This is a genomic window from Vibrio wakamikoensis, from assembly GCF_050337275.1.
In the GTDB taxonomy this organism is placed as follows: Bacteria; Pseudomonadota; Gammaproteobacteria; order Enterobacterales; family Vibrionaceae; genus Vibrio; species Vibrio chaetopteri.
Map to the genome: position 1 here is coordinate 1 of NZ_JAKJST010000022.1, position 57671 is coordinate 57671.

Below are 57671 nucleotides of genomic sequence, written 5' to 3' on the forward strand. Positions count from 1 at the left end.
CCCTTTGTTGCCACAAGATTACTTCAACTACGCTTTATGAAATATGTTGAGCCAAAAGGTGATGTGATGAGTTGTGAAGTGGTGTTAGGTCATAAAGCGTGGAAGCTATTATGGTTCAAAACCGTAGGGAAGCCACTGCCAACCCAAGTACCAGATACCCATTGGGCTTATGAAAGCCTTGCTAGGTTGGGAGGGTGGAAAGACACCAAGCGAACAGGGCGAGCATCAGTCCAAGTGTTATGGGAGGATGGTTCAAATTACAAACCATCCTTGAAGGCTATGAACTAGCGATGTCTCTTGAACGAGCAGACTTGTGATCAAGAGACAGGGCTTAAAGCCTTCCTTTTTTGTCTGGATCTTTTGGGAGTAGATGACAAGATTCGTATAACGTTGACACCTTTCCTTTTGATAGAGACAAAAAAAGAACGGCTATTTCGAGCCGTTCTTTTTGGTATTCCAGAAATGCTTTAAGTGATTCGCTTACACGAAGTCCTTACGCATTGGTGTAAAGTTATCAATCAGTACACCTTCTTTAACGCAGGTGCAGCCGTGCATGATGTTAGGCACTTTATAAACGGTATCGCCAGCAGTCACACGTTTGGTTTCGTCGCCAACAGTGAAGTCGAACTCGCCAGATACCACATAAGTGATCTGCTCGTGTGGGTGGTTGTGCATTGGCGCGACAGTACCCGTCTCGAAATGCACTTCGACTGTCATCATGTTCTCGCAATGAGCGAGCACTTTGCGTCGTAAACCGCCGCCTTGATCTTCTAGTTTGATGTTTTTGTTGTAAACAAACATGCTGTTTCCTTAAAGTGTTACCGCACTCGGCGTGACTAACGCGAGCTTCTGGTTATGGTCATTGAGTAAGAGTTGAGAAGAGGTACGCGCCCTAAACGCATCGCCCATCATAATGGCGTCGTAGATGGCTTCGTGCTCTTCCAAACAAAAACGTCCTCCGGTAGAGGATTCGTCGATAAATGTCTTGAATAGTGATTCAAGGATATTGGCAAACGGTATGTAAAAAGGGTTACCAGTCGCCAGAAAAATCGTTTTATGAAACTGATGGTCGTTGATCGTCCATGCCGCGTAGTCGTGACATGCCGCAGCTTGCTTCATGTTTTGAAAGCTAATCGATAGCGCTTTTCGATGTTCTATCGATGCAGAGCGTGCAGCAATAGAACACGCTTCTGGTTCAATGGCTTTTCTCAGCCCTAGAAACTGTGTTAAAAAACGCTGTACGTTGTCCGCATCTTTGATCCAATCAAGAAGCTGAGGATCGAGAAAGTGCCACTGTTGGCGCACTTCGACGCTTGTACCTACTTTGGGCTTGGAGGAAATCAACCCTTTTGCTTCTAACAATTTATTGCATTCGCGTAGCGAAGTGCGGCTGATGCCAAACTTGCTTTTAAGGTCGTGCTCGCATGGTAGCTTTTCACCTTGTTTCAGCTCTCCGGTTAAAATCTTTGTCGCAATTTCCTTTGCTACTTGTACATATACTCGGTGACTCGATGCTGAAACAGAATCAGTGTTTTCAGCTGGCTTGTTTGAGAGCATGATCATTCCTTTGTCTATATTTGTTCTCGTAGGGTTGTTTTGAGACCGCACAAACTTCCAATCTGCAGACCGTAACAGCGGTGTGTTATGACGATTGATGTCTCCGTTGTGGTGATCAATATTCCCTAAATGCTTGATGTATAGCCTTCAAATACAATTAGTAATACAATATCATTTATTTGAGGTGAGATGTAGATTGAAGTGTCACAAAATACGAAGTTCGCAGAAATAAGTCAGATCTGGAGATGAGTAGTGATTTAGTTGTGATTCAGTCAATTACAGTAGTTAGAATGTTTATAACGTACTGGACTTAATGAATTATCATCAATAAATGCGGAAGGTCACATTTACTCAATGTCTATTAGTGGTAAGATATCTACTAAAATAATACATATTCAATTTAACATCGGTAGCATTATGTCAGGTAAGTTCAATGCAATAACGGGCTCCAAGCGCAGTATCCATGTGCAGGTAGCGAGAGACATAGCCAGAGGTATCCTTTCTGGTGATTTGGCTGAGGGTTCAATCATCCCGGGTGAAATGGCTTTGTGTGAGCAGTTCGGTATCAGCCGTACCGCACTTCGTGAAGCGGTTAAGCTGTTAACATCAAAAGGGCTACTGGAGTCACGACCAAAAATTGGTACTCGTGTAGTTGACCGTGCGTATTGGAACTTCCTTGATCCGCAATTGATCGAGTGGATGGATGGTATTAGTGACGTTGAGCAGTTTTGTGGCCAATTTCTTGGATTGCGACGCGCCATTGAGCCAGAGGCTTGTGCGCTAGCAGCAAGGTTTGCATCTGCTGAGCAACGAATTGAGCTTTCTGCAACTTTCCAAGAGATGGTTGAGGTCTCAGAAGCAGAGCCTTTCGATCAAATGAAATGGTTGGATGTCGATACGCGTTTCCATTCGCTTATTTTTAACGCGACAGGCAATGACTTCTTTTTGCCGTTTGGCAACATTCTAACCACTATGTTTGTGAACTTTCTTCAGTTTTCTTCCGATGGCGGCTCGACATGTATTAATGAACACCGCCGCATTTACGAAGCGATCATGGCTGGCGACTCAGACAAAGCAAGAGACGCGTCTGCAAACCACCTTCGTGAGGAAAATCACCGCCTTCCAGTGGCGAGTTAGAATCTGAGTTAATCAGTTAAAAAGGCAGCATTTACGCTGCCTTTTTTATTTCTGCTAGTCCCAATTGTAAATAATTGCTATTGTAATACAAAATGGAAGTCTGGAGATAAACATGACTGACGCTCTTGTACCCAATATTACTCACTTTCTTAATAACGTAGATCCGTTCAATAAAATGCCTGAGCCCTTGGTGCGCCAGGTTGCATCCACCGTTAAAATCACTTATGTAGGGAAAGGTGAGATCCTTGATCCTTATTTAAATAGTGCTTCGACCCAACCTGTTGAGACGAGAGAATTAGAGAAACAAGACAAGTATTTGTACGTGATTCGCTCGGGTGCCATGGAGCAAAGAGAGGCTGACGGTGTATTGCGTGCAAGATTGGGTGCAGAGGATGTGTTTGGCTTTACCTTTCTAGACAGCAGTGTCTCGGAGCAAAAGGGTTACAAAGCCATTGCTTTGGAGAACACCTTACTATATTTGATCCCCCACAAGGCACTGACGTCAATTTTTAAGGACTCTCCAGAGTTCGCAGAACATTTCGCTGCCCAAGCTCAAACAAGGCTGAAGTCTGCGCTGGATGTCGTGTGGTCGAATAAAGAAAAAGGTCTGTTTATTCGCACGGTCTCTGAAGTCGCAAGTAAAGCTATCGCTATTGTAGATGCGAAAATGTCTATCCAAGAGGTGGCGAAGGAGATGCGTTATAAAAAGCGTACTTCCACAGCAGTAGTTTGTGACGACGGGCAGTTAATTGGCATAATCACCGATAGAGACATGACCAAACGTGTTATTGCGGACGGGTATGACCTCACTGCGCCAATTAAATCAGTCATGACAGCCAACCCTATGACCGTCAGTCCCCATGACTTAGTCTTACATGCCGCATCACTGATGATGCAACACAATATCCGTAGCCTACCGGTTGTAGAAGACGGCAAAGTCGTTGGACTGCTTACCACTTCTCACCTGGTTCAAAACCATCGCATGCAAGCTATTTTCCTAATTGAGAAGATAAAGTATGCAGAGTCAGTTGAAGACTTGGAAGCGCTCAATACCGAGCGTCAGGCGATATTCGAAGCACTCATTGAAGGACAAGTGCCGCCAGATATTACCGGCCGAGTGATGGCGATGATGATGGATGCTTACAATCGACGTCTGATCCAATTGGCGATTTCTCACTTCGGGGAGCCGCCTTGCAAGTTCTCGTGGATTGTAGCGGGGTCACATGCCCGAAATGAAGTCCACATGTTGTCTGATCAAGACAGTGCATTGGTGCTCAGTGACGACGCGACAGAAAACGATAAAGTTTATTTCCGTCAACTTTCCCAATACGTGGTTAAAGGGCTAGACGCATGTGGCTACCCTCTATGTCCTGGCAATTACATGGCAGCGACGCCTAAATGGTGTCAGCCACAATCCGTGTGGAGAGAATACTATCGTAAATGGGTATCTAACCCTGAGTATGAGCGACTTTTGAATATCAGTGTGTTTTTAGAAATTCGCTCCGTCTATGGTGAAGCGAGTTACGCCGATGAACTGCGAGATGAACTGCACAGCCAGATAAAATCAAACCGTGAATTTCTGGGGATTTTGACGCGAGATGCCATTAATACCCAGCCCCCTCTTGGAGTATTTAAAAACCTCGTGCTGGAAAAAACAGGCGAGAATAAGAAAACCCTCAATATTAAGAAGTATGCGATCAACTTGATCATAGATTTAGCGCGAATCTACGGCTTGGCGGTGGAGTGTGACTCTTCTAATACCAAAGAGCGTTTCACGCGAGCTAATGAGCAAGGGATCTTAAGTGATGATGCGTACAAGAATATCCTCAATACCTACCAATATGTGCTTATGTTTAGGCAACATCATCAGTTAGAAGCGTTAAAACAGGGCGGGCAACCAGATAGCCATATTAACCCAGATACATTCGGCAGTTTCGAGCGTGGCAATCTAAAAGATGCGTTTTTGATCATTTCTGGTCTTCAAGATGCCGCGAAACTTCGCTTTGCAGGAAGGATGTAACTTGTGTTGAAAGCCGTTTGGAAATTGATGAATCGTGTTCATGCGTATCATCAATTTGAAAAAAAGCGTACACAGTATTCTTCAAAGGTTTCCTTACCAAAAGAGTTGAGTGGACTATCGAGTGCTCAGCTCCCTGATATCGAGTCTGCTGGGAGTCAATTGAACTATTTGGTCGTGGATTTCGAGACGACAGGATTGGATGCCAGCACGGACAGCATCTTAAGCGTGGGCTGGGTTGAGGTGAATGGGTTTAGCATTGATCTAGCATCCGCACAGCACTTGTATATTGACACGACAGCGAGTGTGAATGCCGACGGCGCGGTGGTGAATCACATTGTTCCAGAAATGCTCAAAGATGGCGTCCCCCTTGATGAGGCGATGCAGCGCTTATTTGAAGCCGCGCGGAACAGAATATTGATCGCCCATGGTGCTGTCATTGAGGCATCCTTTGTTGAAGAGTACTTAAGTCACCGATTTGGCTTGAAGGACGTGCCCGTACTGTGGATTGATACTTTGGCAATTGAAAAGTCGATGGCCAAGGCTGTTAACGCTGATAGCTCTATTGATGTGCGCCTTGCAGAAACGCGGGAAAGGTATTGCCTGCCGGAATACAATGGTCACGAGGCACTCATCGATGCCATCGCCACCGCTGAGCTGTTTTTAGCTCAGCAGACGCGTTTGTTCGACAAAAGCTACCCTTGCATCGGTAAGCTCTATCGAATGAGCAGATAACAGCTTGTGGTTGAGTCACCCTGTGATGGGTTCTAGCAACTCTTCGATGCATCCTCGGCTGATATCTTCATTGATGTAAGCCATGCCAAGAATGTTTAAGAAATCCATGCGGTCGGCATCGCGAAGGTCAATCTCAGGCACTGAGAGATTGTTTTCTTGGTAGATCTTGGCGATGTGAGCCATAAAGGCTTCACCGTCACGCATCATTAATAGACTCATTGCACCTACGTCAGGTTTTACTCGATTTTGCTGATCTGCATTGAGTTTAATCTGCAATACGATAGGTTCTTCGCTCTCTCCAAATCTCACACCACGTTCGCGCACTGTTTGCTGCGCCCAGTAGTAGGCGAGTTCTTTGCTTTGGGTAAGAAATACCGGCTCGGTAACGTCTTGGAAGTTGTTTCCTATGGTTGCCATAGTCGCTTTAGCGACGTCATTGAGTGCTAGGTCTCCCGAGCGTTTTAAGCCTTGCGCTTGGATAGAGGCGACGAGTGCTGAAGAGGTGCCGTGGTACCAGGTGTTGCTGGTGGTGAAACCGGTTTTTGTTAGTAGGGTTTGGGTGTCTTTTAGGTGTTTTGGGGTCATGGGCGGCCTCTTTGGGTTTGGAGAGCTGGGTGGGGTGGTGAGAGTTTAGAGCTGAAGGTTAAAAGCTAAAAGCTAAAAGCTAAAAGCTAAAAGCTAAGAGCTAAGGGCGAAGAGCACCCCCTCTAGCTCCCCCTTATTAAGGGGGAGAATTACTGGCTCGCTCCTATCGTCGCATCGCGGATTAAATGTATATAAGGCGATGCGTTAGCGAGCCAGTGGTTCCTCCCCTTAATAAGGGGAGGCTAGGAGGGGTAAGCTCTTAGTCAAACTGATTAGAAGTATTCAACTCACCAGCCGCTTTTAGCGCGTTCTCACCCGCAAAGTACTCTTTATGGTCATCACCGATGTCTGAACCAGACATGTTTTGGTGTTTAACACATGCGATACCTTGACGGATTTCTTGGCGTTGAACGTTCTTAACGTAGCCAAGCATGCCTGCTTCACCGAAGTACTCCTTCGCTAGGTTATCTGTTGATAGCGCAGCGGTGTGGTACGTTGGTAGTGTGATTAGGTGATGGAAGATACCAGCTTCACGTGCAGCATCTGCTTGGAACGTGCGGATTTTGTCGTCAGCACTTTTCGATAGTTCCGTTTCGTCATATTCAGCGCTCATTAGGTTTGCGCGGTCGTATGCTGATACATCTTCACCTGCTTCAACCATTGCATCATAAGCTTGTTGACGGAAGTTAAGCGTCCAGTTGAACGAAGGCGAGTTGTTGTAAACCAGCTTCGCATTCGGGTGAACTGCACGTACGCCATCCATCATCTCTTTGATTTGACCGATGTGTGGCTTTTCAGTTTCAATCCAAAGTAGGTCAGCACCTGCGTTGATAGCTTCGATACAGTCAAATACACAGCGGTCTTCACCCGTACCTGAGCGGAATTGATATAGGCCAGAAGGAAGACGCTTCGGACGTACTAGCTTGCCATCACGGTTAAAGCAAACGTCGCCTTGCTTCATGTCAGCAACATCGATCTCTTCAACGTCTAAGTAAGAGTTGTAGATATCGCCTTGGTCGCCTGGCTCTTTCACTACCGCAATTTCTTTGGTTAGGCCAGCACCTTGTGAGTCAGTACGTGCAACGATGATACCGTTGTCGATGCCAAGCTCTAGGAAGGCATAACGCAGCGCGCGCAGTTTGGCATGGAAGTCTGAGTGAGGTACGGTTACTTTACCGTCTTGGTGACCACACTGCTTCTCATCGGCTACTTGGTTTTCAATCTGCAGACAACAAGCACCCGCTTCAATCATTTTCTTAGCCAGTAGGTAAGTGGCTTCTGCGTTACCAAAGCCTGCATCGATATCAGCAACGATTGGCACAACGTGGGTTTGATGGTTGTCGATTTTGTCTTGGATTTGGTCTTGAAGTGCTACGTCGCCGGCTTCACGTGCTGCGTCTAGCTCACGGAATAGACCGCCTAGCTCACGTGCATCTGCTTGACGAAGGAAAGTGTATAGCTCTTCGATAAGTGCAGGGACAGACGTCTTCTCGTGCATTGACTGGTCTGGAAGTGGACCAAAATCAGAGCGAAGTGCGGCAACCATCCAACCTGATAGGTAGAGGTAGCGTTTGTCAGTCTTACCACCAAAGTGCTTCTTAATAGAAATCATTTTTTGTTGGCCAATGAAACCGTGCCAGCAACCTAAAGATTGTGTGTACTGAGATTTGTCTGCGTCGTACGCTTCCATGTCTGCACGCATAATATCCGCCGTGTATTGCGCGATATCTAGGCCAGTTTTGAATTTGTTTTGAGCACGCATGCGAGCAGCAGATTCAGCATCGATTGCATCCCATGGCGTACCTGCAGCGCGTTTTGCAACTTCGATCATTTCGATATCTTGATTAATTTGCGACATAACTATTCCTTAGTTTCACGTTGGATATAGGGTGGCCAGTGGCCTGTAGTATTAACTTGTTGTTATGGACAAATCGTAGCCGCTTGTGTGATAATTTTGTTAATTTATAGTTGTTATACTCGGTATTTTTGTTATGAATATTGCTCGTATTGACCTTAATTTGCTTGTGTATTTAGATATGCTGCTGCGAGAGCGTAATGTGACCCGCGCTGCGAACCAGTTGGGTATCACTCAGCCAGCGATGAGTAATGGATTGCGCCGCCTGCGTGATTTGTTTGAAGATCCGCTTTTAGTGCGAACTAGTGAAGGGATGATCCCAACCGAGCGCGCTCAGAAGCTCCAGCCACAGATTCGAAATATTCTTGCCAATGTAGAAAAGACGATGCAAACCACGACCGAGTTTCATGCTGAGGATAGCGAGCGCGTGTTTCGTATCATGGCGAGTGACTATGCCGAGTCGACTATTATTCAACCGTTATTGGAAAAGCTCAGCGAAATTGCACCTAAGATACGTTTGGACATCATGACCCCAAGTGATGTGAGTTATCAGGATGTAGAGCAAGGTACCGTCGATATCGTTATCAATCGCTTTGATGATATTCCTCAGTCCTTCCACCAAATGAGCTTGTGGCACGATGGCTTTTCTTGTCTATTCAGCCGCGACAATCCCATTGCCGATAACTTTGATTTGTTCTCTTATCTAAAGGCGCAGCACATTTGGGTGAGTAAAACCGGGATGGGTACCGGGCACGGCGTCAACCCTAGTCAGGCGCAGAAACTGGGCTGGATTGATGAGGCGTTAATGAAGATCGGTAAAACGCGCAATATCACGGTCTTTACCCGCCACTACCTATCCGCCATCCTTTTTGCGCAGCAGAAGAATCTGATTTTGACAATTCCAAGTAAGGCGGCGCAGTCACAGCGCAACAACCCTAAGCTGCTTATCAAACCTGCGCCATTTGCGATAGAGCCGTTTGAGGTCAAGATGGCATGGAGTCCACTCTTGCAAAGTAATCCCGATCACCAATGGATGCGCCGCCTAATAAAAAGCGTCGCTAATGAGTTAGAAAGTGGCGTAACGGAGTAAGGCTGTACGTCAATAATAGGGGTATTTTTTCTATGAATGTTAACTATAAGTAGCATAAATTAGTCAAATTCTCCTCAGTTACGTAGATTTTTAAGCAGTGGTCATCGACTAATTCGAGAGAAATTTTATGAGCAATCGTATTCAACAGGGAAGCTTGAACATTGATAGCACCCTCTACAATTTGGTTAATGAGCAAATCATTCCCGGCACTGGTATTGAGGCCAGCGCATTTTGGCAAGCGTTCGAGTCAATTTTATCTGACCTAGCACCTAAAAATCGCGCGCTGCTGGTAAAGCGTGACGACCTACAACATCAAATCGATGTTTGGCATCAAGAGCGTGTGGGTCAGGCAATTGATCCAACCGAGTACAAAACCTTCTTACAGCAGATTGGTTACCTAGTCCCTGAAGTTGATGATTTTGAAATCTCCACAGAAAACGTAGAGCCAGAAATAGCGACTCAAGCAGGACCACAGCTGGTGGTACCTATTATGAATGCCCGCTTTGCACTTAACGCAGCGAATGCGCGTTGGGGCAGTTTATATGACGCGCTTTACGGCACAGATGTGATAGGTGAAGAGGACGGTGCGGAGCGTGGTGGCAGCTTTAATCCAGTACGTGGTGAAAAAGTCGTTGCGTATGCTCGCGAGTTTCTCGATTCTGCAGCGCCTTTAAACGGTGTATCACATCGTGAAGTCACCCAGTACAGCATCAGCAATGTCAGTGTAGGTAACACGCTAACTGCCACTCTTACCAATGGTGAGGAAGTGACCCTGATGGATAGCACTCAGTTTATCGGCTATCAGGGAGAAGCCAGTTCGCCATCTTGTATTCTTCTTAAACACAATAATCTTCATATTGAAATTCAAATCGACCCGAATACACCGATTGGCCGTGTCGATGCTGCGGGTATCAAAGATGTGGTTGTTGAAGCGGCGCTTACCACCATTATGGATTGTGAAGACTCGGTTGCAGCGGTAGACGGCGAGGACAAAGCGCTGGCCTATCGTAACTGGTTAGGTCTGATGAAAGGCGATCTGCAAGAGAGCCTAGAAAAGAATGGCAAAACGATTGTCAGAAGCTTAAATCCGGATCGTCAATACACCAGCGTGACCGGCGGCGAGATCCATCTCAAAGGTCGCAGTATGCTGTTTATTCGCAACGTCGGCCACTTAATGACAAACCCAGCGATTCTTGATCGCGCCGGCCGTGAAGTACCAGAAGGTATCATGGATGCCATGATCACCTCGCTAATAGCTATCCACGATATTAAAGGGAACAGCCAGTACCAAAACTCGACATCAGGTAGCATCAACATCGTTAAGCCAAAGATGCATGGCCCTGAAGAAGTGGCATTTACCAACGAGCTCTTTACTCGAGTCGAAGATGCGTTGGGTCTGGAACGAAACACCATCAAAGTCGGCATTATGGATGAGGAGCGCCGCACCTCGGTTAACCTAAAAGCGTGTATTCACGCTGCGAAAGAGCGTGTCGTGTTCATTAACACTGGCTTCTTAGACAGAACGGGTGATGAAATTCATACCAGCATGGAAGCAGGTGCATTTGCTCCGAAAGCTCAGCTGAAAACCATGACCTGGATTGGCGCCTACGAAGATCAAAACGTGGATCTAGGATTGGCGTGTGGTCTGCAAGGTAAGGCGCAAATCGGTAAAGGTATGTGGCCCGAACCAGATAACATGGCAAAAATGATGGATGCTAAGATTGGTCATCCACAGTCAGGCGCCAACACAGCATGGGTACCGTCACCGACCGCAGCAACTTTACATGCGCTTCACTACCACCAAGTGAGCGTGCCAAGCCGTCAAAAAGAGCTTCGTGAGCGTGTGAGTGCGAGTGTGGATGATATCTTGACGATTCCACTATTAGGCTCACAAAAGGTGACAGAAGAACAAATTCAAAGCGAGTTGGACAATAACGCGCAAGGCATTCTTGGCTATGTAGTACGCTGGATTGACCAAGGTGTTGGCTGTTCCAAAGTACCAGATATCAATGATGTTGGTCTAATGGAAGATCGTGCCACACTACGCATCTCAAGCCAGCATATTGCTAACTGGTTACGACATGGTATTTGCACTGAATCTCAAGTGATGAAAACCATGCAGCGTATGGCACAAGTCGTTGACCAACAAAATGCTGACGACCCAAATTACAACAATATGGCCCCCAACTTTGACAGCAGCATTGCGTTCTCTGCCGCTTGTCAATTGGTGTTCGAAGGCTGCGCACAGCCCAATGGCTATACTGAGCCCGTATTGCATGCAATGCGACTCAAATTAAAATCACAACAAAGATAAAACACTGTAATTACCAAGCCCAAGGTAACACCGCGCTCTCGAGCGCGGTTTTTTTGTTTTTTGAGTTGCGGCTGATGAAACGGGTGCCTGAGGATAATATTAGCGGAGTACTAGCGAGTATTTGCCCCACTATCAGAGAGAATCAAGCAGAGCTTAACGTTATGTCGCGATTTTCTTAGAAAGTCTACCTTCTCACTTAATTGAAGGCTCCATACAGCAATAGTAAGGATGTATGGCTAAAAGCTTGAGTTATTCGCCAGCTTTATCCATATAAACAACTTCATAAGTTGTCGATGATCTAAATACTCGAACGTTAAACCCTACCTCTTCTAGAAAGTCATAGTTATGCCCTGCAATGGCAGGCCAAACTGCAAGTGCAGATAATCGCGTGTTACCCGTATTGATCAATCGGTGGGCGACAAAACCTGGGATATGATGCACGCTGCCCGGGAATACTTTCTCAATGGACACTTCTCCTTGTTCCGTTTGCATGAGTAATAAACCCTCACCCTGCGAGCCGAAATAGAACTCTGCTTGCTCTTTACGTTGGTGGATATGGCCTCTCGTCATGTGGAGTTCATCACCTATAGAACCGGGCTCAATATGCGAAACACCAAAGTTTAGTTCTCCTTCTGCATGCTGAGCAGGTAGCATTTCCACTTGGTAGATGACTTGGTCCTGTGCACTTGCGGCACGTTGGGTTTCGTTAGCAAATACACCTTCAAGTGCGCCAAGCGTGGTTTCTTTGCAGACGACGTTTTCTGCATCAATATGACCAGTTAAGTAGTTGATACTAGGAGGAATAGATAAATGCATGTTAATCCTTATTGGCGATTCTGAGCAATTCAGAAAAGGCTAGAAATAGATGATAAAAAGTGCTTGCTGGAGAGTGTTCGTTTAATGGCTGACCCACACTATCTACTTGATCAACCCATAACCCAGGTAAAGCTGGATTCAAGTAATAAACGAAAATGTGTTCCACCGCGTGACTGATCGCGGCTCGGCGGGTGTCACTAGGGGCACGTTCCCAAAGCGCTATACAGGCTTTCAAGTACTCGGTTTGACACCAAAGGCGCGACGTTGAACGTAGTGGCGTTCCGTTGGCGTATATCTCATCTCTAACAAGACCATTGTCATTATGCCCATGTTGTTGTGCAAAGCGGTACAAAACATCAATCGTCTTATTTACCTTAACTCCTGTGAGCTTTTGGTAGTGGCTGAGTAACCAGATCCACTCGTAGTGATGGCCTGGATCGATATGCGTGCCTATGTCCGAATCAAGAGAGAAATCGGCCTGAAAGAACTCGGCTAAATGGTCACTTTGCATAAAATGAGTTTGGAACAACTGATAGATTTGTGTTGCTCGCTCCAGCCAAATCGGATTGTCGGTATGTTCATAGCTGACCATTAACGCTTCGAACAAATGCATGTGAGGGTTTTGTCCTTTGTTGACAGCGTTGCCTTCAATCAGAAAAAAACCACCTTGTTCTATGTCCCAAAGATGCGTTGAGATGTGTTGGTAAATGGCTTCCATTGAGTGTAGAGAATGTTCATCAGCCGCTAGTTTGTAATGCCAAGCAAACCCAAGAAGCGCGAAGGCTTGCTCGTATAAGTTAAGCGCCTCACTTCTACTGTCATTGCTTTCGTATAGCGAAAAACGATAACCGGATGATGGTGAGCCAAAATTTGCAAATCCTTGTTTAATGGCAGCCAAAACTTGATTGTGACCGTCGATTAGGTTGAGCTTAGTGGCGTGAGCGAAGACGTAAACCTGACGTGGTTGCACGCGAAATCTAAGTAAATCGTCACTAAACTCTCGCCCGTCGGAAAGTAAGCCTTCGGCAAAAATACCATTTTTCTCGGATTGTGCTTTTTGCCATCGAGGTAGTGCATGTTGCGTGAGCCAGTGTTGGCAACGAGCGATTTGAAAGGTTAGGGAGTCCATGGTTTGCTCCAAAGAATAGGGCACTCAACGAGTGCCCTAGGTATTGAAAAGTTAGAAGAGACCGACGGCGACACCGATGAAGGAGATAACCACTAGCGAAAGCATCGCTTTAACTGGGCTAAGACCTTTCTTCGCCATCGCAAACCAAGTGCCCAACACGACTACCAATGGCAGCAGTTTAGGGAAGATTCCGTCGAGCATCATTTGTACGTTGATGTCGACACCGTCTTTGGTTGCGAACTCAAGTCCTGTGCCTAGGTTGACGTAACTAGCCGCGACACCGCCCATGACAAAGACACCTAATAACGATAACGCCTCACGAATCTTGGTTGAGCGGTGGCTAACAAGCATCTCAACGGAGCCCGCACCCATCTTGTAGCCTTTCATAAATAATTGGTAAGAGCCGATGATAGCGATGGCGTTGAATGCCACGATGTAGAAGATTGGGCCTAACATGCTACCGCCAGCGGCTAGTGCCATACCAATACTGAGTAAGATAGGTACTAACATACCCGGAATCATGGAGTCGCCAATACCGGCAACTGGTCCCATCAAACCGACTTTGAGTGTATTGATGGTCTCGCCGTCAATAGGTTCGCCGTTGGCTTTCTTCTCTTCCATACCCACAGCCATGCCATTGATGATAGCGCCCAATTGTGGTTCGGTGTTGTAGAAGGAGGCATGGCGTTTCATCGCTTCTTTTCGGTCTTCTTGATTCGGATAGAGCTTTTTCAAAGCAGGCATCATACCGAGACAGAAGCCAAACGACTCCAAGCGTTCAAAACTCATCGATGATAGGTTGTACATCATCCATGCACGCCAGCATTTCGTGAGATCTTTTTTGTCGAGTGCGACTTTGGGTGCGATCTCAGTACCAATTTTGTTGTGTTGTGCGGTCATTAGAATTCATCCTCGTCATCATCAGTCTGTTGAACTGGCGCAGCGTTCGCTGTTTGTGGTTCTGGCTTGTAGTTGTAATGAAGTAGAGCGAATAGTGCGCCAATCATTACCAAACCCACCATGTTGAGGTTTAGGAATACGATGCCAACGAAACCGACCAAGAAATAAATCAGCATCGTAGACTCTTTGATAATCTGCTTTAACAGAATCGCGATACCAACAGCAGGTAAGATGCCGCCAAGTACCGTCATGGTGTTAAGCACCATATCAGGTAGGCTTGCCATAAACCCTTCGATGTATTGGTTGCCGAAGTAAACGGCAATAAAGGTCGGAATAAAACGCATTAAGAAGTTAGTGACTTGCGGGTAGATAGCGGAGTTCCTGTACACGCCCTGCTCATCACCGGCTTCTATGGCTAAATCCGCTTTATGGTTCCAGTAGGAGTTAATGACCATCATAAAGTTGAAGATTATGGTGCCTGCGATACCGATGGTTGCAGCAATAGCAACGGCTACTTCCACGCCCTGTCCAGACATGATGCCCAGTGCGACAGCGGGGTAGGCGACGAAGTTAAGGTCAGCTGGCATGGAGCCGCCTGGTGTTACCATCGCGATGTAAACGGCTTGTACCGCTACACCAACCATGATGCCAGTTTGAATATCACCTAAGATGATACCCACCAACATACCGGACACGAGTGGTCGAGTGATAGTGTACCAACCACCGGTTAGTCCAAGTAACCAGGGGGTGGAGAGGGCACCGAGATAGCAGAGTATCCCGATAAAGACTGCTTCTATAAACATAATGTCATCCTTTAGCTCACGTATTGAACTCTCCACTTTTGCTGCGAAAAGTCGCGTCAAAAGTGGAGGTTGTTTTGTTGTTATTTCAGTTTTTGCAGTGCATCTTGCCAGGTGTAGGAACTGGCATCAGGAACCAATCTGAAGTCGATGTGGTGACCGTCTTCTGACAGGTAGTTAAATGCAGAGATTTCTTCTTGGTTGACGCATTGGTTGCCGCCAATTGTCGTTGTGCCTTCTCGAGCGCTCATTGGGCCAACGTTGATTTTGTTATTGAGATTTTCAAGGCTTATACCTGCTTCACGAATGCGGCGCAGCGTGACCGGAGATTTCGCGATGACGAAATACTTCTTGTCGCTGGCGATCACCTTCGGTAACTTGCTGACGGCGGTCGCGGTATCAAATAGCCAAACTTTAACGTCGGTTACGGCGCCTTTCATGACTTGTGATAGCAATGGATCAGCGGCTACAGCATCGTCAATGGCCACGATGCCATCACAAGGAAGCTCTTTCGCCCAACGAGTCATTAACTGTCCATGGATAACGCGGTCGTCAATACGCACAAATGAAATTGCCATAGTGTTTCTCCTTAAAAATCATCTTCTTGTGCCAGCTCTACTGGCTTGGCAACGACAACCGTTTTTAGCGCTTCTTGCTGCAAGGTCGTTGCAACGTATGAAGCGTCGGTCTCTTCAACAAAGTCTGCTGTCATTAAAAGTGTCGGGAAATTCACCCCAGTTACGACTTCAACCTTTGGATTAAAATCTGGGTTGAATGCGTAAGTGCAAGCAACGTTGTAAGGCGTGCCGCATTCCAAATCGCATAGCACAACAATGCCGTCGACATTGGGCGCTATTGCAGTGATTTCACGGTGGAAATCTCGTTTAAATTGCTCGATGCCTCCCTCTTCGGTGAGACAGATCGCAGTCGTGTTACTAAGCTCGCCAAATACCATGTTGGCACTGCAGATAAGTGCAGTGGCTAATGGGCCATGACTGGCTACGATAAAATGGAGCATGATTAACCTCTTACGAACGCTTTAATAGTGGCAATTTCTGTTCCTTCGCTTTCGCCATAGGGTTGGATGACATAAGCGTCTACGTGAGCTGGGATAACGAAGGTTTCGGCATAATGAACAACAAATGGCTCAAATTTATTGTCTGGACTCAAGATAATGGCCTCTTTACCTTCTACTAAGTTCAGAACATTGACGGTTCCCTCAGTTTTATGAAGAACGGGTTTGCTGAACCAGTGGCGTCGGGTCTCGATGAACTCGCGCTCATGCAGGCCCGTTTTCTCTTCTTTCCAGCCTTCACCTTCTGCGACTGGTGTAATGGCGTTGACTAAATGCTCCTGACACCATTCTGTGTTGCGTTCCCACTGAATGACTTCTTTACCGTGATCCAAATGCACTGGTCGTGGCAGGCCATCAAGCCCTAGACGATCCCAATCCCACAGTTTGAAAGTGAAGATATATGGGGTTGCACTGATTTCAAGCACCATAGAGTCGGAGCCTGAGCAGTGAATAGTGCCCGCGGGGATTAAGAAATGGTCGTGCTTTTTCGCTGGGAATTGATTGATAAAGCGCTCATCGTCGAAAGACTTTTCGCCGCGCTGCGCTGCATATAAATCATCCATCATTTCATCTGGATTGATGCCAGATTTAGTGCCAAGATACACACTGGCTTTTTCTCCAGCGTCTAACATGTAATAGCTCTCGTCTTGGGTATAGTGCATCCCAAATTCGTTCTGAATGTACTCTGTTAGAGGGTGTACTTGCAGGCTTAGATGCTGACCTTGCATGGTATCGAGGAAGTCGAATCGAATTGGGAACTCGGCGCCAAAACGTGCATGGACACTGTCGCCTAAGAGCGCGCGCGGTTGTGTTAATACCAAGTCTTGCGATGGAATCTCGACAATAACGTCACCGTATTTAAGCAGTAGGCTATTTTCTTCAGGAACGCAGTCAAAACACCATGCATAGTTTGGCTTGTCTTGGTCGAGGTCACAGACTTCTTTCATCCATTGACCACCCCAGACCCCAGGGTCAAAGAAAGGCACCAGTCTAAATGGTTGAGTTGTCGCTTGTTGCAAGCCTGCGCTGAACGCTGTACCAGAGACCATTTTAGGGTCAAAAGCGGTGTTGGTGTCTAAGAGAAAATCAACATCAGACAGCAGCTTAGTTTTATATCGGTCGAAGACACGCCATTCAATAAAGAATGAACGCTTGTATTTACGTAGGACGTCTTCGTTGTAGTTTTCTGCTCCCCAGTTGCCAAGCTCGCCACGGCGGAAGCGTTGCTGAATTTCCCAACGGGCTAAATCGGCGTAAACAAAGGTATCACCATCGGCGACTAGTCTGGCACCGTGACCAATAACAACGATCAAACCGGAATTAGCATTACTAACAGTTTGTTTCAAGCCTTGTAGCTTCTCGCTGTCAAAGAACTCGTCCAGCTTGTGCGGTGCGATGACGCCAAATACTCGGTCATCGGTAATGTTGCGTTCTAGCATGGCGAAGATGTGTTCTTCGGAGTATTTCGCATCGTCCATTGACACCACAAGAGCGGGGGAGAGCGGCGCGACAAGCTGGTCGAGGAGTTCATTGTGATTGACACCATGATAGGTGTCGATCACCAAAATATGTTTATCTTGGCCCTGAATGCGTTGTTCAATTGTGTCAACGATACTGTCCCAACCGCGAACGGCAGCGTGGTCAAAGCCCTTCACTTCTACATTTGGAAACTTGTCATAATTGGATTGACCAGATAGGTACTTCATACATCACCTTGAGTTAATCATTTGACTACAGTCTAATCACTCAGTTAATCAACTAACAAACTGGTTAACGCGGTTAACCACTCATTTAGCAGTTGTTAATCAATAATCGGCGAGGCAATTTTGTAGTTAATCACATAATCATGACGATAAATGACAGTTGATTAGGTTAATCGATTAACCTTGTTTTAATCAGAAAAGAAAGTCGCTATAACTGGTGCTAATTTCATTTACTGGAGTTCAACATGGCCAAAGCAACTATTGCGGACGTGGCTAAGCATTGCGGTGTTTCCACCGCGACCGTGTCCATGGTATTGACTAACAAAGGACGAATCTCGGCGACCACTCGTGAGCGGGTTTTAGAGGCGGTTAAGGAGCTTGGTTATGTTTACAATCAAGCTGCGGCTAACTTGCGACATAAGCGCAGTAATCTAGTCGGGCTCGTCACACCTGATATTACCAACCCTTTTTTCTCTGAAATGATCGCAGGTCTTAGCCATTATCTTGAAGAGCAGGATTCTCTATTGTTTCTCGCCAATGCTGAAGAGAGTGTTGAGCGTCAAAGCAAATTCATCGATTCGTTACTGAGTCAGAACGCTGGTGGTGTAGTGATGTGCCCAGCGATGGAGACTAATTTGGACTTTTTGGAGACAGTACAAAGTCGAGGGTTTCCGATCGTGTTGGCTGTTCGACCTATTGGAGAAGATCAATTTGATTTCGTCGGCACCAATAACTTTATGGGCTTGCAATTGGCAACCGAGCACCTTATCAAAAAAGGTCATAAGCATATTGCGTTCGTTGGTGGACTGGAGATCTCTAAGACGCGTTCCCATCGTCTAGGGGGGTATATGTCAAAGTTGATGGAACATGGGATTCCGTTCAATGAACGATATATTCGAAGCTGCTCAGCAAGTCGTTCTGAGGGCGCTAAAGTAACAAGGGAATTACTGGATCAGTACCCTGAAATTACCGCTATTATTGGCTACCAAGATATCGTTGCTTTTGGCGTAATGCGAGCCATTAAAGATCTCGGTAAAACCGTGGGCAAAGATATCGCGGTTGTGGGCTTTGATGACGTAGCGGAATCCGCGGATACCAACCCAGCTCTGACTTCCATCTCTGTTTCAGCTCGAGAAATTGGTCGAGCGGCGGGAGAGATCATTCTGTCTCGTATGGAGGGCGACAAACAGCCATATAAAAGCGTGGTTTTCCCACCCAAATTGGTGGTGAGAAATTCATGTGGTTGATTCTGAATTCGCTGCATCTAGTTCGCATGGGTATTTTGCTCACAGTGTACCCGCGTACTCACTTATGACACTTACTATCTAGTAACCTAGAATCGTTGAGCTGCGATACAATTCACCAGATAGAAAAAAACGCCAAGATAATCGGTCTTGGCGTCAAAGATAGTAATCGTAAACTCGGGAGGGCTGAGTCTCCCACGCTCTACAATCTCAAATATCCCTTTAGCTACTTTCCTGTAGCGATGTTGTGATCATATATTCATCGTCTCGATGGAAACACTAGCCTAAAGTGGTAAACACATCGTCAACGGTGCAATCTGATATTCCATTTTTATTGGCCTTGTGAAGCCATTTTCGCGAGTACACATTTCAATGTGCCGTAGTCGTATTGCTGTTCAAAGTGCTCGAATAGTGGCTTGATGGCCTGCTGTGTTAGTGAATCAAATGCTATAGCTTGCTGTGTAATTGCTTGGATCTCTTCGTCGCTCAAAGCGATCACGCTGTTTAACTCACAGGCGTTCAGCTCTATGGCTTGAGCTAAATGAGACATGATCGTCGTTGCTTTTAGCCCGCGTTCATTCGCTATGTCTTCAACGGTAAAGCCTTTGTTAAGAAGCCCAAGAGACTCAAGTTCGGTATCTGATAGCTGCTTTTCGGCTTCGGATTTAGGCTCAATAGCAGCGATAAAGGCATCGCCGTATTTCTCTATTTTAACTTCACCAAAACCTGGGATAGTCGAAAGTTCATCGAGGGTTTGCGGGCGCACGCTGGCGAGAGATTCCAACGTTGCATCATGACAAATCATGTAAGCCGGTACCGATTGCTGTTTGGCAAGTTCTGCACGAACTTCGCGAAGCTTTTCAAACTGCGGCATGTCGGCTGCGGACAAAGTGCCAGAGCTTTTCTTCTTCGCGCTTTTCGCCGCTTTTTTCGAGACTCGCAGTTTGCGAAGTTCGATGGGCTGCTCGCCTTTGAGGTAAGGACGGCACAACTCGGTAAGCTGTAAACTGCCGTGTTCACCGTGCACCTCGAGAAGGTTCATGGCGAGCAGTTGACGAAATACCCCTTGCCACTCTTTAGCGGAAAGGTCGTTGCCAATACCAAATGTAGACAGGGTATCGTGTTGGTTTTGGGTAATTCGACTGTCTGCTTTACCCAAGAGAATGTTGACTAAGTAGCTCACACCAAACCGCTGGCCGGTTCGATATACAGTGGAAAGAGCCTTTTGCGTCGCTTGTAAGCCATCCCAGGTTTCGGGTGGTGTTAGGCAGTTATCACAGTTACCGCAAGGCTTTGATAGCGTTTCGCCAAAATAGGCGAGTAGAGATTGGCGGCGGCAAGTGGCCAAATCACAATAGCCGAGTAGTCGATTCAGCTTTTGAATGGATACGCGCTTATATTGCTCCGCACCTTCGGAGTTTTGCACCATTTGCCTTTGTAGAACCATGTCTTGCATGCCAAAACTCATCCAAGCATTGGCAGGCATGCCATCACGCCCAGCACGGCCTGTTTCCTGGTAATAGGCCTCAATACTTTTTGGCAGGCTTAAGTGCGCTACAAACCGAACATCGGGCTTATCAATCCCCATTCCAAATGCGATGGTGGCGACGACGATGATGCCGTCTTCGCTCAAAAAGCGGCGCTGATGATTGGCGCGTTGCTCACTCGATAGTCCCGCATGGTAAGGCAAAGCAGTTTTACCCATGTCACACAGCCACTGCGCCGTCTCTTCTACTTTTTTACGCGATAGGCAATAGACAATACCGGCATCATCTTGATGATGGGTGTCGATAAAGCGCCACAACTCTTGTTTGGCATTGCCAAGGTCGGAGACGTAGTAAGTGATATTAGGGCGATCAAAGCTGTGAACATAAACATCGGCTTGCTCGAGCGCTAACTGTGCGATGATCTCCTCGCGTGTTTTTAGATCGGCGGTTGCGGTGAGCGCAATTCTTGGCACGGTAGGAAAACGCTGTTTGAGCACGCTGAGCTGTTGATACTCTGGGCGAAAGTCATGACCCCACTGGCTTACACAGTGCGCTTCATCAATAGCAAATAGTGACAGGCTTGATTGTTCCAACAAACGAAGCGTCTTCTCCATTAACAGTCGCTCAGGTGCGACATACAGGATCTGGATGTCACCGGTGAGTACTTGCTGTTCTACGACTTGCTGATCGTACGGGCTCAATGTTGAGTTGAGATAAGCAGCACGAACGCCAACTTGGTGGAGAGCGTCGACTTGATCTTGCATTAGTGCGATAAGTGGAGACACCACAACGCCAACGCCCTGCCTCAGAATAGCCGGTATTTGATAACAAATAGATTTACCGCCGCCAGTTGGCATTAGTGTCATCACATCATTTCCCGACATCAACGAGTCGATAATGTCCGCTTGTTGATGACGAAAATTATCGTAACCAAAAAGAGATTTCAGCAGTTCATTGGGCGTGAATGGGGTCGCGGTCGGAGTGTTCGGCATCATAGAAGCTTTGGATTTATCGCAGAGTGGGAAGACAGCGTGAGAGTGTGTCAGGAGCAGAGTGGGTTTTCAAGCATTCATCGAGATAATGCGCGGTCATACTCAATGTGGTCGTGGAACTATGTCGTGAGAGTTGTACGACTTGAGGTCAGTCTTGTTGTTACAAGGCTTTTTCAAGATGCAGTGAGTAATTGGGAGTGGGGAAGTAGCGAGAGAAAGTCGGGCTTAGCTTGGCATATAAGCCCGACCTATACGGAGCTTTGGAATACTGTGCGTTTCCATCGCTTTTGCTGCCTTTTGCTAAAAGTGCAAAGAGGTAACAATTTGTTAGACACAAGGCAGAAGAAAAGTTCCGCTACCTTGCATCTGAAGGCTTATAAAAGCTTATAGACCTTTGATGTTCTCAACTTCAAGCTCGTTGAAGTAGCGAACTGTCTTCACTTTTAGCTCTTGTTGAGCAGCATCGTCAGCAACGATGATTGCTTTAGAGTGCATTTGTAGCGCAGTCACTGTCCACATGTGGTTTACAGAGCCTTCTACAGCCATTTGTAGAGCTTGAGCTTTGTTGTGACCCATAGTTAGGATCATCACTTCTTCTGCGTCTAGCAATGTTGCAACACCAATAGTTAGTGCGTATTTAGGCACTTGGTTGATGTCGTTGTCGAAGAAACGAGAGTTTGCGATGCGCGTGTCTTCTGTCAGTGTCTTGATACGAGTACGAGAGTTTAGAGATGAACCTGGTTCGTTGAACGCGATGTGACCATCGATGCCTACGCCACCCATGAACAGGTTGATCTTGCCGTATGAACGGATTTTTTCTTCGTATGCCGCACAGTGTGCGTCGATATCGTCTGCTAGACCGTCAAGAAGGTTGATGTTTTCTTCTTGGATATCAACGTGGTTGAAGAAGTTGTTGTACATGAAAGAGCGGTATGACTCTGGGTGCTCTGGGTCAATACCTACGTACTCATCCATGTTGAACGTCACAACGTGTTTAAAGCTTACTTCGCCCGCTTTGTGCAGAGCGATAAGTGCTTTGTACGTTGAAAGAGGCGTTCCACCAGTCGGTAGACCCAAAACAAACGGCTTTTCTGCTGTCGGTTTGAAAGCGTTGATACGCTCAACGATGTGGCGAGCAGCCCATTTACCTACTTGTTCTGCGTTCTGTAATGGAATAAGTCTCATGTTGATCCCCTAATAAAAGAATTTAATGTGTTCTGAAACATTAATTCGCATTATAAAAAAAGTTTTTCGACACGGCTATTACTTTTCTGTGAATTTTCGTTTTTTTCTTGATCGGGATCGCCTTTTGCCATTGGTGTTGAGTGTTTGTTAACAGATAGTGCTTTTTTAACAAGAAAAATTTTCAACAGAAAATAAAGGACAAGTTTGGGGTGTTTAGAGAGGGGAACTTGGCGGAAACACCTGAAGAGCTTAGAGAGTTGGGCAGGGAGTGCCTGCCCAATCCACTGGCTAGATCGCTTGACCGTTAGCGGTAACAGCAACGTCGACGTTGCCACGCAGTGCGTTCGAGTATGGGCAAACTTGGTGCGCGACACGAACCAGTTCTAGCGCTGCGGCATCATCCATATCTAAAGTCACATCCAGAGCGACATCAAGAACAAACCCACCATGCTCATTGGCCTTTAGTGCGACCGTTGCTTTGGTCGGTGCTTGTTTTACTGCTAGTTTCTGCTGCTGAGCGACATGAAGGATGGCATTAGAAAAACACGCTGAGTAACCTGCCGCAAAGAGCTGCTCCGGGTTAGTTTCAGCGCCAGTTCCACCTAGCTCTTTTGGATAAGAAAGCGCAAGATCGAGCAATCCATCGTCCGTTGATACTTGACCATTGCGGCCGGCGATTGCAGTTGCTGAAGTAGAGTAAAGTGCTGACATAAGTTCATCCTTTTATCGTTTTTAATTGCGTAAAATTAGGTTGTACACTAACTATATTGTTAAAGTTGGATGATTGCAAGTATATTGTGCACAACTTAATTCACTCGCGCGGCCAAATATGAAATTAGATAGTCCAGAAGCCTTAGATTTAGACAAGCAAGTTTGTTTCGCACTTTACAGTGCTAGCAATGCAGTGACTCGTGCCTATCGGCCAATTCTTGAACAAGTTGATCTCACTTATCTGCAATACATGACGATGTTGGTACTTTGGAAACAAGCGCCTATGAATGTCAAAGATATCGGGGCAGAATTGAAGCTCGATTCCGGTACACTAACGCCGTTGCTTAAACGCTTAGAGCAAAAAGGTTTGGTGGAGCGTAAGCGCAGTGAGTCCGACGAGCGTGCTCGAATGATTTTTGTCACTGAGCAGGGCAATGCACTTCGCGAGAAAGCAATGTCGATACCCGGAGCGATTGCTTGTAAAGCCAAGCTCGATCCAGAGGAGGCAATGGTGCTCAAACGGATTTGTGAGCGACTAACAGACAATTTGATGGATTAACATAAATGGATATTGAAGGACTCAATCGAGTCGGGTTTAAACATTTACTGGCGCTGCATGTGATGCTAGATACGTGCAACGTGACCAAAACGGCAGAACTACTTTCTGTTACTCCTTCTAGCGTAAGTAAAACCATTACCCAGTTACGCGACATTCTTGATGATGAGCTGTTTTTTAGAGATGGCACGTCATTAACGCCTACGCTTTATGCTGTAGAGATCGCACCACTCGTACATTCAATGCTAGCGAGTATGAATGGTTTGCTTAATCAAGCCCGCTTTGAGCCGCAAGTGTTTGAAGGTCGCTTTAGTTTATCAATGCGCGAAAGTACGTTTGAACTGTTTGCTAAACCACTGGCAAAGCTGACGACTGAGCTCACGCCAAAAGCTAAGCTCAATATTATGACCAAGGCGAAATTCGGCTTTGGGGCACTTCATAGTGGACAAGTGGATTTCATTATCTTGCCACACGATGTTAGTCAGCCACCGACTAATACCAAGGAGCTGGTGTGGGAAGTCGTGCTTGAGGATGAGTTGGTGTGTTTGATGTCACCTGACCACCCATTAGCGGAGGTTGATCTAACGATTGAGCATTACCTTAACAGTCAGCATATTGGCATTGCCGAGTCGGAGTTGAGTCGTCCGTACTTTGAACAGACGCTTAGACAGCAGCACGGTATTCGCGATGTGAAAATGATTGTGCCTGATTTTGGCGCCGCAGCGGTGATGTGTCATCAGTCGGAGTTACTGTTTACTTGTTCAAAACAGTGGGCTGACGTCGCCAGCCAAGCGAAGGGATTGACGGTAAAATCTCTGCCATTTGAATATGGAAAAGTAGCTTATAGCGTTGTTTGGAATCGAGCAGCGATCAACGATCCTGCTATTCAGTGGCTTTGCTGTTATTTGCGTGATTTACGCGTCTAGTTGAATCAATACCGCCTTGATTTAAGTGCTTAATGGATTGGCGTATCTAGCAAATCGTAAGTTGCATATCAGGCTAGCTTCTTGTAGCCTGAAATTTCATCAAAAAGGTTATTTATGCATCACACGATTTCTTACCTCTGGCTCACACTCACTATGCCTGTAGCTCGGTAGGATCCCCTGTACCTGGCTACGAGTTGATTGTAGCCAGAATCGCACCTTCATTCTCGTAGCCCAAAATTAAAAAAGGAACGAGAATGAACTCAAGGACACACATCGCTCATCACGACAAAAAGCAGCAAGTTCAGGGATTAGTATACGCGTTAGTCGGTACCGCACTTTTTTCAATCAAACCGATTTTCATCAAAATAGCCTATCAATATGGTGGCGATGCGACGGCCATTATGTCGCTTCGCGCACTGAGTTCATTACCCTTTTACCTCACCGTGTTGTGTTTGCTGTGCCGGGATGGGCAAAAGCGTTCACTGGTGCGTCAACATGGTTGGCAAGCGGCACTCATTGGCATCCTCGGCTACTACGTAGCGAGCTTTTTGGACATTGCAGCACTGGCCTATATTAGTGCTCAGCTGGAGAGATTGCTGATTTTCTTGTTCCCAAGTTTTGTCGTGTTGCTGAGTTGGCTGTGCCTTGGTCAACGACCTACGCGTAATGTTGTGCATGCGGTTGTCCTGGGGTATTTAGGGATTGTCGCCATCTTGTTACATGATGTTCAATCATTGGGTGATGAAGTTTGGAAGGGTAGCGGCTTGGCTATCGCATCCGCGTTTATTTTTGCCATCTATCTAATGCTGAGTAAAAGTATTATTGGCAAGATGGGCAGCGAGCTATTTACCAGTATTGGTATGGGAAGTGCTGGTGTTGCCATTCTGATCCAACTTGCTGTCTCTTCTGCGTCGATGAGCAGTTGGTCATTTGAACTTGTCGTGCTTGGTGTTTTACTGGGGATTTTCTGTACTGTGTTGCCGTCTTATTTTGTCGCAGCAGGTATGGCACGCTTAACCGCGACAGAGCTGAGTATTACCTCGAACATTGGCCCTGGTGTTACGGCTATTATGGCCGTATTGGTGCTGTCTGAGGCGTTCACTGTGTATCATTTTGTTGGGTTGTGCTTGGTGACCTTGTCGGTATATTGGATGAAAAAGCCAACGAAGTAGCCCTGAGTAGGGGGATGATGCCGCAACTGTCTGTGGCATCATCATATTATTGCAGGGCTATTTCCAAGCGCTACCAAACTGGATATACGTTGTCCACTCTTCAGGGCCTTTCGCTACATCCACACCCACACGCAAACCTAATTGACGAGCAATGAGGTAGCGGAAACCTCCACCACGGGTATAGTGGATCTGACTTTTGGCAATGCTTTCATCGTGGTTAAAGGCCGTTGCTGCGCCCACGAAACCAAGTACTGTCCAACGCTCGTCAATATCGTAGCTTAGCTCTACCTCACCTAATGCGGTATTGTCCGCTTGATAACGCATTGCAGCAATCCCCCGCATTTCGATGTAAGGTCTGGCGTAGATGGATGCAGGGAACTCGACATTATCTGAAATCGACTTTACATCACCTCGTACGCCGAGTCCCCAGTTTTGAGATAGGCGAGTATGATGCTGCGCATAGGCGTTGTATTTTTGATAATCGAATTGTCCACCAAACGCTTTGCGGTGGTAATCGACTTTTAGACCCGCTTTGGTGCCTTGTTGGGGTGAAAATTGGTTGTTACGTGTGTCATACATAACTCTCCAGCCGAGGCGTCCATCTTTCGAGTGTAAAAGTGGATCGCTTATCCCATCAAGTGTTGGCTTCGAAGACATATAGCTGTATGCACCGCCAATAAAGAAGTCTGAATCACCGATACGAACGTCCATTTCTTGGAAGAAGTAGACGCCTTCGAGGCTAAGATCAACCGATCCTAATGATGCCATTGGATAGTATTTGAGGTTGAACTTGGCACCAAATAAGCCACCTAAATATCGGATACGATCGTTCATCCAGTTGCCATAGTGGAAGCCACCATAAAGTTGGCTGCCGTTATTGGTACCCAGAGCCATCAATCCGGATGTACTGGCAGGAATGTCTTTTACTTCCTCACCAGCAAGACGCTTTTGTTTGCGCTCTTCTGATTCGTGAAAGAATAGTAGCGCTGCACCGCCACCGACGCCAACGGCAGGGTCGGTAACTGTTAATGGCATGGGTAGAAAACCGACGGCATTATCGAGAATAAACTGACTGCCATCCAGTCGTCCGTCTTTAGGGTCAATGAAGTTATCCATCATGCCTGCATGAAGGCCGGTGCTGCTCAACAGAGCGGTAACAAGGAGAGATAGCGGAAGTGATCTATTATTATTTATCATACATCTAACAATTCAATAGTGTTTAGGTAAAAGTGCTCCCTGCGATTTTTCCAATTATATCGGTATATTAACGTCATATTTGTCAGCGTTCGAGCATTTTAATAGCAATGATAGCCCATCGAACATTGTTATCTAATGGCTATTCGAATAGGTTGCGTTGGCTTATTAGGTAGTTTGCTCTAATGGGGTGACGTTGGTGGAAAACACGAATGAATGCCATCTGATAGCTGAGTTTTGTCTATTCACGTTTTCTATGAAATAAAAGTATTCCAGAGAACAAAATTGCGATAATGTGCGCACATTTCGTATTAGGGTGATGGTGACAATGCTGCGCCGATTTCATGATCTTTCTCAGACCTCAAAAGGGGTTGTTGCCTCAATTTTAGCTTCTTGCCTTTTTGGCTTACTGCCGCTTTATGTGCAGTTTCAACCGGACCTTGGCGCGTTCAAGGTGAGTGGTGGTGAGGGGCACTGGGTGGCTGCACAGCGAGTAACGTGGAGTGCAGGACTCATGATGGTCATTCTTGTCGTGACGGGGCGTATTCGTCAATTTTGGCAGGCATTCAGGCAAACACGGTTGTGGCATCGCTATTTATTATCGGCGCTGCTCGTTGCCCCCCAATACTGGGTATTTGTTTGGGCACCCTTGTACGGTGAGACGCTGTCTGTCGCACTAGGGTATTTCACCTTACCTCTGGTGCTGGTGGTTGTCAGTAAATTCGTCTACGGAGATTCGTTGTCACGACTGCAATTGCTTGCTTGTGGCTTAGCTGCCATTGGTGTCGGCTATGCGTATGTGATGGCTGAGGGTCTATCGTGGATTGTATTGCTGATTGCTTTGGGGTATCCAATCTACTTTGTTCATCGCAAGACTTTAGCTGTTTCGAGTGACGTTGGCTTTACCCTCGACAATGTATTTTTGTTGCCGCTAACTTTCTTTGCGATGTTCTATCTGTTAACTGTAGAGCAAATCCAAGCGTTGCCAGCTGTGAGCTGGTTGTACTACCTTGGCCTCGCGGTTGCTGGTGCAGTGCCTATGCTGCTATTTCTATACGCGTCGCAGTCACTTCCAATGTCCTTGTTTGGTTTACTAGGTTATGTTGAGCCTGTCTTAGTGTTTGCCGTTGGACTGCTGCTTGGCGAACGCGTCGACCCTTCGGACATGCCAACTTATGTACTGGTGATGATGGCGCTATTCGTTCTCGCACTTGACGGAGTGAAACGAGCCAGAACGCACGGCGCCGTTTAAACCGGGGGCGGAATCTTTACATAACGGAGTCGAGACGGCCGAGAGGCACTTCAAGGGTATTTTGACCGTGTTTAATCGGACTACCCACCATTTCATCATAAGCGCTGTCTTGTCTTAGAACGACTTCTTTTGCAGAGAGGTTTTGACAAAGGCGGCGCATGTCCACCACGTTGTGCGCGCGAAGCAGCGATCCATTATCATGGGTGACGTAGTGCTCCTCACCGTCCAGTATCACTGACGCTTGGTAAAGTGACATCTCTAACGAATGTATGACTAGCTTGTCAAATTGGGCGTATTGTTCCAGTGTGCTTATCTTGGTATTCATCGCGCGTCTCCATTGTTGCCCTAGCTGGGTTTGTTTAAAACGAATCAATGACAAACTTGTACGGCAGGTATCAGATAAGCGGTTAAATATTACGCAGTAAAAGTGTGGGTTTTATAGAGTCATTTGGTGAGTTTACAATGTAAAAGTCAGGCAGGGTGGTGCTACCTGACTTGGTATCAGTTAGAGAAGAAATTACATTGCAGCTGCAAAGATCGCTTCAATTTCCTCTTGGCTTGCTTGACGAGGGTTCGTCATACAGCACACGTCTTCCAACGCACTCTCGGCAAGCTTAGTAATGTCTTCCGCTTTTACACCTAGCTCTTTAAGGGTGGCGGGAATGCCTACTTTACTTGATAGATCTTCCATAGCTTCAATCGCAAGCTGCGCCGCTTGTTCAGTACTCAAGCCTGATGTGTCTTTGCCCATCGCTTTGGCAATATCAGCAAACTTGGCAGGGTTGGCACTGGCATTGAAACGTTGCACGTGTGGCAGCAATACGGCATTACAAACTCCGTGCGGCAGGTGATACGTGGCACCAAGTTGATGTGCCATTGCATGAACATAGCCAAGCAGAGCGTTGTTGAATGCCATACCCGCCATAAACTGAGCGTAGGCCATTTGCTCACGAGCTTCGATATTATCACCGTCAGTGACACAGGTAGGCAGGTGTTTGGTGATCATCTCAATCGCTTTAAGCGCCACCGTATCTGTGATTGGGTTTGCTGCAATTGAAACATAAGCCTCGATAGCGTGAGTCAGTGCGTCCATGCCGGTTGCTGCAGTGAGTGAGCTTGGCATCGCGAGCATCAGGTTAGGATCGTTAACTGAAATCAGTGGCGTGACTTTTTGATCCACAATAGCCATCTTGATCTGTCTTTCTTCATCGGTGATCACACTGAACATTGTCATTTCAGATGCTGTACCCGCCGTTGTGTTGATAGACATGAGTGGGAATGGAGCGAGTGTCGCTTTGTTAATGCCTTCGTAGTCTGTGATTTTTCCGCCATTGGTGGCGACAAGCGCAATGCCTTTCGCACAGTCGTGTGGTGAACCACCACCAACCGATAAGATTAAATCACAGCCTTCATCTGTTAGGACTTCGAGGCCAGCTTCGACATTTTGAATAGTAGGGTTGGGTTGAGTTCCATCATAGATAGCAGATGCGATCTGACGATCGTCGAGTTTTTTTGTAATTTGAGCGACAAGGCCAATTTGATTCAATACAGCATCCGTTACGATGAGTGTTTTTGTGAATCCCTGTTGCTGGATAATATCCAATGCTTTGTCTAGACACTCTCTTCCTAACAAGTTGGTCGATGGAAGGATAATAGTACTGCTCATTTGAATGCTCCTTGCTATTCGTCATGATGAATATAATGGCGGTAAGCTAACATGAGCATTTAATGAGAAGCATGATGTAAATCAATAGGTAACGTGGCGTTTAAGAATTAAACGATATCAATATTAATGTTTTAAAACATGACGTTAGATGTAATATGCGCGTTGAGATATTGGCATATTAATCAGTTAAGCGCTCTACGTATTAAACTTTTGAATGGTTAATGAGCGTTCATTTCACCAAGCGTTATCTTCGATAGCTGAGAGTTTACCCGTAAAGACTCGTTAATGATTAACCTAGGGTCATCAAGGCCGATACCCTGCTCAATGGAGTTATGTGCTTTGTTTGAGAGTGATTTGAGCAGCTCAATTGACAGTGAAATATCGCTTTCCGAGCCTTTAAAACTGCTGAGCGATTGGAGGCTAAACAGCTGCTCGGTAAGTTTACTGACGGCGGATTCGAGATCATAGGCTTCTTCGCTAAGTCTGATATTCGGTTTAAAGCGTTCCAGTTGCCGTATGGTAGAGATAAGCGTTTCTTGAAGGGTGAGTGGATCCATGCTTCTTCCTTGTGCATAAAGTTTCATTTTTGCATTGGTTTATACTGGAGCAGTATGCTGTAAAGTCGAGCTTGTTTTTAAAAACTGAGACATGGATCATTAATCGGTTTAGGAGCGTTGCATTGAAGCCGTTGTCGAAGCGCTCAGTCCTCTAAACTAACCCTTTAAGCTTTGCCAGTCCCCACGCTGCCGTTGTCACTACATCTTGGATCTCTTCGTCAATGAGCATGCGCTCAAATTCAACAATAGTAAATTCACCTGCGATGAGATCTTCTTCTTCACTGTCGTGGCTCGGCTCACCTTGGGTTAAGTCGGTTGCGAGATAGATATGACAGGTTTGATTAAGGAACCCATAGGCGATGAATTGCTTGCCAACATAGGTCATAGAGCCAGCGATAAGGCCGGTTTCCTCTTGCAGTTCGCCTTTTGCAAGAGATAAATGACTCGCATCCGGATTAGACTCCCATGCCCCTTGTGGCAGTTCCCAAAAAGTTTCGCTGACAGCGTAACGATATTGCTGGACCAGATGAATATTGCCGTTGTCGATAGCAATGATCACTGCGCAATCGGGTTTGTCGACAACACCGTAGATCCCTTGGTTACCACTTTTACGTTCGATTTTGTCTTCACGAACAGACATCCAAGGATTTTGATAGACGACGGTTGAATCTAAGGTTTTTATGGTCATAGCTAGCTGAATAGTTGGCAAAACATATGGGCAGCTTACCTCAGTTTTTCAATCTATCCTATGCTATTTAGTGAATAACAACTAAAAGGGCTAGGATGATGAAAATAGGGTTGAAACGAGCTGCGGTAATAATGTTTGCCGTTATGGCTAGTTGGGTAAATGCACAGGAGCGATTTCCGCTTGCACCGCCTGATACCAGTACACCAAAGCAAACTTACGAAAGTTATATAGTGGCGGTGACAAAGGCGAATAAAGAGCTGGGAATCATTTATCGTGACCTGTCTAATGTAACTGAGTCCCAGCGTCAAATGATCAGTTCTTCTTTTGAACGAGCTTCGCTAACGTTTGACTTATCTCAAGTGTCTGCCTCGAGTCAAAATCGTGTGGCAATTGAGTCTGTCATGCTGCTAAAAGAGGTGCTCGATCGTGTACCTCCTTTCGATACGAGCACTATTCCTAACAACACGGACGTTGAGCGTTGGACAGTGCCGAATACGAGTATTTATATCGTTAAGCAGCCTTCAGGCCAGTATCAGTTCTCAAGCGAGACCGTCGAACACTTGCATAGTTTTTATCGCTTAGTGAGCCATCTACCTTCCAACATTCAAGCCTCACCCGATTACTATGAATACTATTCTCTAAGTGCAGGTCGCTTAATACCCCCACCATGGTTTGCATTCATCGATGCGATGCCAGAGCAGATGATGGTTGAATTTGGTGATCAGGCGATATGGCAATGGGTCGCGCTGATTCTGCTGGTATTTGTGTTGGCCTTTTATGCCTATTGGGTGTACCAAAAGGTTGAACATGTACTGCTAAAACCTGTCCTCATGGCGCTTGGGTTATTTGTATTTGATTGGACGGCAGACTATCAGCTCAACCTGACCGGCACATTGATGACAACCCTAAATACGATCGGTGAGCTGATGTTCTGGCCGCTCATCGCCCAAACTGCTTATTTGCTTGGTGCGTCGTGCTGCCGTTGGTTGATGGTAGGACAGCGAATCAATACGGGCCTAAAGAAAAGCCTGGCGCAGATCACGGGAACCTTGGCAGGTAGCTTTTGCGCTGTTTGTGTTATTGGATATGGTCTGCATCGCTTGGGGGTACCGGTATATGGCATTGTTACCGGACTTAGCTTAGGCGGTATGGCGATTGCGCTTGCGATTCGACCTACTATGGAGAACCTGATTGGTGGCGTAATCATGTTTATGGATAAATCATTGTCGGTGGGAGACTTTTGCTCGGTAGGCAGTGTTTCCGGTGTGGTGGAGCAGATTGGAGTGCGCTCTACACGAATCCGAGCCAAAGATCGCACTTTGATCACCATCTCTAATGGCGATGTGGTGAAGATGCAAATTACCAATTTTAGTCGTCGAGATCGCTATCCATTTTTAGTCAAATTAGGCCTGCGCTATGAAACGCCAATGGAGACCATGGTGGCGGTGACTCGCGACATTCGAGAGTTTTTAGCACAGCACCCTAGGGTCTTAGCGTCACCGCTTCGGGTTCACTTCTCCTCGTTTAGTGACTACAGCTTAGACATTGATGTGTTCGCCCACATCGATACTCGCGACAGGGAAGATTTTCTCAATACGCAACAAGAGCTGCTGATGGAAATTAATCGCGTGATTGATGAGCATGGTGCTGAGTTTGCGTTCCCTTCGACGACGACCTACCTCAATCCCGACAGTCTTACGCAAGCGCCAACATCGCTTAAATTAGCGGGTGATGGGCAAGGCTAAGGCAACGAGTTTTCTCGCCTTATCTTTAGCAACAGTTTATCGGGTTAAAACACAAATCAGTGCTAGCACCTAAGCACTGATTTTGTTACAACAGTGGCCATAAATTCCATGCTAGATATTCGCGAATCTGGCTGGGCACCTCACCAATAGCAACAAGTATAAAAAGGACATCAACGTGGCACAGTCTCTACAGTTTGAAAAGTTCGTCGATTTAGAATTTGATTTAGCAGAATGCCCACGCTGGGATTGGCGCACAGAGTCGTGGATGTGGGTCAACATCTGTGAAGGGGAGCTTTGGCGCCACAAAAATGGCGTAAGTGAAAAGCGTGAGTTTGGTGACAAGCTAGGTTGTTTTGCTCTGCATGGCGAGCAAGGCTTTGTGGTTGCGCTTAAATCCGGTATGTACCACATCAAGGATTGGGATGCAGAGATGACCTCGCTGGCACCACTGGTTTCAGAATTTCCTCGTATGCGCTACAACGACGGCCGCGGTGCGCCAGGCGGACGCTTTATCGCAGGTACTCGTAATGGTGCAAAAGAGGGCGACCAAGGTCAGTTCCATCAGCTACACCTAGATGGCACTATCGAAGCATTGCCTATGTTCGCGTGGACATGTAACGGCCTTGCATTTTCTCCAGATGGTCAATGGTTATATTGGGCAGACACTGGCTCAAGCAAAGTTTTCAAGCACAGCTTTGATGCAAGCACAGGTCAATACGGTGAGCAGCAGCTGCATTGTGATTTAACCGATTACAACGGCCGCCCAGATGGCGCAAGTGTCGATGTGGATGGCAACTATTGGGTTGCGATGTACGCAGGTCAATCTATCGTCAAGATTGCTCCAAACGGTGAGGTACTCGAGGTGATTGATGTTCCTTCAGAAAACCCAACTATGGTTGGCTTTGGTGGCGAAGAAATGCGTGACCTAATTGTGACATCGGCAGAAGGTAGTAACGAGAAAGGCAAACTTTTGATTGCTAAGAATGTAGCGCAAGGCTTGAAAGAAGAGCTCGTTAAAGTGGTGATTAGTTAATCACTTACTTTTTAATAGTGATGAAAGCGGAGCCCACGGCTCCGCTTTAACATGTCATCGAAAGCGTGTAGTGTGACGCGCGATTCATATCGCTTAGCTCGTCTTCAGTAATGTATTTTTTGGCAACCACATTACCCGCCACGACAAGGTGGGATATATAATCACGACACGACGTGGTTGGCATATTACCCCACATAAAATTGGCTTTGGTCGCATCGGAAAATTCGATATTCAGCACGATGGATTGTTCCTCGCACCTCAAGTCATACACGTTGATTTCGCACTGCTGCATACTACTTCCCCCAAATTTCACTAACCGTTACTCAAAGGCTAACCGTACCACTGTGTGTAGGGAATGCAGTTGAATAGCATGTTATTTAATTTCTCATCATTGCAACATGTTCTTGGTTTTGTTTAACGGTTAAGCTACACATCATTCGTACGGTAAACTTTGAAGCAGTTCAAATAGTGAATTTTTGCCAAGATTCAAAATGCATTTATGGAAGGTTAGTCTCACAAATTATCGGCAAATCATCCTTTTGTGTGAAGAAATGTGAATCAAGATAGCAAGGCGTGCTCACTTGGAGATGTTACAAGTGAGCACGACGAGGGTTATTCTATGATAAGGCGAGCATTGAGTGCTTGTGTCGGTCTTGCATTCTCTCCCATGGTACTAGACAGACGTTTTAGCTGATTTTTAGGGATGAACTGAGGATCACGTAGTACCAACCAACGCACGCCTTCACTACACGGAGGGGTAGTCAGCGAACCGTTGTAGCGATAGTAGTCTTTTACGCGTGGCAAAAGGTTACCAAGGTTTACCTCTTTCTCCAGCGTGATGGTTTGCGCTTTTGCAGGCAGAGTGTTAACAATACTGTCTAGTTGCGCACTCTCTCGCTCACCTTCTCGATACATCACTGCTACCACCGCAAGTTGCCCTTTTTCGTTAGCATGAACAAAATGCGCTTCCAATGGTGCCGATTTACCGTTGATGGTGTTTTCGGAAGGCGTATGGAAGTGAAACTGTTTGAGCTCAAAGTCTTGATCGTCGATACGAAGGGTGTTCTTGCCGCTGACATTGACCTGAATCGTGTGGCCGTTGTTGATGATGTCTTTGACCTGCCCTTGATAGTCAAAAGCAAGGGGCTGTTTTTTGGCGCTGGTGAGTGTATTGGTTTCGATGTCAACGGGACTTTGGTTTTGTCCCTGTTCACAGGTTGCACTGATATTGCCCCATGTCGCCGGGCCATCCCCTTCACCGTACCCCCATTGTGCTGAATATGCAGGAGCGGTCATTGAGATCATAGTACCGATCGCCAATGTAAGTTTTATTGCTGTTTTCATAATTATCCTTAGTTTACTGACGTTTGCGGAAGCTTCCGCTTCCGAAGTCTAGATTAGGACAAAAACGATAAGATCAATCGATTGCATAATTAGTTTGCGATTTTCCTCGAAAAGCACTGAGGTCTTTTTCATTCATTTATCGACTTCGCGGTAGCGGTATCACAATCAAAAGGCGGTCGTTAGCGGCTTTGTGAAGCCGATAATGACATATCACGGTAAAACGAATACAATGCGGATGCAAATATTTCTCATTTGCAGTTACCATTGCCTGTATCAATCATAAGATGTTGATTAATTATGTTTTCACTTACACAAGCGAGCTACCGCATTGGGTCGCTTGAGATTCTATCGCCATTTTACTTGCAGTTTATCCCCGGAGAAGTCACCTCACTACTTGGACACAACGGTAGCGGTAAATCCAGTCTCATCAAGCTTCTTAGTCGTCAAAATCAAGTCGCTTCAGGAAGCGTAATGCTTGATGGAAAACCACTCGAACAATACTCCCCAAAAGAGTACGCGAAAAAAGTGGCTTATCTTCCCCAACACCCACCGATTACTGATGGTGTCACGGTTCGTGAGCTGGTTATGTTCGGCCGCTATCCCTGGAAAGGTGTGCTTGGTCGCTACAACAAAGAAGACCATCAGTTGGTTGATGAAGCGATTGAAAGAGTTGGGTTGACTGCCTTTACCGAGCGCTTTGTGAGTACCTTGTCTGGAGGTGAGCGTCAAAGAGCATGGGTGGCGATGCTACTTGCTCAGCAGAGCGAGTGTATCTTGCTTGATGAACCTACTTCAGCGCTAGATGTTGCTCATCAGTATGAGTTGCTCAAGCTGATACGAGAACTCAATAAGAGCCTAAAGCTGACGGTGATTATGGTGATACATGATGTCAACATGGCTGCCCGATTTAGTGACAGATTGGTCGCACTTAAAAGTGGAAAAATTGTTGTTGATGGGTCACCAGATAATGTCATGAACGAAGCGTCATTGACGGAAATCTATGGAATGCCACTCTCGACGTTCAAAGATCCAAACACCCAACAAATCATTAGCTACGTTAGATAACTTATTAAAGGATTATTATCGTGTTTACTCAATTTCGAATCGCCCATGTGACGGTCGCATTAGTGACTCTGTTGGCCTCTTTCTCATCAACCGCTGTGTTGGCTAAGAGCTATCAGCATGAGCTTGGCACTATTGAAATCAATGAGCCACCTAAACGTGTAGTTGTACTGGATTGGGCGCTTGCTGAGTCTGTGCTTGCCTTAGGTGTCAATCCAATCGCATCAGCGGATGTTAAAGGTTATCAAGATTGGGTTGGGTCACCAAACATGCCTAGCGATGTTACTGATGTCGGTTCACGCAGAGAGCCAAACCTTGAGCTAATCGCGAGCCTAAAACCTGACCTGATTTTGATGAGTGGGCATTTGGCTCCTGCTTACGAAAAGCTAAACGCGATCGCTCCGACTCTAGTAATGAGTATTTACAATGACAAAAAGCAGCCATATGAGAATGCTAAGTCCTTGGTTAGCACGCTAGGTGAAGTTTTCGATAGGGAAGACCAAGCGCAGCAGCTTGTTGATGAGACGAGTCAGAAACTGAGCCAAAATGGTCAACAGGTAGCAAAAATGACCAACGGTAAGCCTTTTATTATGGTGCGCTTTATCGGAGACAAGCACGTTCGCGTCCACAGTACTGGTTCGCTGATGAATGACACTATCTCGGCTATGTCGCTAGATAATAGCTGGCAAGGGCCAACCAACAGCTGGGGTTTTTCGTCAGCAAGTGTGGAACAGCTTGCTCAATACCAAGACAGTAATGTGCTTATCTTCGGCTCATTATCGGATGCCGAGCAAGCACAATTAAATGGTTCACCTTTGTGGGCGGCCATGGCGTTTTCTCGAGAAAACAGAGTTAAGATCGTACCGAAAGTGTGGACGTTTGGCAGCTTGGTCGCGATGCAGCGATTAAGTGACGAAGTAGTAACACAGGTTTCAACATTGGGTAAGCAGTAGGTTTTTAATGCAGTTAACAGCCCACAGAGATACAGCGCCGTTTGGTAAAATGGCGCTGTTTGTTTTTGTCAGCGCGTTCGCACTTATTTGGCTTTTCCAAAATGCGGTGCCTTATCGTTTGTCTTTTAGTGAGTGGCAAACGTATTTCTTTAGTCGTGATGACAGCGACTATCGTCAGCTCATTTTACACTTCACCTTTTTTCCACGTCTGGGTATGGCACTGCTGTGTGGTGCAGCGCTGGCGATTGCGGGCTGCTTGATGCAGCATTTGTTGCAAAATCCACTTGCCTCACCAACAACGCTAGGCGTGGCGGCGGGTGCCGAACTGGGTATGACCACAAGTTTACTTGTGGGTGTGGTTGGCGGCAGTGTCATTCAATATGCTTACGCATTTGGTGGAGGCATGATTGCAGCAAGTCTCGTGTTCTTGCTTACTGCCAAAAGGGGGTTTGCACCTCTGCAGATGGTCTTAGCGGGTATGGTTGTCACTTTGTTTCTAGGGGCAACCAACATGATGCTAAACGAGCAGCAGCTCAGCAGTTTATTCGTTTGGGGCGCTGGCGCGCTTGCCCAACAAGGCTGGGATAACTCTGTTTTGTTGCTTTGGGGATTAGCTGCTGTGCTTGCTTTAGTTCTTTTGATGCTAAGGCCTTTGTCTGCATTAGAGCTAGGCAGTGAGGTTGCAGAATCGGCAGGGGTCAACGTGGCCAGAATTCGAGTTTTTGGTCTCGGACTTTCTGTTGTGATTACATCTATCGTAGTGGCGACAGTTGGCGTTATTGGCTTTGTCGGTTTAGTGGCTCCAACCATAGCCAAAATGCTGGGCGCAAGAAAATTTGTTCAACGCGTACTACTCAGTGGCGTGGTGGGCGCACTATTGCTGCTTACTGCCGATTTGATCATTCAGCCATTTTCAGGCGTGTCCAGTGAACTACTACCAACAGGCGCCATGACCGCTCTGTTTGGTGCACCTTGTCTGTTGTGGTTGTTAACCAAACAAAAGTTTGCTTCAAGCTTTAAAGCAGAAGAAGTGACAAACAAGGTCTACAACCCTAAACCTTTTGCTTCGGTAGTTTTGTGTTTGACTCTGTTATTGGCCATTGTGACAACCTTGGCTTTGCTGTTAGGCCGTACACAAATCGGTTGGGGTTTTAGCACAGATCTGAGCATTTTAGATCTGCGCACGCCTCGCGTTCTTGGAGCGATTTTTGCGGGGTGTGGACTCGCACTCGCTGGCACTATGGTTCAGCGAATCACAGTTAACCCGATGGCAAGCCCAGAAGTAATGGGGATCAGTTCGGGTGCTGCACTTGCTCTTGTCCTTTGCGCGTGGTTTGGCTTCACTCCAACGCGAATCGAACAGATCCTTTATGGTGGTGTAGGCGCGGCCTTGGTCATGATTGTGATTTTGCAGTTTAGCAAGCGGTCTAATTACGCGCCCTCGCAGTTACTTCTGACTGGTATTGCGGTAAGTGCAGCACTTGATGCCATTCTTCGAGTCGCACTATCGTCAGGTCAAGATAATGTGCAAGCGCTGCTAACTTGGTTATCGGGCTCGACGTATCTAGCCAGTTATAATGATGTCCTCGCCCTAGGGCTTGGTATTGTGGTATTTGGCGGTGCGACCTACGCAGCGAGCCGTTGGTTGGATATATTGAATCTGGGCCAAGTCTCTGCTGTTTCGGTTGGCGTCAATACGAAACAAACTCGTTTGTTTTTGTTAGTCATGGCATCTTTACTCACGGCACTTTCTACACTTGTCATAGGGCCGCTCAGCTTTGTCGGATTGTTGGCATCTCATATCGCGAGAGCGCTTGGGCAATACAATGCGAAGAATCAGTTATTGGTCGCGTGTTTAGTGGGTTCGATCTTAATGGTGAGTGCGGATTGGCTTGGACGGACGATTTGGTTTCCGTGGCAGTTTCCGGCTGGACTGATGGCCTCGGTAGTGGGCGGTGCTTACTTCCTTTTGTTATTGAGAAAAGGGAACTAAAAAATACTTTATCAATGTTTAGTTACGGCACTACGTTTATATCTACTCTGTGTAAATAGTGGCGTGTTTCAATCAACTATCAATTCCACTATTAAACTCCAACAAAAAAGGTCCAGTTGAAACTAGACCTTTTTAAAGCATTATCATTAGTTGCGACGTGGACCGTTGCGCACCATGTCTTTGCCATTTTCATAGACATCTTGAGATACCCAGCGACCGAGTAGCAGTTCGTGTTTGTCACTCAGTACCGCAACAAATGGACGACCGTCAGAGTTTGAGGTCGCTAATGCAATACCTGCCACGCCTTGCAAACCCAACGCGCCGCTTTCAACTAAGATCAGGAATTGCTCTAGTTGTTCTAATGTTTCAATTACTTCGTTGTCAATGTTCATCGTTTTCTATCGCTTGACTGATATCATTGGTGGCGTACTCTACCTAAGTTAAACAGAGAAACCAACAATAGGCATAAAAACCGATGAAAAAAGTACTGGTTACTGGCTTCGAACCATTTGGAGGTGATGAGGTTAACCCGTCACTAGAGATCATCAAGCGGCTCTCGGGCGTGATGATTGAAGGCGGAGAGATTGTCACTTGCCAAGTACCTGTGACTCGATATGAGTCGATCGACTGCGTGTTAAGTGCTATTGCCGAGCATCAGCCGAGTGTGGTGATAAACCTCGGAGTAGGGGCAGGACGAACTGCCATCACTCCTGAGCGTGTTGCGATCAATATTGATGATTTTCGTATTGTCGATAACGCGGGTAACCAACCTATAGATGAACCTATCGTAGCGCATGGTTCTAACGCTTACTTCTCAACCTTGCCCATCAAAGCCATTACTCAAGCTTTGCAGAATAACGGTATTGCTTGTGAAGTGTCTAATAGCGCCGGTACTTTCGTCTGCAATCATTTATTTTATGGACTGCAACATCATTTAACAGGGCAGCCGATTGCTCAAGGCTTCATCCATGTTCCTTTGATGAAACAAGCGGATGAACGAACTGCTTCCCCTTCGATGCTACTTGAGGACATGGTCAGGGGGATTATGCTTGCAGCAGAGGTTTGTTTGCAGGTTGAACAGGATATTAAATATGAGTCGGGTCAGATTTGTTAAACCCAACAATCTGATTGGGGTAAAGAGCATACGTCAGACGCTTTATAAACTTATTTTCACTGCCAATTAATAATTCGTATCCACAGTTGCTGCAGATATAATATTCTTTGACTCCTAAAAGCTTCATTACTCGAGTTCGTCTTTGACGTTGTAAGCGGACGCCATGTTCACACATGCTGTTACTCCATTTTATCATTGTAGTGTGATGTGGGTTCCAAAACTACTAGTGAAATGGAGCGTACTCAATACTGTCTCAGATGAGTATTTTGCTCTGTGATATCAAGTTAATAAATAATTACAAATTAGCATCCTGTTTATTTGGGGTTAGCTAAATCTCGCTTTGATATTAGCGTCTACTGCTGATCTTTGAGCCTTGCCATATAGTAGGTGGAGATATACTCGCCATCTCTAAATGCGGAACACAGAGCTTCCCCTTCGATATCAAAACCGTATTTTGAATAAAGAGCGATAGCGGCTTTGTTATCAGTGTTTACTTCAATATGTAGCCTGAGTAGGTTGAGCCAGTTATCTGCGAGATCTAACACAGTTTCGATCAACTGACTGCCTACTCCCATGCCGTGGTAGTCATCATGAACGGCAAGACCAAAGGTAGCACTGTGCTTCAGTCTTGGGCGCTGTGATTGAGTCAATGCGATATTGCCGACAATTTTGCCATCCAATTCTGCTACGTACGAATAGACTCCAACCGGGATATTGTTGAGTCGCTCTTGCCAGAACGCGAGGGTTGTGTGGGGTAAATGCAGTGTTTCCCGCATGGCTTTTGGTTGCAAAAAGAGGTCTCGCAAACCTTCAGCATCTTTTGGCTCAGTAGGTCGAATAGATACGTTCATCGACGGCTCCGCTATTGTCTTTATATGTGGGTATTGGGTATCGATGTTATTGGATACTTGATTATATAACTAATTGAATTTTCTTATTGTAGCAAGCGATTTATCGACGTAGGTGTGGTTAGTGTCGCGATTCGAAAGTAATGGACACTAAGGCATGATCTGAGCCCACATCATCGACACCAAACCTAGGGTTAACAATGTGCTTATCGGTAAGCTGATACTCGATGAGTTCGTACATTGAGTGCTCGTATTCAGGGACGAATTCACTAGAGACCAATATGTGGTCAATGCGCTGTCCTAATTCACCATAGTAGTGGCTGCGAGGTGGCTTGATAGCATCTTGATCTCGAACGGGTGTGCCCTGGGGTATCAGCTTCCAGCTGTCGTGGAAGTAATAGGGAGCGATTGCAGCGCGGGAATCACGTCTGCGATGGCGCTGATGTGCGCGAAAGGGAGCAAACTCATCAGCGTTGAGCACATTATTAAAGTCACCAAGCAAAATGAAAGGGCGCTTTGCTTCGCGTTTATGACCTACGATTTGAGCATGCAGTGATAGGGCTTCTTGCTGACGAAGTTGAGTGGAGAGTGCAGAGCCTGTTAGCTCTTTTAACCATTCAGTGACGTTGTCACCTGAGTCTTCACCCTCTATGGTCGCTCGCTTAGATTTTAAGTGTACGTTGATAAGATCAAAGTCGCCGAGTCCTTGGATCGATAAGGAGACATGCAGAGGTGGTCGACTAAATTCACCGCTAAATGGCTCGCATAGAGCAAGGTTGGCGTGCCTACTCATTGGAAAGCGTGAGGCAAACGCCAATGAAGGCTTGGAATAGATGTAATCGGCTTCAATCGCAGGGAGTTGGTTATACTCAAAGAATTCATAGCCAAGCTCTGCGGTGAGGGCACGCAGCGCTTCTATAGAAAACACTTCTTGAAAAGCTATGATGTCACTGCCTAGTTCACGCAATGTGTTCTTCAACCAAGTGGTTTTCTGCTGCCACTGCTTTTCGGAGTAAATGTTTTCCATCTCATAGAAAGCGAAGGGCGGCTCAACAAAATTACATAAGTTGCAGGTGGTGACTTTCAATGTATTTATTTGTGTCAAAGTATTAGACTCCTTTACAGCTTATGCCTGTCACATTGTTTCAGGTCGTCAGTGAGCATATAAGAATAACGCTTTCAAAGGAATCATCATGTCTCAAGCAAAAACCGAACCTGCTTGGCAAACGCCGCGGAACTTTCTCATTATTATATCGATTATAGTGCCCATCGCTTTTTCCAGTTGGATGGCACTGCTCAATAACTTTGTTATTGAAAAAGCTAACTTTGACGGCTCAGATATCGGACTGCTGCAGAGCGTACGTGAAATTCCTGGGTTTTTAGCGTTTACGACGGTCTTTGTCCTACTGTTCATTCGTGAGCAAAAATTCATGATCATATCGCTGCTACTGCTGACTACGGGCACCGCGATAACAGGCTTGTTCCCATCGGTGGCAGGGTTGCTCATTACGACACTGATCATGTCTACTGGCTTTCACTACTTTGAGACCCTTAAACAATCGCTTTCCTTACAATGGCTCAGCAAGGAAGAGGCGCCTGAGGTGTTGGGTAAGCTTATCTCAGTGGGCGCATTGGCCTCGCTTTTGACCTACGCAGGTCTTTGGGTGATGGTTGAGGTTTTCAAGCTCGACTACGTGTGGGTTTACGGTATTTCTGGCGGTGTTGGTTTTGTTTTGGTGCTGTTTATCGCTTTTGCATTCCCTCAATTTAAAACAGATACCCCTCAAACCAAGAAGCTTGTGCTTAGGAAGCGGTATTGGCTCTACTACGCCCTGACGTTTATGAGTGGTGCACGACGTCAGATTTTTACGGTATTCGCGGGCTTTTTGATGGTCGAGAAGTTTGGTTACAGCGTGTCGGATATCACCTTGCTGTTCTTGATTAATTATCTGTTTAACTTTTTATTCGCGAAAAAGATTGGCCGATTTATTGGTATCGTTGGTGAACGTAAGGCGCTGATGGTGGAGTACGTAGGACTGATTTTCGTGTTCGTAGGCTATGGCTTAGTACAAACCGCCGAATGGGCAGCCGCGCTGTATGTGATTGATCACCTGTTCTTTGCACTAGCGCTGGCTATCAAGACTTACTTCCAAAAGATTGCTGATCCGGCCGATATGGCCTCGACTGCTGGGGTGTCGTTTACGATTAACCACATTGCCGCGGTAGTGATTCCGGTGTCGTTTGGTTTTATTTGGCTGATTTCACCGTCGAGTGTGTTTTACATTGGAGCTGCAATGGCGGCTGTGTCGTTGGTGTTGTCGTTGAATATTCCGAAGAAGCCGGAAGAAGGGAATGAGGTTCGGGTTTTGAAGTGGGGTTGATGGTAACTGGTATATCATTTGCTGTGAGTTCAACGTTTTAGACCCCCTCTAGCTCCCCCTATATTAGGGGGAGAACAGTAGGCTCGTTCCTATCGTCACATCGCTCTATGTTTTAGGTGAGGCGACGCGCAGCGAGCCTGTTGCTCCTCCCCTTTATAAGGGGAGGCCGGGAGGGGTAAATTTCGATGAACTTAACAAAGTAAGCTCACTACATTTTAAACATCAAACCGATCCGCATTCATAACCTTGACCCAAGCAGAGACAAAGTCACAAACAAACTTCTCATTAGCATCATCACATGCATAGACTTCAGCCACTGCGCGAAGCTGTGAATTAGAGCCAAACACAAGATCAGCACGTTTCGCTTTCCATTTCTGACTGCCCGACGCACGGTCAAAGCCACCAAACTCAGTCGCGTCATCGTTGGTTGGACGCCATTCAGTGCCCATATCCGTCAAGTTAACGAAGAAGTCGTTGGTGAGTTGGCCTTTACGGTCAGTTAGAACGCCAAAGTCGCTGTCACCATAGTTTGCGCCTAGTACGCGCAGACCACCGATCAACACCGTCATTTCTGGAGCAGTTAGCGTTAGTAGTTGAGCTTTATCTAGCAGTAGCTCTTCTTCAGACACACTAAATGCTTTCTGACTGTAGTTTCTAAAGCCATCAACAAGTGGCTCAAGTACAGCAAATGATTCAGCATCAGTCTGAGATTCGAGTGCATCGGTACGACCTGCGGCAAATGGGACGTCTACTGAAATACCTGCGTCTTTCGCAGCCTTTTCGATGGCCGCGTTACCACCAAGAACGATAAGGTCTGCAATTGACACTGGCTTACCAAATTCAGCTTGAATACGCTCATAGATATCTAATACACGACTCAGCTGCTCTGGTTGGTTGACTTCCCAGTAGCGTTGAGGGGCGAGACGAATACGCGCACCGTTTGCGCCGCCGCGATAGTCAGAACCACGGAATGTCGATGCCGATGACCAAGCGGTGTAAACCAGTTCAGACACTGATAGTCCAGAAGCTATAATACTCGCTTTCAATGTCGCTGCATCTTCAGAGCTGATAGGCGCAGACGTTGAAGCTGGAACTGGATCTTGCCAGATCAAGTCTTCGCTAGGCACTTCTTCACCTAGGTAACGAGCTTTAGGTCCCATGTCGCGGTGGGTTAGTTTAAACCAAGCGCGAGCAAAGGCGTCGGCGAACTCATCTGGATTCCTGTGGAAGCGCTTAGAGATCTCACCGTAGATCGGATCCATACGCATCGCCATATCGGCGGTTGTCATCATAGTGGTAACGCGCTGAGAAGCGTCGTGTGCTTTTGGTGCCATGTGCTCTTCAGTGACACCCACTGGAACCCATTGCCAAGCGCCAGCTGGGCTCTTTACGAGATCCCAATCGTAGCCAAGCAACATATCGAAGTAGCCGTTATCCCACTGGATAGGGTTTGGTGTCCAAGCACCTTCAATACCACTGGTCGTAGTGTCGTCACCTTTACCGCTGCCGAAATCGTTACGCCAGCCAAAGCCCATTTCTTCCATTGGTGCTGCTTCTGGCTCTGGTCCCATCAGTTCAGGGTCGCCTGCACCGTGTGACTTACCGAAGGTATGACCGCCTGCTACTAGCGCAACTGTTTCCTCATCATTCATGCCCATACGAGCAAAGGTCTCACGAATGTCGCGGCCAGATGCGAGCACACTTGGATCGCCATTCGGGCCTTCTGGGTTTACATAGATAAGACCCATTTGTACCGCCGCAAGAGGATTTTCAAGTTCGCGGTCACCAGAGTAACGTTTGTCACCCAACCACTCGCTTTCCATACCCCAGTAAACGTCTTCTTCTGGTTCCCAAATGTCTTCGCGGCCGCCACCGAAACCAAAGGTTTTTAGACCCATGGATTCGATAGATACGTTGCCAGCAAGAATAAATAAATCAGCCCAAGAGAGGCTTTGGCCGTATTTTTTCTTCACTGGCCAAAGTAGACGGCGGGCTTTGTCTAGGTTGCCGTTATCAGGCCAGCTGTTAAGAGGTGCAAAGCGCTGGTTACCTGTATTACCGCCTCCGCGACCGTCAGCGGTACGGTAGGTACCGGCGGCGTGCCAAGCCATACGAATCATAAATGGACCGTAGTGATCGTAGTCGGCTGGCCACCAATCTTGAGAATCGGTCAGGATATGTTCAATGTCTTGTTTAACTTGCTTCAGATCGAGGTTTTTGAAGGCTTCCGCATAATTGAAGCTTTCGTGATGAGGATTTCCTTTACGATCGTTTTGATGAAGGATTTTCAGATTGAGTTGGTTTGGCCACCAATCCAAGTTTTGCGTACCACGACCACCAACACGAGTATTACCACCATGCATGACAGGACATTTGCCTTGAGACATATTCTTTTCGCTTTCCATATTCGACTCCAGTTTACGAACAACGCGATCCAAACGATGATTTCAGAATCATCCAAGTTAATGGGTGAGTTTCTGATAATCAGCGGGTTAATTGAACTCTATGTAACAGTAGTTGGAAATGATGGGGTTTGATCTAAATCAATTGTGAAATAAGATAACCTTTCATTTACATAGATTTACACAAAGTAACTTCTATGCGTAGGAATAAGCTTACCAATTAATGTGTTACAGAGATGATTGAGTTTGAAAATGCAAATAAAAAGGGATGCCTGCTGAGTGGCATCCCTTTTGGATTCTCATTGAATTTGCTAACGAGTGTTAAGCAACCACAATGAAGAATAGAGTAGTAACAACAATACCGATAAGCGCGTATGGGAACTGCGTCTTAGCGTGCTGCATCGCAGTACAGCCAGACCCTTGCGCAGAGAGTACCGTCGAATCACTGAAGAAGCATGAATGACTGCCCGCCGCTGAAGCTGATAGCATTGCAGCGATGGTCAGGTGCAATGGCACGCCCAACTGGTCTGCAAGTGGCAGAATTATAGGCATGGCAACAGCAAACGTACCCCAAGAAGAAGAAGAGGCAAATACTAGACCACCAGTGATGATGAAAATCAGTGCAGGAAAGTATTGTGCAGAGAGGTAAGGTGCAACTGATTCTATTACAAACTCGGTAAGTCCTAGGGAGTCATTTACGCTTTTTAGCATAAAGCCGCCTACAACTGTAGCGAGGGGAATGAGCATGACTTTTACACCATCAAAGACGGAATCAAATAGTTCGTTCATTGAGACGAGTCTTTGGAAGCCATATAGACAAAGTGTAAAGACAATCGCAACAGCTACGCCAGCAAGTAGGTCGATACCATAAAACCATGTAGCACCAACTAGCACAACCATCGGCATGATGAAGTTGATCAGGCCCATTACTGGTGATGTAGTCTGTGGCGCCTCTCCAGAGAACTCAATATCTTGAGCACCATCTGGTTTTACTTGACCATTTTGAGCACGCTCTTCAGCTTGCTTCATTGAACCAAGGTTAGGAATTTTATCTAGTGCAACTAAAATAACGATAGCAAGTGTAATCCAGCCATAAGCCATATAAGGAATTGCAGAAATATACGCCTCAATACCCGACCCTTCATCAGTTGCACCATTAGCTTCTAGCAGAGAGCTAAAGAAAATGGCCCATGTTGAAATTGGTACCAGAATACAGATTGGAGCTGCAGTTGAGTCAACAAGGTAGGCTAGCTTTTCACGAGAGATCTTATACCCGTCGGTAACCTTTTTCATTGATGAGGAAATCGCAATGGCGTTCAAGTAGTCATCAATAAAGATGATTAGGCCAAGAACGAAGGTCATAAGCATCGACTGTTTGCGGCTCTTCACCTTACTAACTAACATATTACTAAAGCTAAGAATACTGCCGCCTTTCTCGAGCATGGCAATGAGTCCACCCATTAATGCACAGACCAAAATGATCCATGCAATGGTCCCGTCCATCATGACATCCATTGAGATGCCGATAAACTTTTCTACAACTTGGGTTGGGTCAAGTAGTAAAACCCCTGCAATGGTCCCTGCTACAAGAGCCTCTACTGTCCTATGGGTTGTTAAGGCAAACACTAGCACGAGTGTCGTCGGCAATAGGCTAAGCCACCCGTACGCGTCCCCTTCTACGTGACTAAGACCTAAAGCGGTAAACCCAATTAATACGCTAGCTACAAGCGCGGTTACAAATAAGTGCTTATTCCCCGATTTCCTTGGTGGGGTTAGTACACCAGATTTCGTTGTCATAATTTCCTTCCTTTGGCTATGCAGAGTGAAGCATCCAGTCGATCTCAAGCGGGGTAATGATGCGCTCAAATTCGGCCAGTTCACTTTGTTTACAAGCGAGATACATATCAATAAAGTCCTGGGAGAAATACGTGCCTAACTCACTGTTATCCAGTTGCGTTAGGGCATCGGACATGCGTGTTGGCAGGTCGATGGCATTTTCACTTAGGGCTGGTGGACACTGTTCTTGGGTATAGTTATCACTCGCTAATACTGCTGAAAGTACTACGGCAGCGAGAATGTAAGGGTTAACATCCGCACCAGCGATGCGGTGTTCGATGCGACGGTTTTTACCATCGCTAATCGGTACGCGAAGCGCCACTCCTCGGTGGTTCTCACCCCAATCCGCACGTGTTGGTACATAAGCACCGGGTACAAATCGACGGTAAGAGTTCACGTTCGGGCAGAGTAGCGCCATTGCGTCCGGAATTTGGGATAACATCGCTGCCATTGTTTGGAAAAACAATGGACTTGCTGAGTCATCCTCATTATTAGTAAATAGGTTGTCGCCTTGCTCGTTGATGAGGCTGATGTGCATGTGTTGACCGTTCCCTGCTTCTTCGAGGAAAGGTTTCGCCATAAAGGTGGCATCAAAACCATGCTTGTGAGCGATTTGCTTGATTAGGCGTTTCGAAAAGACGATTTCATCGCAAACACGCAATACGTCTTTAGAGTGATTGAAGTTAATTTCAAACTGACCTGGTGCGGATTCAGAAAGTGCACCTGCAGTGTTTAGACCTTGGTCTGCTGCAGCGGCGTTCAGTTCTGATAGAAAGTCTGCATAGTCATCAAGGCCGTCGACATCATAAACCTCTGTGTCACGTTCTCTCTTATTCTTGGTTGGGTTGATAGCGGTTTGCAGCTCCCCATTCTCTCCGCGTACTTTATCGATCAGATAGAATTCAAGTTCTAGCGCCACGACCGGGAACTGATTTCGGCCGTGTAGGGTATCCACCATGCGTTCAACAATATTGCGGATGAATAGACGATGAGGTGTTTTGCCGTCATCTTCCATCATGGAAAGCAATACCTGACCCGTCCCGTCTTTCGCTGTTGGTAAGAGTGTTCCAGAAACAGGGAAGCAAAGGTTATCGGGTTCACCGAGGTCTTCACCCAATCCTGCTGATTCAACAACGGCGCCTTTGGTATCTAGAGTAATAGTAGAGAGGGGGAGGGCGACACCTTTCGCGAGCTTTTCAAGCGCGTCTACTGGGATGCGTTTGCCGCGAGGCGTGGCGTTCAGATCGGTAAATATAACGTCAACATACTGAATTTCTGGCCAGTTTTGTCGAAAATTTTTAACTTCCTGTAAATAGGTATCCATCTTTACTACTCCTAGTGACCCTGTCTGACTGGCGCTAATTGATGCGGTGTTTAACAAATTGAACACAATAACCATTAGCAAATGAGGGTTTTTGGCTGAATTGTAAGTTTAAATTATTGTTTTTATTGTATTTTGTTTAAGTTGGTGATTATTTTAACCGTGTTAAACGTTAACTAATTTGTAACAGTTGATCGGCTTTTGCTCAATATATCGAGCGAAATAAGTGCTTTTTTTGACCAAAATAGAGATCAAAATCACGCTTTGGAATCTATTTTGAACACTACTGTTGATAATTATGTACGTGGGTTGTACGGTTTTTGTTAAATAAATCGAACGTGGGTGTGACAATGTCTGAGATAAGAAAACCAATAATAGGACTCGTAAGCTGTAAGAAAGAGCTCGCTGGCTATCAAATACAGGCATTGAATGAGTTCTACCTGCAAGCGGTGAAAGATTTTGGCGGTACACCCATCATTCTGCCATCAGCTATAGAAGCGGATGAATTGGATAGAGTGTTGGCTGTGTGTGACGGGCTGCTGTTCCCAGGAAGTCACTCCAACGTAGCACCACACCGTTATAACGGTAGTCACGAAGAGAAAAAGAAAGATGAAGCACGTGATGAACTGTCTATTCAACTGATTCGTCGTGCAATTGATATGAACATTCCATGTTTGGGTATCTGTCGCGGCTTCCAAGAGATGAACGTGGCACTGGGTGGTAGCTTAGATCCGGCGGTACATGAGTCAGGCTATCAAGATCACCGTGAAAATGAGTCAAAAGACTTTGCTGAGAAATACGCACCCGCTCACCCGGTATTTGTAGAGGGTGACGGAGTCTTTAAACAGTGGTTGGCGAATGCCAAGTGGGAAGATACCAGTAAGTTTGACGTTAACACGCTTCACAACCAAGGCATTAAACAACTTGGATCAGTATTAAAAGTGGAAGCAAAAGCACCGGATGGTCTTATAGAAGCGTTTAGCTTGCCGGGGCAAAAATACTTTGTTGGCGTGCAGTGGCACCCAGAATGGGAAGCAAAACACAATCATTTCTCACAAATTTTGTTTAAAGAATTTATTATGTCAGCTTCCCAGTAATTTAGAGGCTGAATGCATGGACAACCACCAGATTGGTAAAAATATTGCTCAACTAAGAAAAGAGCGCGGACTTTCACAACGAGAACTGGCAGAGCGAGCGGGCATCACACATAGCGCTATCTCATCCATTGAAAATGCCAAAGTGAGTCCTTCGGTGAGTTCTCTGCAAAAAATAGTGAACGTTTTTACCTTGTCGCTTTCGGAGTTTTTTACTCTCGAGCAGCAAGAAAACAAAGAAGTAAAGGTTGTGATTAAGCCGGAAGACTTGATTGAAATTGGTAGCGAAACGGTATCAATGAAACTCGTCAACAATGGTAGCAACAAACAAGAAATTGGATTTTTGATAGAGGAATACGCTCCCCAAAGCACCACTGGAGCGTCCAATATTAAGCATGACGGAGAGGAAGTCGGCACCGTATTAAGCGGTGAAGTCGAACTAGAGTACAACGGTGAAACCTATCAGATTAAAGAAGGTGAATCTTATGTTATCGACACGACTATCCCACATAAATTTACTAATTACTCCGATAAGGCTTGCAGAATGATAAGTGCTCATACACCGAAAGCATTCTAGCGCCTTGAGGTAACCAAGGAGAGCGTATGAAAACGCAACAACAATGGATTGAACAACGAGAAGCGCAGGTGATTGAACAGCGCGCTTTTCTTAACGGCGAATATACAGCCGCTGTGGATGAGACGACACTTGAAGTGGTCAACCCTGCCACTGACGAGATCATCGCAAACATTGCTCGCTGCAAATCTGCCGACGTCGATCTTGCCGTTGAATACGCGAAACGAGCCTTTAAGAAAGGCGACTGGAGCCAAAGTTCTCCAGCACATAGAAAATCTGTACTAACCAAGTTTGCAGATCTTATTGATGAGAACGTTGAAGCGTTAGCCCTTCTTGAAACCCTTGATACAGGAAAACCTATTTCTCACAGTGTCTCAACCGACATCCCGGGCGCCGCTAAATCCATTCGTTGGTACGCAGAGGCTATCGACAAAGTATATGGTGAAGTTGCGCCAACCGAAAAAGACGTTCACGCGTTTGTTTCTCATCAAGCTATCGGTGTGGTAGCCGCTGTAGTTCCTTGGAACTTCCCTTTGTGGATTGGCTGTTGGAAACTCGGCCCTGCGCTAGCAGCAGGGAACAGCGTGATTCTGAAGCCCTCTGAAAAGTCTTCTTTGACGGCCATTTTCTTAGGCGAGCTTGCGAATGAAGCGGGGATCCCTGCGGGCGTCTTCCAAGTCATTACGGGCTTTGGGCATGAAGCGGGTGAAGCACTTGCTCGTCACAACGGGGTTGATTGTATTGCCTTTACAGGCTCAACACGTGTCGCTGGTCATCTTATGATCGCATCTGGTGAGACTAACTTGAAACGTGTTTGGGCAGAAGCGGGCGGCAAGAATGCCAACATCGTCTTTGAAGATTATGCCGATCTTGATGGTGCGGCCGCTGAAACGGCTGCTGGCTGTTTCTACAACCAAGGCGAAGTATGCGTGGCGGCCACTCGACTGCTAGTGCATGAAAGCATCAAAGATGCATTTGTCGACAAAGTGATTAGCGCTGCACAACGTTTCATGCCCAAAGATCCGATGGATCCGACTTCTTCAATGGGCGCACTGATTGACCGCGAGCACAAAGCCAAAGTATTGGATTACGTCAAACTTGGCGAGCAGGCAGGCGCGGTTGTGCGCTGTGGCGGCGATGTTGAAGGAAAAGGTGCGTTCGTCGAACCGATTATCCTAGACAATGTAGATAACCAAATGCGCGTTGCTCAAGAAGAAATTTTTGGCCCAGTGCTTTGCGTTATACCTTTCAAAACCGAACAAGAAGCCATTGCTATCGCCAACGACTCTCAATATGGTCTGGGCGCTGCGCTATGGAGTGACAACATCAATCGCGTACATCGAGTCGCTAAGCAATTAGAGGCGGGATCTGTGTGGGTGAACAACTACAACGAGGGCGATATGACCGTCCCATTCGGTGGATTCAAGATGAGTGGTAACGGACGCGACAAGTCCATCCATGCTATTGAAAAATTTACTGAAACCAAAACAACCTGGATTCGTCTTCACCGTTAAGACCGACGCTGTAATTACAAGGAATAGAATGATGAATAAACATACAGATTCATACTACGCTCACTCGATCCTAAATGTAAGTGAGTACCCACAACTGCAAGACAATATTGAATGTGATGTTTGCGTGGTTGGTGCCGGTTTCTCGGGCTTGTCGTCTGCACTGCATCTAGCCGAGAAAGGCTTCAAGGTTGTAGTACTTGAGAATGCCAAAGTAGGCTTTGGCGCGACGGGTCGTAACGGTGGTCAAATTGTAAATAGCTACAGTCGCGATGTGGATGTGATTGAAAGCCGTTATGGCGAAAAACAAGCGAAAGCTCTGTGCGATATGATCTTTGAAGGTGGAGACATCATTCGTGGTCTAATCGACAAACACAATATCGATTGTGATTTTAAACAAGGCGGCATGTTCACAGCACTGAACAGCAAACAGATGAAAGGCCTTGAAGAGCATAAAAAGCATTGGGAACGCTACGGCAACGATAAGCTAAGTCTACTTGATGCGAATGAAGTCGAAGCGACAGTAGGCACAAAAGCGTACAAAGGCGCACTACTAGACATGAGTGGTGGCCACATCCACCCACTAAAATTGGCGTTGGGCGAAGCGGCAGCCATCACCGCTCTCGGTGGACAAATCTTTGAGCAATCCGGCGTGACACGCGTGGAGAAAGGCGTAAACCCTGTTGCTCACACAGAAAAAGGCAGCGTAAAAGCCAAGTACATTGTCCTAGCAGGCAACGCGTATTTGGGCGGTTTGGCACCAAACATCAGTAATAAAGCGATCCCTTGTGGTACTCAAGTTGTAGCTACCGAGCCGCTATCAGAAGCGATGTTGAAAGACATCTTGCCATCAGATTACTGTGTTGAAGACTGTAACTATCTGTTGGATTACTTCCGCCTAAGTGCAGATAAGCGTCTGCTGTTTGGGGGTGGCGTAGTATACGGTGCACGTGACCCAGAAAATATTGAAGCCTTGATTCGTCCGAAGATGGAAAAGATCTTCCCGCAACTCAAGGGTATCGGTATCGATTACAAGTGGACTGGCAACTTCCTACTTACCTACTCACGCATGCCGCAGTTTGGCTCGTTTGACGACAATATCTATTACTTGCAAGGCTACAGTGGTCATGGCGTAACGTGTACTCATCTTGCTGGTAAATTGCTCGCTGAGGCTCTTTCGGGTCACGCTGAACGCTTTGATGCTTTTGCAGACCTTACCCATGTTACTTTTCCAGGTGGTCGTCATTTTGCGATTCCGTTTACGGCAATGGGTGCGGCCTACTATACCTTACGCGACAAACTCGCAATCTAATTCCAAGAAGATACATAAATACCACTAGACAAAAAGAAGTGCCTGCAAAGACGGGCACTCAGTCAGCCCTTAGATGATAAGAGATAAAGGAAGATCCTATGAGTAAAGTAGTTAAATTTGCTGCCCTTCAGTTGACTAAAACTTGGGACCTAGATGCAAACCTAGAAAAGATTAAAAACGCGATTCGTGAAGCATCGGCAAACGGCGCAAATGTGATTGTGCCCCAGGAGCTCATGGCTGCCCCTTATTTCTGTAAAAAACAAGAATCGAAATACTTCGAGCTTGCTGAAGAAACTGACAACTGTCGTCTGATTAAAGAGCTTAGTGCTTTGGCAAAAGAGTTGAACGTTGTTATTCCTGTGAGCTATTTCGAAAAAGCCGGCAATACCTTTTTCAACTCGCTAGTGATGATCGATGCCGATGGCTCTGTACTTGAGAACTACCGTAAGTCACACATTCCAGACGGCCCAGGTTACAGCGAAAAGTACTACTTTAGCCCTGGCGATACCGGCTTCAAAGTGTGGAAAACCCAATTTGGCACCTTCGGTGCTGGCATTTGCTGGGATCAATGGTTCCCAGAGCTTGCTCGTAGCCTAGTGCTAAGTGGTGCAGAAGCCATTTTCTACCCAACGGCCATTGGTTCAGAGCCGCAAGACCTGACGCTGGATTCCAAAGATCACTGGCAGCGTACTATGCAGGGACACTCTGCGGCGAATCTAGTGCCAGTGATTGCGTCTAACCGTGTGGGTGTTGAAACGGATGATGGTATTGAGACAACGTTCTATGGATCATCATTCATCACGGATCATACTGGTGGCAAACTTGCTGAAGCACCACGTGAAGGCGAAGCGATCATATATGCGGAAATCGACCTTCAAGAAACGACAAAGGCGCGTCACGCTTGGGGTTTGTTCCGTGACCGTCGCCCGGATCTATACCAAGACATTCTTAACCTAGCGAAGTAGTGAGGTGAACGATGAAACTCACCACAACACCAAAACAAGACGGTTTCTTCTTTCCGGCTGAGTTTGAGCCGGTAAGAGAAGTTTGGCTGGCTTGGCCTGAACGCCGCGATAACTGGCGAGACAAGGCAAAGCCAGCGCAGAGAACCTTCGCCAAAGTAGCCAACGCGATATCCGATGTCGTTCCAGTGTCCGTTGCCGTGAGCAGCGCTCAGTATGAAACTGCTCGGGCTATGCTCGACCGCTCCGTAAAGCTGGTGGAGATGGCCTTCAATGACTCTTGGATGCGTGATATTGGTCCGACAGTGGTGGTGAATGCTAAGGGTGATAGGCGCGGCGTGAGTTGGCAGTTCAATGCTTGGGGTGGTGAGTTCAACGGTCTTTATGATGATTGGAGTGATGACGACAAGGTTGCTGCTGCGGTGTGTGATGTTATGGGACTTGATCACTATCGTGCCCCGTTCGTCCTAGAAGGAGGTGCTATTCACACTGATGGTGAAGGCACTCTGTACACCACAGAAGAGTGTTTGCTGAGCCCAGGACGTAATCCATCACTCAACAAGACCCAGATTGAAGCCAAATTGAGTGAATATCTCGGTATCGAAAAAGTGGTTTGGCTACCTAAAGGGTTGTTTAACGATGAAACTGATGGTCATGTCGACAACCTTATTCATGTCGTTGCGCCGGGTAAGGTGGTATTGAGCTGGACAGATGATCCATTTGATCCACAGTACACTTTATCTAGGGAAGCCCTTTCAGCGCTGAAAACGCAAACGGATGCTAAAGGACGCGCCATTGAAGTCATCAAGGTGCCGTTGCCTGGACCACTATACTACTCTCATGAAGAAGCATCAGGTGTTGATGTCAGTGATGGTATGAACCGCCAAGCGGGAGAACGTTTAAGTGCATCTTACGCTAACTTTTTGATGGTTAATGGTCATGTCTTTCTGCCGCTATTAGACAGTGAGTATGACAGGATCGCGATAGAGATTTTGGCCGAAGCACTACCTGATTATCAAATTGTTGGTATTCAGACACGCGAGGTGTTGTTAGGTGGCGGCAACATACATTGTATTACTCAGCAGATACCAGCTTAGAGCTCTGCCTACTGATTCACTCTATTTACAAACAATAATGGCTGCTCAATAGGAAGCGAGCCATGGAAGCAAAAGGATTCACCATGCAGCAAATTGACAACAAAAGCCTATTGGCGTTTATGGTGACAGCAGCCGACAACGCTGTTGAAGTAACCAACCCTGCAACCGAAGAGACAGTGGGTTTTGCGCCGCGCTCAAGTGATGCAGAAGTGATGGACGCCATTGAACGAGCGCACGTGGCACAAAAAGAATGGGCAAAGGTGCCTGCAAAAACGCGTGCCGGTATGCTTAACCGCTGGTTCCAGCTGATTCTAGAGAACAAAGATGACCTTGCTCGTATCATGACGATGGAGCAGGGCAAACCACTCGCAGAAGCGGCAGGTGAAGTGCTGTATGGCGCGAGCTTTATTGAGTGGTTCGCGGAAGAAGCGAAACGTACTTACGGCGATACGATCCCAGGTCCAACGGCCGATAAGCGAGTCGTGACTATCAAGCAACCAATTGGCGTTGCTGTTGCTATCACTCCTTGGAACTTCCCAATCGCAATGATCACGCGTAAAGCGGGTCCTGCTCTTGCGGCAGGTTGTAGCTTTGTGGTGAAGCCGTCTGACTCGACACCACTGTCTGCGTTCGCCATCGTGCAACTGGCTTACCAAGCGGGTATTCCACAAGACGCTCTGCAAGTGGTTCTGGGCGAAAGCTCACGCAAAATTGGCGCGATCTTTACCTCTCATCCTCTGATCAGAAAGCTCTCGTTCACAGGCTCTACGCAAGTAGGCAGTGTATTGATGGCGCAGTCTGCGAAGGACATCAAGCGCACGTCGATGGAGCTAGGTGGCAACGCACCATTTATCGTTTTTGACGATGCGGATATTGATGCAGCGGTACAAGGTGCAATGGCGTCTAAGTTCCGTAATGCAGGCCAAACGTGCGTTTGCGCTAACCGTTTCTATGTTCATAGCAAAGTTTACGACGAGTTTGTCGTTAAGTTTGATGCAGCAGTTCAGCGACTCAAGATTGGCAACGGTCTTGATGAAGGCGTTAGCATTGGTCCCGTGATTAATGAAAGTGCAAAACAGGGTATCCAAGCTCTGATTGATCGTGCTATTGAGCAGGGGGCAACACCTGTCACGCCGCTTGAATCTCTTGAAGGCAACTTTATGCAACCTGTGGTGCTAAAAGATGTGTCTCATAGTATGGATATCGTTCAAGAAGAGATCTTTGGCCCAGTTGCACCAGTGATTCGTTTTGATACGGATGAAGAGCTGATTGAGATGGCTAATGACACCATTTATGGTCTAGCAAGTTACTTCTACAGCCAAAACATTCATCGCGTATGGAAAGTGGCGGAAGCACTGGAATATGGCATGGTCGGCATAAATGAAGGCATTATTTCTACTGAGGTTGCACCATTTGGTGGTGTGAAACAATCAGGTATTGGCCGTGAAGGCGCGAAGCAAGGTATTGACGAGTATATGGACGTCAAATATCTCTGCTTTGGTGGCAATTAATTAGCGATAACGAATAAAGGACTGAACAATGAAAAATCAACAACTGCACGAAAGAAGAAGCAAAGTTATCGCTCAAGGCATGGGCGCACTTTACCCACTGTATGTAGAGAAGGCTGAAAATGCCCATGTATGGGATGTCGATGGCAACAAATACATCGATTTCGCAGCGGGTATCGCAGTAACCAACACGGGTCATTCTCACCCACGCATTACAGAAGCGGTGAAAGCGCAGATT

Annotated in this window: 52 protein-coding genes and 1 pseudogene (1 of these 53 running past the window's edge); 26 read left to right on the forward strand and 27 right to left on the reverse strand. The window is 46.5% G+C overall.

Annotation, left to right across the window (positions count from 1 at the left end; genetic code table 11):
• Positions 1 to 317, forward strand: a pseudogene (locus L4C42_RS13110) (IS4 family transposase); the annotation flags it as partial.
• A 163-nt stretch (positions 318 to 480) separates the two neighbouring features.
• On the opposite strand, the gene L4C42_RS13115 reads toward L4C42_RS13110, so the two are convergent.
• Positions 481 to 801 carry a cupin domain-containing protein gene (locus tag L4C42_RS13115; RefSeq protein WP_353499839.1) on the reverse strand — a complete coding sequence of 107 codons (321 nt, stop codon included), beginning with the start codon at positions 799 to 801 and terminating at the stop codon, positions 481 to 483.
• A 9-nt stretch (positions 802 to 810) separates the two neighbouring features.
• Positions 811 to 1557 (reverse strand): FadR/GntR family transcriptional regulator, encoded by a 747-nt coding sequence (locus L4C42_RS13120; protein ID WP_353499838.1) that lies wholly within the window; start codon positions 1555 to 1557, stop codon positions 811 to 813.
• Positions 1558 to 1974: 417 nt separating this feature from the next.
• Between L4C42_RS13120 and L4C42_RS13125 the strand changes: the two genes are divergently transcribed.
• From L4C42_RS13125 to L4C42_RS13135, 3 genes are all read left to right on the forward strand, one after another.
• Positions 1975 to 2694, forward strand: coding sequence for a FadR/GntR family transcriptional regulator (locus L4C42_RS13125; protein WP_353499837.1), 720 nt, complete (start codon positions 1975 to 1977; stop codon positions 2692 to 2694).
• A 112-nt stretch (positions 2695 to 2806) separates the two neighbouring features.
• On the forward strand, positions 2807 to 4714 hold the full coding sequence (locus tag L4C42_RS13130; RefSeq protein WP_353499836.1) for a DUF294 nucleotidyltransferase-like domain-containing protein: 1908 nt from the start codon (positions 2807 to 2809) through the stop codon (positions 4712 to 4714).
• Between the two features lie 27 nt (positions 4715 to 4741).
• Positions 4742 to 5446: a 3'-5' exonuclease gene (locus tag L4C42_RS13135; protein WP_429760783.1), complete on the forward strand. Its 705-nt coding sequence runs from the start codon at positions 4742 to 4744 to the stop codon at positions 5444 to 5446.
• Between the two features lie 15 nt (positions 5447 to 5461).
• Here L4C42_RS13135 and L4C42_RS13140 read toward each other — a convergent pair whose 3' ends face one another.
• Both L4C42_RS13140 and L4C42_RS13145 read right to left on the reverse strand, forming a co-directional pair.
• Positions 5462 to 6031 carry a hypothetical protein gene (locus L4C42_RS13140; protein ID WP_429760785.1) on the reverse strand — a complete coding sequence of 190 codons (570 nt, stop codon included), beginning with the start codon at positions 6029 to 6031 and terminating at the stop codon, positions 5462 to 5464.
• 259 nt (positions 6032 to 6290) lie between these two features.
• On the reverse strand, positions 6291 to 7889 hold the full coding sequence (locus L4C42_RS13145; protein WP_353499833.1) for an isocitrate lyase: 1599 nt from the start codon (positions 7887 to 7889) through the stop codon (positions 6291 to 6293).
• Between the two features lie 133 nt (positions 7890 to 8022).
• Between L4C42_RS13145 and L4C42_RS13150 the strand changes: the two genes are divergently transcribed.
• Positions 8023 to 8976: a LysR family transcriptional regulator gene (locus tag L4C42_RS13150; RefSeq protein WP_353499832.1), complete on the forward strand. Its 954-nt coding sequence runs from the start codon at positions 8023 to 8025 to the stop codon at positions 8974 to 8976.
• 127 nt (positions 8977 to 9103) lie between these two features.
• Positions 9104 to 11290, forward strand: a complete 2187-nt coding sequence (locus tag L4C42_RS13155) for a malate synthase G (RefSeq protein ID WP_353499831.1) — start codon at positions 9104 to 9106, stop codon at positions 11288 to 11290.
• Positions 11291 to 11539: 249 nt separating this feature from the next.
• Here the strand turns inward: L4C42_RS13155 and L4C42_RS13160 are convergent, their stop codons facing one another.
• The 7 genes from L4C42_RS13160 to L4C42_RS13190 all read right to left on the reverse strand — a co-directional run bounded on the left by L4C42_RS13160 (position 11540) and on the right by L4C42_RS13190 (position 17716).
• Positions 11540 to 12106, reverse strand: a complete 567-nt coding sequence (locus tag L4C42_RS13160) for a glucose-6-phosphate isomerase family protein (RefSeq protein WP_353499830.1) — start codon at positions 12104 to 12106, stop codon at positions 11540 to 11542.
• A 1-nt stretch (position 12107) separates the two neighbouring features.
• Positions 12108 to 13235 (reverse strand): AGE family epimerase/isomerase, encoded by a 1128-nt coding sequence (locus L4C42_RS13165; RefSeq protein ID WP_353499829.1) that lies wholly within the window; start codon positions 13233 to 13235, stop codon positions 12108 to 12110.
• Between the two features lie 51 nt (positions 13236 to 13286).
• Entirely contained in the window at positions 13287 to 14135 is an 849-nt protein-coding gene (locus L4C42_RS13170) for a PTS system mannose/fructose/sorbose family transporter subunit IID (RefSeq protein ID WP_353499828.1), read from the reverse strand.
• On the reverse strand, positions 14135 to 14938 hold the full coding sequence (locus tag L4C42_RS13175) for a PTS mannose/fructose/sorbose/N-acetylgalactosamine transporter subunit IIC (protein WP_418642775.1): 804 nt from the start codon (positions 14936 to 14938) through the stop codon (positions 14135 to 14137). Before L4C42_RS13175 ends, L4C42_RS13170 begins: the two co-directional genes overlap by 1 nt.
• 80 nt (positions 14939 to 15018) lie before the next feature.
• Positions 15019 to 15513, reverse strand: coding sequence for a PTS sugar transporter subunit IIB (locus tag L4C42_RS13180; protein ID WP_006069164.1), 495 nt, complete (start codon positions 15511 to 15513; stop codon positions 15019 to 15021).
• 11 nt (positions 15514 to 15524) lie between these two features.
• Positions 15525 to 15953 (reverse strand): PTS sugar transporter subunit IIA, encoded by a 429-nt coding sequence (locus L4C42_RS13185; RefSeq protein ID WP_353499826.1) that lies wholly within the window; start codon positions 15951 to 15953, stop codon positions 15525 to 15527.
• Positions 15954 to 15955: 2 nt separating this feature from the next.
• Positions 15956 to 17716 carry a class I mannose-6-phosphate isomerase gene (locus L4C42_RS13190; protein ID WP_353499825.1) on the reverse strand — a complete coding sequence of 587 codons (1761 nt, stop codon included), beginning with the start codon at positions 17714 to 17716 and terminating at the stop codon, positions 15956 to 15958.
• Between the two features lie 242 nt (positions 17717 to 17958).
• On the opposite strand from L4C42_RS13190, the gene L4C42_RS13195 reads away from it, so the two are divergent.
• Positions 17959 to 18960: a LacI family DNA-binding transcriptional regulator gene (locus L4C42_RS13195; protein WP_353499824.1), complete on the forward strand. Its 1002-nt coding sequence runs from the start codon at positions 17959 to 17961 to the stop codon at positions 18958 to 18960.
• A gap of 328 nt (positions 18961 to 19288) precedes the next feature.
• On the opposite strand, the gene recQ is transcribed toward L4C42_RS13195, so the two are convergent.
• From recQ to ohr, 3 genes are all read right to left on the reverse strand, one after another.
• The gene (gene recQ, locus L4C42_RS13200) at positions 19289 to 21436 is read right to left on the reverse strand and encodes a DNA helicase RecQ (protein WP_429760790.1); all 2148 of its coding nucleotides are present in this window, start codon (positions 21434 to 21436) and stop codon (positions 19289 to 19291) included.
• 384 nt (positions 21437 to 21820) lie between these two features.
• Positions 21821 to 22621: a glucosamine-6-phosphate deaminase gene (nagB, locus tag L4C42_RS13205; RefSeq protein WP_112460027.1), complete on the reverse strand. Its 801-nt coding sequence runs from the start codon at positions 22619 to 22621 to the stop codon at positions 21821 to 21823.
• A 288-nt stretch (positions 22622 to 22909) separates the two neighbouring features.
• Entirely contained in the window at positions 22910 to 23332 is a 423-nt protein-coding gene (gene ohr, locus L4C42_RS13210; protein ID WP_353499822.1) for an organic hydroperoxide reductase Ohr, read from the reverse strand.
• 118 nt (positions 23333 to 23450) lie between these two features.
• On the opposite strand from ohr, the gene ohrR reads away from it, so the two are divergent.
• The 3 genes from ohrR (at position 23451) to L4C42_RS13225 (ending at position 25986) form a co-directional block, all read left to right on the forward strand.
• Positions 23451 to 23891: a transcriptional regulator OhrR gene (ohrR, locus tag L4C42_RS13215; protein ID WP_353499821.1), complete on the forward strand. Its 441-nt coding sequence runs from the start codon at positions 23451 to 23453 to the stop codon at positions 23889 to 23891.
• Between the two features lie 5 nt (positions 23892 to 23896).
• Positions 23897 to 24814 carry a LysR family transcriptional regulator gene (locus tag L4C42_RS13220; protein ID WP_042494969.1) on the forward strand — a complete coding sequence of 306 codons (918 nt, stop codon included), beginning with the start codon at positions 23897 to 23899 and terminating at the stop codon, positions 24812 to 24814.
• A 254-nt stretch (positions 24815 to 25068) separates the two neighbouring features.
• Positions 25069 to 25986 (forward strand): DMT family transporter, encoded by a 918-nt coding sequence (locus tag L4C42_RS13225; RefSeq protein ID WP_429760793.1) that lies wholly within the window; start codon positions 25069 to 25071, stop codon positions 25984 to 25986.
• 57 nt (positions 25987 to 26043) lie between these two features.
• Here the strand turns inward: L4C42_RS13225 and L4C42_RS13230 are convergent, their stop codons facing one another.
• Complete coding sequence (locus tag L4C42_RS13230; protein WP_353499819.1) at positions 26044 to 27183, reverse strand: BamA/TamA family outer membrane protein; 1140 nt, start codon at positions 27181 to 27183, stop codon at positions 26044 to 26046.
• 325 nt (positions 27184 to 27508) lie between these two features.
• Between L4C42_RS13230 and rarD the strand changes: the two genes are divergently transcribed.
• Positions 27509 to 28432 carry an EamA family transporter RarD gene (gene rarD / locus L4C42_RS13235; protein ID WP_353499818.1) on the forward strand — a complete coding sequence of 308 codons (924 nt, stop codon included), beginning with the start codon at positions 27509 to 27511 and terminating at the stop codon, positions 28430 to 28432.
• A gap of 16 nt (positions 28433 to 28448) precedes the next feature.
• Here the strand turns inward: rarD and L4C42_RS13240 are convergent, their stop codons facing one another.
• The 4 genes from L4C42_RS13240 to L4C42_RS13255 form a co-directional block, all read right to left on the reverse strand.
• Positions 28449 to 28757 (reverse strand): DUF6482 family protein, encoded by a 309-nt coding sequence (locus L4C42_RS13240; protein WP_353499817.1) that lies wholly within the window; start codon positions 28755 to 28757, stop codon positions 28449 to 28451.
• Positions 28758 to 28949: 192 nt separating this feature from the next.
• Positions 28950 to 30098 carry an iron-containing alcohol dehydrogenase gene (locus L4C42_RS13245; RefSeq protein WP_353499816.1) on the reverse strand — a complete coding sequence of 383 codons (1149 nt, stop codon included), beginning with the start codon at positions 30096 to 30098 and terminating at the stop codon, positions 28950 to 28952.
• A gap of 218 nt (positions 30099 to 30316) precedes the next feature.
• On the reverse strand, positions 30317 to 30655 hold the full coding sequence (locus tag L4C42_RS13250) for a hypothetical protein (protein WP_353499815.1): 339 nt from the start codon (positions 30653 to 30655) through the stop codon (positions 30317 to 30319).
• A 151-nt stretch (positions 30656 to 30806) separates the two neighbouring features.
• Positions 30807 to 31343: an NUDIX domain-containing protein gene (locus L4C42_RS13255; RefSeq protein ID WP_353499814.1), complete on the reverse strand. Its 537-nt coding sequence runs from the start codon at positions 31341 to 31343 to the stop codon at positions 30807 to 30809.
• 143 nt (positions 31344 to 31486) lie between these two features.
• Here L4C42_RS13255 and L4C42_RS13260 point away from each other — a divergent pair, with 143 nt between their 5' ends.
• A complete protein-coding gene (locus tag L4C42_RS13260) occupies positions 31487 to 33088 on the forward strand; it encodes a mechanosensitive ion channel family protein (RefSeq protein ID WP_429760797.1) in 1602 nt (533 codons plus the stop codon).
• Between the two features lie 175 nt (positions 33089 to 33263).
• Positions 33264 to 34121 (forward strand): SMP-30/gluconolactonase/LRE family protein, encoded by an 858-nt coding sequence (locus tag L4C42_RS13265; RefSeq protein ID WP_353499812.1) that lies wholly within the window; start codon positions 33264 to 33266, stop codon positions 34119 to 34121.
• 46 nt (positions 34122 to 34167) lie between these two features.
• Here the strand turns inward: L4C42_RS13265 and L4C42_RS13270 are convergent, their stop codons facing one another.
• On the reverse strand, positions 34168 to 34413 hold the full coding sequence (locus tag L4C42_RS13270) for a hypothetical protein (protein WP_353499811.1): 246 nt from the start codon (positions 34411 to 34413) through the stop codon (positions 34168 to 34170).
• A gap of 320 nt (positions 34414 to 34733) precedes the next feature.
• On the reverse strand, positions 34734 to 35465 hold the full coding sequence (locus tag L4C42_RS13275; protein ID WP_353499810.1) for a carbonic anhydrase: 732 nt from the start codon (positions 35463 to 35465) through the stop codon (positions 34734 to 34736).
• Between the two features lie 297 nt (positions 35466 to 35762).
• Between L4C42_RS13275 and L4C42_RS13280 the strand changes: the two genes are divergently transcribed.
• From L4C42_RS13280 to fhuB, 3 genes are read left to right on the forward strand one after another with little or no spacing between them, the layout of a single operon-like run.
• Positions 35763 to 36530: an ABC transporter ATP-binding protein gene (locus L4C42_RS13280; RefSeq protein ID WP_418642780.1), complete on the forward strand. Its 768-nt coding sequence runs from the start codon at positions 35763 to 35765 to the stop codon at positions 36528 to 36530.
• Positions 36531 to 36550: 20 nt separating this feature from the next.
• Entirely contained in the window at positions 36551 to 37480 is a 930-nt protein-coding gene (locus L4C42_RS13285) for an ABC transporter substrate-binding protein (RefSeq protein WP_429760800.1), read from the forward strand.
• A gap of 7 nt (positions 37481 to 37487) precedes the next feature.
• Positions 37488 to 39473: a Fe(3+)-hydroxamate ABC transporter permease FhuB gene (gene fhuB, locus L4C42_RS13290; RefSeq protein ID WP_429760802.1), complete on the forward strand. Its 1986-nt coding sequence runs from the start codon at positions 37488 to 37490 to the stop codon at positions 39471 to 39473.
• 146 nt (positions 39474 to 39619) lie between these two features.
• Here fhuB and L4C42_RS13295 read toward each other — a convergent pair whose 3' ends face one another.
• A complete protein-coding gene (locus L4C42_RS13295) occupies positions 39620 to 39865 on the reverse strand; it encodes a hypothetical protein (RefSeq protein ID WP_042494996.1) in 246 nt (81 codons plus the stop codon).
• A gap of 83 nt (positions 39866 to 39948) precedes the next feature.
• Between L4C42_RS13295 and pcp the strand changes: the two genes are divergently transcribed.
• Positions 39949 to 40587, forward strand: a complete 639-nt coding sequence (gene pcp / locus L4C42_RS13300) for a pyroglutamyl-peptidase I (RefSeq protein ID WP_353499806.1) — start codon at positions 39949 to 39951, stop codon at positions 40585 to 40587.
• A 353-nt stretch (positions 40588 to 40940) separates the two neighbouring features.
• Here the strand turns inward: pcp and L4C42_RS13305 are convergent, their stop codons facing one another.
• Positions 40941 to 41438: a GNAT family N-acetyltransferase gene (locus L4C42_RS13305; protein WP_353499805.1), complete on the reverse strand. Its 498-nt coding sequence runs from the start codon at positions 41436 to 41438 to the stop codon at positions 40941 to 40943.
• Positions 41439 to 41556: 118 nt separating this feature from the next.
• Complete coding sequence (locus tag L4C42_RS13310; RefSeq protein ID WP_353499804.1) at positions 41557 to 42540, reverse strand: endonuclease/exonuclease/phosphatase family protein; 984 nt, start codon at positions 42538 to 42540, stop codon at positions 41557 to 41559.
• A gap of 88 nt (positions 42541 to 42628) precedes the next feature.
• Here L4C42_RS13310 and L4C42_RS13315 point away from each other — a divergent pair, with 88 nt between their 5' ends.
• Positions 42629 to 43816: an MFS transporter gene (locus L4C42_RS13315; RefSeq protein WP_353499803.1), complete on the forward strand. Its 1188-nt coding sequence runs from the start codon at positions 42629 to 42631 to the stop codon at positions 43814 to 43816.
• Between the two features lie 215 nt (positions 43817 to 44031).
• On the opposite strand, the gene katG is transcribed toward L4C42_RS13315, so the two are convergent.
• From katG to L4C42_RS13330, 3 genes are all read right to left on the reverse strand, one after another.
• A complete protein-coding gene (gene katG, locus L4C42_RS13320; protein WP_418642783.1) occupies positions 44032 to 46221 on the reverse strand; it encodes a catalase/peroxidase HPI in 2190 nt (729 codons plus the stop codon).
• Positions 46222 to 46539: 318 nt separating this feature from the next.
• Positions 46540 to 48015, reverse strand: a complete 1476-nt coding sequence (locus L4C42_RS13325) for a Na+/H+ antiporter NhaC family protein (RefSeq protein WP_418642784.1) — start codon at positions 48013 to 48015, stop codon at positions 46540 to 46542.
• 16 nt (positions 48016 to 48031) lie between these two features.
• The gene (locus L4C42_RS13330; RefSeq protein WP_429760806.1) at positions 48032 to 49378 is read right to left on the reverse strand and encodes a glutamine synthetase family protein; all 1347 of its coding nucleotides are present in this window, start codon (positions 49376 to 49378) and stop codon (positions 48032 to 48034) included.
• Between the two features lie 347 nt (positions 49379 to 49725).
• Here L4C42_RS13330 and L4C42_RS13335 point away from each other — a divergent pair, with 347 nt between their 5' ends.
• The 8 genes from L4C42_RS13335 to gabT all read left to right on the forward strand — a co-directional run.
• Entirely contained in the window at positions 49726 to 50472 is a 747-nt protein-coding gene (locus L4C42_RS13335; RefSeq protein ID WP_429760808.1) for a gamma-glutamyl-gamma-aminobutyrate hydrolase family protein, read from the forward strand.
• 16 nt (positions 50473 to 50488) lie between these two features.
• Positions 50489 to 51046, forward strand: coding sequence for an HTH-type transcriptional regulator PuuR (puuR, locus tag L4C42_RS13340; protein WP_429760810.1), 558 nt, complete (start codon positions 50489 to 50491; stop codon positions 51044 to 51046).
• Positions 51047 to 51072: 26 nt separating this feature from the next.
• Positions 51073 to 52557 carry an aldehyde dehydrogenase gene (locus tag L4C42_RS13345; protein WP_429760812.1) on the forward strand — a complete coding sequence of 495 codons (1485 nt, stop codon included), beginning with the start codon at positions 51073 to 51075 and terminating at the stop codon, positions 52555 to 52557.
• A 31-nt stretch (positions 52558 to 52588) separates the two neighbouring features.
• Positions 52589 to 53866, forward strand: a complete 1278-nt coding sequence (locus tag L4C42_RS13350) for an NAD(P)/FAD-dependent oxidoreductase (protein WP_353500158.1) — start codon at positions 52589 to 52591, stop codon at positions 53864 to 53866.
• Positions 53867 to 53964: 98 nt separating this feature from the next.
• Entirely contained in the window at positions 53965 to 54831 is an 867-nt protein-coding gene (aguB, locus tag L4C42_RS13355; protein ID WP_429760814.1) for an N-carbamoylputrescine amidase, read from the forward strand.
• Positions 54832 to 54842: 11 nt separating this feature from the next.
• Positions 54843 to 55925 carry an agmatine deiminase gene (gene aguA / locus L4C42_RS13360; protein ID WP_429760816.1) on the forward strand — a complete coding sequence of 361 codons (1083 nt, stop codon included), beginning with the start codon at positions 54843 to 54845 and terminating at the stop codon, positions 55923 to 55925.
• Between the two features lie 83 nt (positions 55926 to 56008).
• Positions 56009 to 57436, forward strand: a complete 1428-nt coding sequence (locus tag L4C42_RS13365; RefSeq protein WP_429760874.1) for an NAD-dependent succinate-semialdehyde dehydrogenase — start codon at positions 56009 to 56011, stop codon at positions 57434 to 57436.
• A 28-nt stretch (positions 57437 to 57464) separates the two neighbouring features.
• Positions 57465 to 57671, forward strand: the beginning of a protein-coding gene (gene gabT, locus L4C42_RS13370) for a 4-aminobutyrate--2-oxoglutarate transaminase (protein ID WP_429760818.1). 1068 nt of this gene lie beyond the right edge of the window; 207 of the gene's 1275 nt are visible here — the first part of the coding sequence; it begins with the start codon at positions 57465 to 57467; its stop codon lies beyond the right edge, outside the window.

Coding starts and splice junctions, on each gene's coding strand:
- L4C42_RS13115 (WP_353499839.1), bottom strand. CDS start 801: ATGTTTGTTTACAACAAAAACATCAAACTAGAAGATCAAGGCGGCGGT.
- L4C42_RS13120 (WP_353499838.1), bottom strand. CDS start 1,557: ATGCTCTCAAACAAGCCAGCTGAAAACACTGATTCTGTTTCAGCATCG.
- L4C42_RS13125 (WP_353499837.1), top strand. CDS start 1,975: ATGTCAGGTAAGTTCAATGCAATAACGGGCTCCAAGCGCAGTATCCAT.
- L4C42_RS13130 (WP_353499836.1), top strand. CDS start 2,807: ATGACTGACGCTCTTGTACCCAATATTACTCACTTTCTTAATAACGTA.
- L4C42_RS13135 (WP_429760783.1), top strand. CDS start 4,742: ATGAATCGTGTTCATGCGTATCATCAATTTGAAAAAAAGCGTACACAG.
- L4C42_RS13140 (WP_429760785.1), bottom strand. CDS start 6,031: ATGACCCCAAAACACCTAAAAGACACCCAAACCCTACTAACAAAAACC.
- L4C42_RS13145 (WP_353499833.1), bottom strand. CDS start 7,889: ATGTCGCAAATTAATCAAGATATCGAAATGATCGAAGTTGCAAAACGC.
- L4C42_RS13150 (WP_353499832.1), top strand. CDS start 8,023: ATGAATATTGCTCGTATTGACCTTAATTTGCTTGTGTATTTAGATATG.
- L4C42_RS13155 (WP_353499831.1), top strand. CDS start 9,104: ATGAGCAATCGTATTCAACAGGGAAGCTTGAACATTGATAGCACCCTC.
- L4C42_RS13160 (WP_353499830.1), bottom strand. CDS start 12,106: ATGCATTTATCTATTCCTCCTAGTATCAACTACTTAACTGGTCATATT.
- L4C42_RS13165 (WP_353499829.1), bottom strand. CDS start 13,235: ATGGACTCCCTAACCTTTCAAATCGCTCGTTGCCAACACTGGCTCACG.
- L4C42_RS13170 (WP_353499828.1), bottom strand. CDS start 14,135: ATGACCGCACAACACAACAAAATTGGTACTGAGATCGCACCCAAAGTC.
- L4C42_RS13175 (WP_418642775.1), bottom strand. CDS start 14,938: ATGTTTATAGAAGCAGTCTTTATCGGGATACTCTGCTATCTCGGTGCC.
- L4C42_RS13180 (WP_006069164.1), bottom strand. CDS start 15,513: ATGGCAATTTCATTTGTGCGTATTGACGACCGCGTTATCCATGGACAG.
- L4C42_RS13185 (WP_353499826.1), bottom strand. CDS start 15,953: ATGCTCCATTTTATCGTAGCCAGTCATGGCCCATTAGCCACTGCACTT.
- L4C42_RS13190 (WP_353499825.1), bottom strand. CDS start 17,716: ATGAAGTACCTATCTGGTCAATCCAATTATGACAAGTTTCCAAATGTA.
- L4C42_RS13195 (WP_353499824.1), top strand. CDS start 17,959: ATGGCCAAAGCAACTATTGCGGACGTGGCTAAGCATTGCGGTGTTTCC.
- recQ (WP_429760790.1), bottom strand. CDS start 21,436: ATGCCGAACACTCCGACCGCGACCCCATTCACGCCCAATGAACTGCTG.
- nagB (WP_112460027.1), bottom strand. CDS start 22,621: ATGAGACTTATTCCATTACAGAACGCAGAACAAGTAGGTAAATGGGCT.
- ohr (WP_353499822.1), bottom strand. CDS start 23,332: ATGTCAGCACTTTACTCTACTTCAGCAACTGCAATCGCCGGCCGCAAT.
- ohrR (WP_353499821.1), top strand. CDS start 23,451: ATGAAATTAGATAGTCCAGAAGCCTTAGATTTAGACAAGCAAGTTTGT.
- L4C42_RS13220 (WP_042494969.1), top strand. CDS start 23,897: ATGGATATTGAAGGACTCAATCGAGTCGGGTTTAAACATTTACTGGCG.
- L4C42_RS13225 (WP_429760793.1), top strand. CDS start 25,069: ATGAACTCAAGGACACACATCGCTCATCACGACAAAAAGCAGCAAGTT.
- L4C42_RS13230 (WP_353499819.1), bottom strand. CDS start 27,183: ATGATAAATAATAATAGATCACTTCCGCTATCTCTCCTTGTTACCGCT.
- rarD (WP_353499818.1), top strand. CDS start 27,509: ATGCTGCGCCGATTTCATGATCTTTCTCAGACCTCAAAAGGGGTTGTT.
- L4C42_RS13240 (WP_353499817.1), bottom strand. CDS start 28,757: ATGAATACCAAGATAAGCACACTGGAACAATACGCCCAATTTGACAAG.
- L4C42_RS13245 (WP_353499816.1), bottom strand. CDS start 30,098: ATGAGCAGTACTATTATCCTTCCATCGACCAACTTGTTAGGAAGAGAG.
- L4C42_RS13250 (WP_353499815.1), bottom strand. CDS start 30,655: ATGGATCCACTCACCCTTCAAGAAACGCTTATCTCTACCATACGGCAA.
- L4C42_RS13255 (WP_353499814.1), bottom strand. CDS start 31,343: ATGACCATAAAAACCTTAGATTCAACCGTCGTCTATCAAAATCCTTGG.
- L4C42_RS13260 (WP_429760797.1), top strand. CDS start 31,487: ATGGCTAGTTGGGTAAATGCACAGGAGCGATTTCCGCTTGCACCGCCT.
- L4C42_RS13270 (WP_353499811.1), bottom strand. CDS start 34,413: ATGCAGCAGTGCGAAATCAACGTGTATGACTTGAGGTGCGAGGAACAA.
- L4C42_RS13275 (WP_353499810.1), bottom strand. CDS start 35,465: ATGAAAACAGCAATAAAACTTACATTGGCGATCGGTACTATGATCTCA.
- L4C42_RS13280 (WP_418642780.1), top strand. CDS start 35,763: ATGTTTTCACTTACACAAGCGAGCTACCGCATTGGGTCGCTTGAGATT.
- fhuB (WP_429760802.1), top strand. CDS start 37,488: ATGCAGTTAACAGCCCACAGAGATACAGCGCCGTTTGGTAAAATGGCG.
- L4C42_RS13295 (WP_042494996.1), bottom strand. CDS start 39,865: ATGAACATTGACAACGAAGTAATTGAAACATTAGAACAACTAGAGCAA.
- pcp (WP_353499806.1), top strand. CDS start 39,949: ATGAAAAAAGTACTGGTTACTGGCTTCGAACCATTTGGAGGTGATGAG.
- L4C42_RS13305 (WP_353499805.1), bottom strand. CDS start 41,438: ATGAACGTATCTATTCGACCTACTGAGCCAAAAGATGCTGAAGGTTTG.
- L4C42_RS13315 (WP_353499803.1), top strand. CDS start 42,629: ATGTCTCAAGCAAAAACCGAACCTGCTTGGCAAACGCCGCGGAACTTT.
- katG (WP_418642783.1), bottom strand. CDS start 46,221: ATGGAAAGCGAAAAGAATATGTCTCAAGGCAAATGTCCTGTCATGCAT.
- L4C42_RS13325 (WP_418642784.1), bottom strand. CDS start 48,015: ATGACAACGAAATCTGGTGTACTAACCCCACCAAGGAAATCGGGGAAT.
- L4C42_RS13330 (WP_429760806.1), bottom strand. CDS start 49,378: ATGGATACCTATTTACAGGAAGTTAAAAATTTTCGACAAAACTGGCCA.
- L4C42_RS13335 (WP_429760808.1), top strand. CDS start 49,726: ATGTCTGAGATAAGAAAACCAATAATAGGACTCGTAAGCTGTAAGAAA.
- puuR (WP_429760810.1), top strand. CDS start 50,489: ATGGACAACCACCAGATTGGTAAAAATATTGCTCAACTAAGAAAAGAG.
- L4C42_RS13345 (WP_429760812.1), top strand. CDS start 51,073: ATGAAAACGCAACAACAATGGATTGAACAACGAGAAGCGCAGGTGATT.
- L4C42_RS13350 (WP_353500158.1), top strand. CDS start 52,589: ATGAATAAACATACAGATTCATACTACGCTCACTCGATCCTAAATGTA.
- aguB (WP_429760814.1), top strand. CDS start 53,965: ATGAGTAAAGTAGTTAAATTTGCTGCCCTTCAGTTGACTAAAACTTGG.
- aguA (WP_429760816.1), top strand. CDS start 54,843: ATGAAACTCACCACAACACCAAAACAAGACGGTTTCTTCTTTCCGGCT.
- L4C42_RS13365 (WP_429760874.1), top strand. CDS start 56,009: ATGCAGCAAATTGACAACAAAAGCCTATTGGCGTTTATGGTGACAGCA.